Annotated in this window: 55 protein-coding genes (2 of these 55 only partly in view); 23 read left to right on the top strand and 32 right to left on the bottom strand. The window is 61.4% G+C overall.

The features are described from left to right. The 3 genes from ACIPO9_RS19555 to ACIPO9_RS19545 form a co-directional block, all read left to right on the top strand. Positions 1-618 carry the 3' portion of a LysE family translocator gene (locus ACIPO9_RS19555; RefSeq protein WP_274134248.1) on the top strand. It extends 18 nt beyond the left edge of the window, so only the last 618 of its 636 coding nucleotides appear in the window; its start codon lies beyond the left edge, outside the window; the stop codon is at positions 616-618. An 83-nt stretch (positions 619-701) separates the two neighbouring features. Further along, positions 702-1,292, top strand: a complete 591-nt coding sequence (locus ACIPO9_RS19550) for a nucleotidyltransferase domain-containing protein (protein WP_274134247.1) — start codon at positions 702-704, stop codon at positions 1,290-1,292. A 3-nt stretch (positions 1,293-1,295) separates the two neighbouring features. Then, positions 1,296-1,730 carry a DNA-binding protein gene (locus ACIPO9_RS19545; RefSeq protein ID WP_274134246.1) on the top strand — a complete coding sequence of 145 codons (435 nt, stop codon included), beginning with the start codon at positions 1,296-1,298 and terminating at the stop codon, positions 1,728-1,730. Positions 1,731-1,847: 117 nt separating this feature from the next. Here ACIPO9_RS19545 and ACIPO9_RS19540 read toward each other — a convergent pair whose 3' ends face one another. Further along, positions 1,848-2,483 (bottom strand): polyribonucleotide nucleotidyltransferase, encoded by a 636-nt coding sequence (locus tag ACIPO9_RS19540; RefSeq protein ID WP_400782888.1) that lies wholly within the window; start codon positions 2,481-2,483, stop codon positions 1,848-1,850. 376 nt (positions 2,484-2,859) lie between these two features. Beyond that, entirely contained in the window at positions 2,860-3,792 is a 933-nt protein-coding gene (locus ACIPO9_RS19535) for a restriction endonuclease (protein WP_400782885.1), read from the bottom strand. Positions 3,793-3,907: 115 nt separating this feature from the next. Here ACIPO9_RS19535 and ACIPO9_RS19530 point away from each other — a divergent pair, with 115 nt between their 5' ends. Next, positions 3,908-4,198: a hypothetical protein gene (locus ACIPO9_RS19530; RefSeq protein WP_400782884.1), complete on the top strand. Its 291-nt coding sequence runs from the start codon at positions 3,908-3,910 to the stop codon at positions 4,196-4,198. A gap of 139 nt (positions 4,199-4,337) precedes the next feature. On the opposite strand, the gene ACIPO9_RS19525 is transcribed toward ACIPO9_RS19530, so the two are convergent. The 7 genes from ACIPO9_RS19525 to ACIPO9_RS19495 form a co-directional block, all read right to left on the bottom strand. Next, positions 4,338-4,622, bottom strand: a complete 285-nt coding sequence (locus ACIPO9_RS19525) for a pentapeptide MXKDX repeat protein (RefSeq protein WP_400782882.1) — start codon at positions 4,620-4,622, stop codon at positions 4,338-4,340. 176 nt (positions 4,623-4,798) lie between these two features. Then, positions 4,799-5,338, bottom strand: a complete 540-nt coding sequence (locus tag ACIPO9_RS19520; RefSeq protein WP_400782881.1) for a Bro-N domain-containing protein — start codon at positions 5,336-5,338, stop codon at positions 4,799-4,801. A 291-nt stretch (positions 5,339-5,629) separates the two neighbouring features. Beyond that, the gene (locus ACIPO9_RS19515) at positions 5,630-6,634 is read right to left on the bottom strand and encodes an HNH endonuclease (protein WP_400782879.1); all 1,005 of its coding nucleotides are present in this window, start codon (positions 6,632-6,634) and stop codon (positions 5,630-5,632) included. A gap of 174 nt (positions 6,635-6,808) precedes the next feature. Continuing rightward, a complete protein-coding gene (locus ACIPO9_RS19510; protein WP_400782877.1) occupies positions 6,809-7,342 on the bottom strand; it encodes an REP-associated tyrosine transposase in 534 nt (177 codons plus the stop codon). 204 nt (positions 7,343-7,546) lie between these two features. After that, entirely contained in the window at positions 7,547-7,771 is a 225-nt protein-coding gene (locus ACIPO9_RS19505; protein WP_400782875.1) for a DUF2188 domain-containing protein, read from the bottom strand. Positions 7,772-8,087: 316 nt separating this feature from the next. Then, positions 8,088-9,338, bottom strand: a complete 1,251-nt coding sequence (locus tag ACIPO9_RS19500) for a ribonucleotide-diphosphate reductase subunit beta (protein WP_274134241.1) — start codon at positions 9,336-9,338, stop codon at positions 8,088-8,090. Positions 9,339-9,700: 362 nt separating this feature from the next. Continuing rightward, the gene (locus tag ACIPO9_RS19495; protein WP_400782873.1) at positions 9,701-12,613 is read right to left on the bottom strand and encodes a ribonucleoside-diphosphate reductase subunit alpha; all 2,913 of its coding nucleotides are present in this window, start codon (positions 12,611-12,613) and stop codon (positions 9,701-9,703) included. A 705-nt stretch (positions 12,614-13,318) separates the two neighbouring features. Here ACIPO9_RS19495 and ACIPO9_RS19490 point away from each other — a divergent pair. Genes ACIPO9_RS19490 through fhuF form a run of 3 tightly spaced genes read left to right on the top strand, consistent with a single transcriptional unit; the run spans position 13,319 to position 16,393 of the window. Beyond that, entirely contained in the window at positions 13,319-14,056 is a 738-nt protein-coding gene (locus ACIPO9_RS19490; RefSeq protein WP_274134239.1) for a response regulator, read from the top strand. A gap of 16 nt (positions 14,057-14,072) precedes the next feature. Beyond that, positions 14,073-15,701 (top strand): ATP-binding protein, encoded by a 1,629-nt coding sequence (locus tag ACIPO9_RS19485; protein ID WP_400782871.1) that lies wholly within the window; start codon positions 14,073-14,075, stop codon positions 15,699-15,701. Continuing rightward, entirely contained in the window at positions 15,659-16,393 is a 735-nt protein-coding gene (fhuF, locus tag ACIPO9_RS19480; protein ID WP_400782870.1) for a siderophore-iron reductase FhuF, read from the top strand. The genes ACIPO9_RS19485 and fhuF overlap by 43 nt, the downstream gene beginning before the upstream one ends. 78 nt (positions 16,394-16,471) lie before the next feature. Here fhuF and ACIPO9_RS19475 read toward each other — a convergent pair whose 3' ends face one another. Together ACIPO9_RS19475 and ACIPO9_RS19470 are read right to left on the bottom strand one after the other, a co-directional pair. Continuing rightward, the gene (locus tag ACIPO9_RS19475; protein ID WP_400782868.1) at positions 16,472-17,206 is read right to left on the bottom strand and encodes a 4'-phosphopantetheinyl transferase; all 735 of its coding nucleotides are present in this window, start codon (positions 17,204-17,206) and stop codon (positions 16,472-16,474) included. Between the two features lie 169 nt (positions 17,207-17,375). Continuing rightward, positions 17,376-18,182, bottom strand: coding sequence for a dienelactone hydrolase family protein (locus ACIPO9_RS19470; protein WP_400782866.1), 807 nt, complete (start codon positions 18,180-18,182; stop codon positions 17,376-17,378). Between the two features lie 192 nt (positions 18,183-18,374). Between ACIPO9_RS19470 and ACIPO9_RS19465 the strand changes: the two genes are divergently transcribed. The 3 genes from ACIPO9_RS19465 to ACIPO9_RS19455 all read left to right on the top strand — a co-directional run bounded on the left by ACIPO9_RS19465 (position 18,375) and on the right by ACIPO9_RS19455 (position 21,104). Then, entirely contained in the window at positions 18,375-18,983 is a 609-nt protein-coding gene (locus ACIPO9_RS19465) for a hypothetical protein (RefSeq protein WP_400782863.1), read from the top strand. A 103-nt stretch (positions 18,984-19,086) separates the two neighbouring features. Continuing rightward, a complete protein-coding gene (locus tag ACIPO9_RS19460) occupies positions 19,087-19,764 on the top strand; it encodes a response regulator (protein WP_274134234.1) in 678 nt (225 codons plus the stop codon). Further along, positions 19,761-21,104: an ATP-binding protein gene (locus tag ACIPO9_RS19455; RefSeq protein WP_274134233.1), complete on the top strand. Its 1,344-nt coding sequence runs from the start codon at positions 19,761-19,763 to the stop codon at positions 21,102-21,104. Before ACIPO9_RS19460 ends, ACIPO9_RS19455 begins: the two co-directional genes overlap by 4 nt. Positions 21,105-21,114: 10 nt before the next feature. On the opposite strand, the gene ACIPO9_RS19450 is transcribed toward ACIPO9_RS19455, so the two are convergent. Next, positions 21,115-22,113 (bottom strand): AraC family transcriptional regulator, encoded by a 999-nt coding sequence (locus ACIPO9_RS19450; protein WP_400782861.1) that lies wholly within the window; start codon positions 22,111-22,113, stop codon positions 21,115-21,117. A 341-nt stretch (positions 22,114-22,454) separates the two neighbouring features. Here ACIPO9_RS19450 and ACIPO9_RS19445 point away from each other — a divergent pair, with 341 nt between their 5' ends. Together ACIPO9_RS19445 and ACIPO9_RS19440 are read left to right on the top strand one after the other, a co-directional pair. After that, complete coding sequence (locus ACIPO9_RS19445) at positions 22,455-23,789, top strand: dicarboxylate/amino acid:cation symporter (protein ID WP_400782858.1); 1,335 nt, start codon at positions 22,455-22,457, stop codon at positions 23,787-23,789. Between the two features lie 269 nt (positions 23,790-24,058). Further along, positions 24,059-25,255, top strand: a complete 1,197-nt coding sequence (locus tag ACIPO9_RS19440; protein WP_400782856.1) for a CaiB/BaiF CoA transferase family protein — start codon at positions 24,059-24,061, stop codon at positions 25,253-25,255. On the opposite strand, the gene ACIPO9_RS19435 is transcribed toward ACIPO9_RS19440, so the two are convergent. Both ACIPO9_RS19435 and ACIPO9_RS19430 read right to left on the bottom strand, forming a co-directional pair. Continuing rightward, the gene (locus ACIPO9_RS19435) at positions 25,230-25,724 is read right to left on the bottom strand and encodes a SprT family zinc-dependent metalloprotease (protein ID WP_274134229.1); all 495 of its coding nucleotides are present in this window, start codon (positions 25,722-25,724) and stop codon (positions 25,230-25,232) included. The genes ACIPO9_RS19440 and ACIPO9_RS19435 overlap by 26 nt on opposite strands. A gap of 197 nt (positions 25,725-25,921) precedes the next feature. Beyond that, positions 25,922-26,524, bottom strand: coding sequence for a Yip1 family protein (locus ACIPO9_RS19430; protein WP_274134228.1), 603 nt, complete (start codon positions 26,522-26,524; stop codon positions 25,922-25,924). A 412-nt stretch (positions 26,525-26,936) separates the two neighbouring features. On the opposite strand from ACIPO9_RS19430, the gene ttcA reads away from it, so the two are divergent. Further along, positions 26,937-27,761 (top strand): tRNA 2-thiocytidine(32) synthetase TtcA, encoded by an 825-nt coding sequence (gene ttcA / locus ACIPO9_RS19425; RefSeq protein ID WP_274134227.1) that lies wholly within the window; start codon positions 26,937-26,939, stop codon positions 27,759-27,761. 147 nt (positions 27,762-27,908) lie between these two features. Here the strand turns inward: ttcA and ACIPO9_RS19420 are convergent, their stop codons facing one another. The 11 genes from ACIPO9_RS19420 to arsC all read right to left on the bottom strand — a co-directional run bounded on the left by ACIPO9_RS19420 (position 27,909) and on the right by arsC (position 37,121). Continuing rightward, on the bottom strand, positions 27,909-28,946 hold the full coding sequence (locus tag ACIPO9_RS19420) for a trans-3-hydroxy-L-proline dehydratase (protein ID WP_274134226.1): 1,038 nt from the start codon (positions 28,944-28,946) through the stop codon (positions 27,909-27,911). Positions 28,947-29,098: 152 nt separating this feature from the next. Beyond that, positions 29,099-29,821 carry an amino acid ABC transporter ATP-binding protein gene (locus tag ACIPO9_RS19415; RefSeq protein ID WP_274134225.1) on the bottom strand — a complete coding sequence of 241 codons (723 nt, stop codon included), beginning with the start codon at positions 29,819-29,821 and terminating at the stop codon, positions 29,099-29,101. Next, positions 29,814-30,464 carry an amino acid ABC transporter permease gene (locus tag ACIPO9_RS19410; protein ID WP_274134224.1) on the bottom strand — a complete coding sequence of 217 codons (651 nt, stop codon included), beginning with the start codon at positions 30,462-30,464 and terminating at the stop codon, positions 29,814-29,816. The genes ACIPO9_RS19415 and ACIPO9_RS19410 overlap by 8 nt, the downstream gene beginning before the upstream one ends. 10 nt (positions 30,465-30,474) lie before the next feature. Beyond that, on the bottom strand, positions 30,475-31,140 hold the full coding sequence (locus tag ACIPO9_RS19405) for an amino acid ABC transporter permease (protein ID WP_274134223.1): 666 nt from the start codon (positions 31,138-31,140) through the stop codon (positions 30,475-30,477). After that, positions 31,133-32,908: an aconitase X gene (locus tag ACIPO9_RS19400; RefSeq protein ID WP_400782853.1), complete on the bottom strand. Its 1,776-nt coding sequence runs from the start codon at positions 32,906-32,908 to the stop codon at positions 31,133-31,135. Before ACIPO9_RS19400 ends, ACIPO9_RS19405 begins: the two co-directional genes overlap by 8 nt. A 147-nt stretch (positions 32,909-33,055) precedes the next feature. Continuing rightward, the gene (locus ACIPO9_RS19395; RefSeq protein ID WP_400604255.1) at positions 33,056-33,874 is read right to left on the bottom strand and encodes a transporter substrate-binding domain-containing protein; all 819 of its coding nucleotides are present in this window, start codon (positions 33,872-33,874) and stop codon (positions 33,056-33,058) included. Between the two features lie 319 nt (positions 33,875-34,193). After that, a complete protein-coding gene (locus ACIPO9_RS19390; RefSeq protein WP_274134220.1) occupies positions 34,194-34,877 on the bottom strand; it encodes a GntR family transcriptional regulator in 684 nt (227 codons plus the stop codon). A 92-nt stretch (positions 34,878-34,969) separates the two neighbouring features. Next, positions 34,970-35,641 carry a DNA-3-methyladenine glycosylase I gene (locus ACIPO9_RS19385; RefSeq protein ID WP_400782851.1) on the bottom strand — a complete coding sequence of 224 codons (672 nt, stop codon included), beginning with the start codon at positions 35,639-35,641 and terminating at the stop codon, positions 34,970-34,972. Positions 35,642-35,765: 124 nt separating this feature from the next. Continuing rightward, the gene (locus ACIPO9_RS19380) at positions 35,766-36,173 is read right to left on the bottom strand and encodes a DUF2069 domain-containing protein (protein ID WP_400782849.1); all 408 of its coding nucleotides are present in this window, start codon (positions 36,171-36,173) and stop codon (positions 35,766-35,768) included. After that, a complete protein-coding gene (wrbA, locus tag ACIPO9_RS19375; RefSeq protein WP_400604248.1) occupies positions 36,166-36,771 on the bottom strand; it encodes an NAD(P)H:quinone oxidoreductase in 606 nt (201 codons plus the stop codon). Before wrbA ends, ACIPO9_RS19380 begins: the two co-directional genes overlap by 8 nt. After that, the gene (gene arsC, locus ACIPO9_RS19370; protein WP_274134216.1) at positions 36,768-37,121 is read right to left on the bottom strand and encodes an arsenate reductase (glutaredoxin); all 354 of its coding nucleotides are present in this window, start codon (positions 37,119-37,121) and stop codon (positions 36,768-36,770) included. Before arsC ends, wrbA begins: the two co-directional genes overlap by 4 nt. 100 nt (positions 37,122-37,221) lie before the next feature. Between arsC and ACIPO9_RS19365 the strand changes: the two genes are divergently transcribed. Continuing rightward, on the top strand, positions 37,222-37,689 hold the full coding sequence (locus tag ACIPO9_RS19365) for a TlpA disulfide reductase family protein (protein WP_274134215.1): 468 nt from the start codon (positions 37,222-37,224) through the stop codon (positions 37,687-37,689). A 137-nt stretch (positions 37,690-37,826) separates the two neighbouring features. Here ACIPO9_RS19365 and ACIPO9_RS19360 read toward each other — a convergent pair whose 3' ends face one another. The 3 genes from ACIPO9_RS19360 to ACIPO9_RS19350 all read right to left on the bottom strand — a co-directional run bounded on the left by ACIPO9_RS19360 (position 37,827) and on the right by ACIPO9_RS19350 (position 41,703). Beyond that, positions 37,827-38,231 carry an META domain-containing protein gene (locus ACIPO9_RS19360; protein WP_274134214.1) on the bottom strand — a complete coding sequence of 135 codons (405 nt, stop codon included), beginning with the start codon at positions 38,229-38,231 and terminating at the stop codon, positions 37,827-37,829. Next, positions 38,228-38,665, bottom strand: a complete 438-nt coding sequence (locus ACIPO9_RS19355) for a hypothetical protein (protein WP_274134213.1) — start codon at positions 38,663-38,665, stop codon at positions 38,228-38,230. The genes ACIPO9_RS19360 and ACIPO9_RS19355 overlap by 4 nt, the downstream gene beginning before the upstream one ends. A gap of 284 nt (positions 38,666-38,949) precedes the next feature. After that, positions 38,950-41,703, bottom strand: a complete 2,754-nt coding sequence (locus tag ACIPO9_RS19350) for a response regulator (protein WP_400782848.1) — start codon at positions 41,701-41,703, stop codon at positions 38,950-38,952. Between the two features lie 248 nt (positions 41,704-41,951). On the opposite strand from ACIPO9_RS19350, the gene ACIPO9_RS19345 reads away from it, so the two are divergent. The 7 genes from ACIPO9_RS19345 (at position 41,952) to ACIPO9_RS19315 (ending at position 50,453) form a co-directional block, all read left to right on the top strand. Then, positions 41,952-42,683 (top strand): response regulator transcription factor, encoded by a 732-nt coding sequence (locus ACIPO9_RS19345; RefSeq protein ID WP_400782846.1) that lies wholly within the window; start codon positions 41,952-41,954, stop codon positions 42,681-42,683. Then, complete coding sequence (locus ACIPO9_RS19340) at positions 42,676-44,055, top strand: sensor histidine kinase (protein WP_274134210.1); 1,380 nt, start codon at positions 42,676-42,678, stop codon at positions 44,053-44,055. Before ACIPO9_RS19345 ends, ACIPO9_RS19340 begins: the two co-directional genes overlap by 8 nt. 229 nt (positions 44,056-44,284) lie before the next feature. Continuing rightward, positions 44,285-45,187, top strand: coding sequence for a cysteine synthase CysM (gene cysM / locus ACIPO9_RS19335; RefSeq protein ID WP_400604236.1), 903 nt, complete (start codon positions 44,285-44,287; stop codon positions 45,185-45,187). Then, entirely contained in the window at positions 45,187-46,542 is a 1,356-nt protein-coding gene (gene rlmD / locus ACIPO9_RS19330; RefSeq protein WP_400604234.1) for a 23S rRNA (uracil(1939)-C(5))-methyltransferase RlmD, read from the top strand. Before cysM ends, rlmD begins: the two co-directional genes overlap by 1 nt. Positions 46,543-46,700: 158 nt before the next feature. Next, entirely contained in the window at positions 46,701-48,944 is a 2,244-nt protein-coding gene (gene relA / locus ACIPO9_RS19325; protein WP_274134207.1) for a GTP diphosphokinase, read from the top strand. A gap of 93 nt (positions 48,945-49,037) precedes the next feature. Then, complete coding sequence (gene mazG / locus ACIPO9_RS19320) at positions 49,038-49,871, top strand: nucleoside triphosphate pyrophosphohydrolase (RefSeq protein WP_400782843.1); 834 nt, start codon at positions 49,038-49,040, stop codon at positions 49,869-49,871. A 39-nt stretch (positions 49,872-49,910) separates the two neighbouring features. Continuing rightward, positions 49,911-50,453 (top strand): DUF2058 domain-containing protein, encoded by a 543-nt coding sequence (locus ACIPO9_RS19315; protein ID WP_274134205.1) that lies wholly within the window; start codon positions 49,911-49,913, stop codon positions 50,451-50,453. 54 nt (positions 50,454-50,507) lie between these two features. Here ACIPO9_RS19315 and ACIPO9_RS19310 read toward each other — a convergent pair whose 3' ends face one another. From ACIPO9_RS19310 to purM, 4 genes are all read right to left on the bottom strand, one after another. Then, entirely contained in the window at positions 50,508-50,699 is a 192-nt protein-coding gene (locus tag ACIPO9_RS19310; protein WP_274134204.1) for a hypothetical protein, read from the bottom strand. A gap of 467 nt (positions 50,700-51,166) precedes the next feature. Then, a complete protein-coding gene (locus ACIPO9_RS19305) occupies positions 51,167-51,883 on the bottom strand; it encodes a DUF3108 domain-containing protein (RefSeq protein ID WP_274135353.1) in 717 nt (238 codons plus the stop codon). Between the two features lie 32 nt (positions 51,884-51,915). Further along, positions 51,916-52,569 carry a phosphoribosylglycinamide formyltransferase gene (purN, locus tag ACIPO9_RS19300; protein ID WP_400604229.1) on the bottom strand — a complete coding sequence of 218 codons (654 nt, stop codon included), beginning with the start codon at positions 52,567-52,569 and terminating at the stop codon, positions 51,916-51,918. An 8-nt stretch (positions 52,570-52,577) separates the two neighbouring features. Beyond that, positions 52,578-53,636 carry a phosphoribosylformylglycinamidine cyclo-ligase gene (gene purM, locus ACIPO9_RS19295; RefSeq protein WP_274135355.1) on the bottom strand — a complete coding sequence of 353 codons (1,059 nt, stop codon included), beginning with the start codon at positions 53,634-53,636 and terminating at the stop codon, positions 52,578-52,580. Between the two features lie 302 nt (positions 53,637-53,938). Between purM and ACIPO9_RS19290 the strand changes: the two genes are divergently transcribed. After that, a complete protein-coding gene (locus ACIPO9_RS19290) occupies positions 53,939-55,006 on the top strand; it encodes a DUF2066 domain-containing protein (protein WP_400782841.1) in 1,068 nt (355 codons plus the stop codon). 55 nt (positions 55,007-55,061) lie between these two features. Then, positions 55,062-55,177, top strand: the 5' end (the start) of a protein-coding gene (locus tag ACIPO9_RS19285) for an AI-2E family transporter (protein WP_274135358.1). It continues 958 nt past the right edge of the window; 116 of the gene's 1,074 nt are visible here — the first part of the coding sequence; its start codon is at positions 55,062-55,064; its stop codon lies off the right edge, out of view.

Below are 55,177 nucleotides of genomic sequence, written 5' to 3'. Positions count from 1 at the left end.
CTGTTGGCTTTTTCTCTCATCGCGCTGGGCATGGTTCTGACGCCTGGGCCGAACATGATCTACGTGATTTCCCGATCCATCTCACAGGGTCGCAAGGCAGGACTGATCTCTCTGGGCGGCGTGGGCATCGGTTTTCTGTTCTACATGCTATGCGCGGCCTTCGGCATCACCGGCCTGCTCATGGCAGTGCCCTACGCCTATGACGCCCTGCGTCTGGCGGGGGCTGCATACCTGGCCTACCTGGCCTGGCAAGCCGTCCGGCCGGGCGGGCGCTCGCCGTTCCAGATCAAGGATCTGCCCCAGGACAGCAACCGCCAGCTGTTTTTCATGGGCATGATCACCAACCTGTTCAACCCCAAGGTCGCCATGATCTACCTCTCGCTGCTGCCGCAATTCATCAGCGTCGACAACGGCACCAGCGTGCTGGGCCAGTCCCTGGTGCTGGGCAGCGTGCAGATCGGCATCAGCCTGATGGTCAACGCCACCATCGCCATGGCGGCCGGCTCCATCGCCTTCTTCCTCACCCAACGCCCGAGCTGGGCGATGGTGCAGCGCTGGCTGATGGGCACGGTGTTGTTCGGGTTTGCGGTGCGGATGGCGGTGGAGAGCAAGAGATAATACTGTTGCGGGCATTAGTGACTTGAAAAGTGCTGCTTTTAAGGCTTCAATTGCTGCCTTTAAAGCAGCAATATGGTTGCGTTATGTCGCTCGCTTCTTTTTTGTTCTCCGAGTACCGCAGAAAGGTGCTGGTTCTGATGCTTTTGAATCCGGACCGGCAATACCATCAAAGGGAAATCGCTCGCTTGACCCAGACGATTTCCGGCACGTTGAGCCGGGAGCTGAGCAAGATGGTAGAGGCGGGAGTGCTGCTCAAGGTGCCTGTCGGCAACCTGATGCAGTATCGGGCAAATCGTCAATGCCCCATTTTTTCCGAGCTCGTCAGTATCCTGCACAAGACAGATGGTCTGGCTGACAGCATTGCCTTGGCACTCGAACCACTGTCGGATCGGATAAGGACCGCTTTTGTCTTCGGCTCCATCGCCAGCGGCAAAGCCTCCTCACATAGCGACGTAGATCTGATGGTGATTGGCAGCGTCAGCTTCAGTGAGCTGATTGAGCACTTGTATCCGTTGCAGGAAATACTCGGTCGGGAGATCAATGCCAAGCAGTATCCTGAGAAAGAGTGGTTCCAATTGTTAACCGCACAGGGTGGGTTCGTGCGGGATTTAATGGCCAAGCCTAAGCTGTTCGTCATTGGGTCGGAGGAGGGTCTGGCCAAGCATCAGGAGTGACGAATGACGCTGGATAATCTGTTAGGCAGAGCACTGGAGGCCGTCCCCAAGGATGCGGTGAATGTGGAGCGGTTGATGGCTGCGGCGCGTAGAAGTCTTGAGGACGCGCAGTTGCCAGGAATGAGTAGCGAAGGCCGGTTCGACATGGCTTACAAGTCGATCATGCAAGCGGCCAACGCGGTACTGCAGGCTAACGGATTTCGTACCTTGACCAGCACACCCGGTCACCATCAGACGATGATTCAGACACTCCCGCTGACGATGGGGCTGGACCGGATTCGAATGATCACGCTGGACGGTCTTCGCAAACAGCGCAATCTGAGCGATTACTCAGGAGATCCTGTTAGCGAAGCGATGGCACAGGATGCGGTGAATCAGGCGGTCGATCTGCTCCTGGATATCGATAACTGGTTTATCGATCGTCTACGTCATGGATAGCCCGTAGCAGCACGGCTTGCCGGCGGGAGCGGTGTGTCAGACAACTTATTTCAATCTGACCCACCGCTCCCGCCGGCAAGCCGTGCTGCTACGAGGCCTGTGTCTGAAAGCCTGTCCTTATTTCGACCCCGTCACACCCTTGACCACCGCCGTATGCGCCTTGGCATCCTTGGCCAGCGAGATCACGTTGACCATCGCGGTGCGGGTGCCGGAGGCGGCGGTGATGGTGGTGCTCAGCACGTTGCCGCCATCGACACTGCCCGACGCATCCAACTGACGCAGGCCGAGGCCTTTTCGCACGATCTTCTTCTCACCGAGCTTCTTGAAGTCCTTGTAGCTGGACTGCTGCTGCACCAGGGTTTCGGCAATGATGTTGTCCAGGGTCTTGGCGTCGTTGGGCGTGACCTTCTGGCCATCGGGCAGCGGCGTTTCGGTGATGATCACCACACGCCGCGCCGGTTTGTTCATGTACAGCGCCCCGGTCACGCCTGCCGCCTTGGCCTTGTCGTCGATTTCCTCCATCGGCCCTTTGACATAGTCCTTGGGCAGGGTGAAGACAAACTTGCCGCTGAGCATCGAGACTTTCTGGCCAACGGGTTTGGCGGGCGCAGCTTTTGAGGGTTTGGCTGTGTGGGTGGTCTTGGACGACTTGGCAGGGTGCTTCGTCTCGGTTGCAGCCTGCGCGCCGCAAGCCACCAGGCCGAAGGCCAGTGCGGAGCAGAGCAGGGCGGATCTCAAGGTGAACAGGCGCATTCCTACCTCTTTAAAAGCTGATACTTACAGGGGGTAGGCATTTTGCCTGACGTGCACAGGGCATTGGTAGGAAAGCGATGGGGTGACGTGCGGGGGCTTATCCGCAGCCAAAAAAGCCGCTAGAGGCAGCGGCTGAAATTTTGGAGCTTGGGGCATCGCGCCACGAGCAATGACGCGAACAAACACAATGAAAAAAACTGCAGGCTTGGTCCGGGTTGTAACCTCCTTGCTGGTGCAAGTCCGATCAGGTGCCCCCACTGTAAAAAGCTGACGCCCCGGGATCAAATGAAACCCGGGTAACTATTTTTTAGAGAAATTGTTATGTGAAAGGCCGGGAATTTTTCGCAACAGAGGTTTACGGCAGCTTGAACCGACCTTAAACCTTCATCGCCGGAAAAATCGCCCTGATCCCCCGGCACTTCGGATAATCCGTACAGCCCCAGAAATTGCCCCCGGCATTGGCACCGGTGCGCGCCACCCGCATCACCATCGTCTTGCGGCAATGGGGGCACGCCGGCGCTGGCGGCGCAACTGGCTCAGCCGGCGGCGCTGGCACCGGATCCTTTACAACAGGCGGCACAACCTTCGGCACTTCAACCACCGGCTCAACGCGCTCCCGCAATACCTCGGTAGTGGGTCCTTGCATCGGCTTCTTCGCCTCGGCAATCCACTGCTTCAACACCGCGCCATCAATAAGATGCAGATTGCGCCCCGACGCAAATTCCCGCGCCGGTTTGCTGAACTTCCCACTGGTAATCACGAAACCGCCGACAGCCCCCTCGGCCGCCATCGCGCCATACAGCTCCCGCACCACTGGCACCCCCACCTGCACCGCACGCCATTGCTTGCACTGCACCAGATAGGTTTCTCCATCCTTGCGGGCAATCAGATCGACGCCACCGTCCGGGCCCTTGCCGCCGGTTTCCTGCACCGCATAACCCCGACGTCGCAAGGCTTCGCCTACCAGCAACTCGAAATCCTGCCAGGTGATGCCGAGAAGGGAGTTGCCCTTGGTGTTGGCGGCTGAATCGAGCAGATTGCGGCGCTTGCGTCGGCCAACGATCGAGGCGATTGCGCCCAAGGTAAAAATCAGCGGCAAGAGATACTGGAAAAAACTCGCCGCCATATGCGCCATGTTGGTCAATACCGTGGCTTGCAGATGATGAATATCCGACGCGCTCGCCAACGGCTGACTGGCAACTGAATGCAGATAAAGCCACGAGCCCAGCGCAATAGCGAAGCTGAGCCACCACGGCAGTCTTGCGGCGATATAAAAGAGATCGTCAAACAGTGAAGTTTTCCTGGCCATATCCCTGGTCTATTTCAAAAAAGCCAATTCTACAGAGAAAAGCCTCTGTAATGGCTCAATGATGTCATGGTAAAAAGCTACCCGGAATATTCATCTGTACCGCTAGGGAATGGCCATGAACAGGGTAGGAACCGGCTTCGTCGCAACGCTTGCATTGCTGTGCGCCTTCAATGCATCCGCCAGGGAAGCGATGCCCGCTGACGCCGTCATCGTCCAGCGCATCATCGAAAACTCCATCGCCGGCTACCCCGGCAACTGCCCATGCCCCTACAACACCGCGCGCAACGGCAGCCGCTGCGGCAAACGCAGCGCCTACAACCGTGCGGGTGGCTACGCGCCGCTGTGCTTCAAGGAAGATGTGTCCCGCGACATGGTTCAGGAATACCGCCAACGCAACAAAGGCTAACGCCCCGCTCAATCACAAACTCCGCCCCCGTAGGAGCGCGCTTGCCCGCGACGGCGCCAGGATATTCAACACAGCGTCACCCGCCCGTCAAAAACAGCAAAACACCGGGCATTGTCATCATGCCCGGCTATGCGACAGATCACTGACTCATGTCGCCCTTCTTCATGCTGTCCTTGGACATGGCGTCTTTCTTCATGCCGTCGTTAGACATAGCATCTTTCTTCATCGAATCCTTCTTCATCGCGTCACCCTTGGTGGCAGGCTTCGCCATCTTGTCCTTGCTCATCGCGTCATGAGACATCCCGCTCTGATTGCTCATGCTGTCATTGCTCATGGCATCCTTGGACATGGTGTCTGCCGCATAGGCGCCAGAAACCGCCAACAGCAAAGCACCGGAAAAAACAGTTGCGATCACCTTGTTCATTTTTGAATTCCTTCGGAAGTGTCCGGAAATGATTGTTTTGACTTCAAACTGCACAATCACTGTGCAAGAAACCCGGTCACCAAATCCTCCCGGAAGGTTAAACAATTCGTGATGTTTGCCCGCGGATACCCCCCAATCCTGTAGGAGTGAGCTTGCTCGCGATCAGGCCCGCCCAGTCACCCCAATCTCAACCCCCGAACCACCGACCGCCACCACGGCACCCGCATCTCACCCCGAACCTCATCCACCGCCAGCACCCGCGGCATATCCCGCAACCGAATCCAAGCCTCACTGCGCCAATGCAGCATGCTCACCGACAACCCCGGCCATTGAAGAAAACTCAAACAAGGACTGCACGGCGCCACCCACTCATCCCGCAAACACGGCACCACCTCATGAGTGATCCACTGCCGCAAACCCCGGTTCTCAACGTGGTAGTGATGCACCAACAGCACATACACCGCGGACTCGCTCACCATCAGCTCATCCTCCTCACCGCACGAATCCACCAACCGCATCACCCGCCGCTGATCCGCATCCAGCTTGCGCGTTGTGCGTTCGTTCAAAGGCCAGCCTACGAGACGGCCAAGGTCCTTGGCGCAGAACCAGACCTGGGATTCGAGGAGGAGGGTGCGCAGGGGGCGGTTGTGGCGGTGGAAGGTGGTGGGGGCGTGGGTTATAGGCATTTCCATATCTCTGCGAAGTTTGCCATCCATGGCTGAATTGGGTGTCGGGAGCTAAGAAACTCTCAGCAGAGAAAAGAGCCGGGCATATTTCCCTTACGGGTCTTGTATTCGCCCACTCCCGACATAGCAGAGATTTATGGCGCGCAGGCAGAGGCCGTAGGCGCACATAAGCCGCATCTATCGGGAGCGGACGGGCCGCTCTGCTGGGGTATTTCTAATGCGTTTCTTAGGCGCCGAGGCAGGGTAGGTGGCTGGGCCTGCTTCGGCAAGATTCGATGTTGTAGGAAAATTCTGAAAATCATCACGATTGGTTAGGTATCGCTACTTCAAAGCTGCTACTAGCACTTGGTGTTCCTGGGCGATCTCAAACGGAATGGCGTCATCAGGAGCGTTTAACGATCCTGACGGCTGTGGATTGCCGCGTGAGCCAGCGAACAGTTGCAAGGTATTGAATTGCAACTTCAGCGCTTTGACGCTAGGCCAATCTTTCGAGCTTTCAGGGACGGATAGGGCTTTATCCGCCCATTCCTCGTACTCGCTTCCGATCAGCGGTTCAGTTAATTTTACCGTTCGATTCTCAGGGTCGATCCACAAAAGCCCCAAGTCGAAAAGGGTATGAATATCAGCGCGAAGCAACAAACCATTGCTGACGACGTTGGTTTCATCACCCAGGTAAGGGACGATGTGAGCTGCCTCTAGGAGAGCCTCAATGGTGCACCCGGTGACGGCGCATCTGCCTTTGTAGGCTTTGAGCAGCGCGGCTCTGAACTTGCCTTGGCCTTTGCGACGAACTACCGATGCAATGACCTTCTTGCGAGCGTCGATGATGTTTTGAGGATCGAATTCACCTGAATCTGCCAGTTCCTCTTCGACGACAGATGCGTTGAGGTGAGGGCTGCTTTCATGGCGGAGAACAAATTTGGTTGGTTTCGAACCTGACTGGCTTTGATAGAGGAAACGCCCTTTGTAGGTAAAGCCATATCCGGGATGCTGATTTTTCTTTGTCCTGTAGAACAGCAGCAGTTCTAGCCCGCGCTCGAGGTGGTTCTCAAGAAGGTAATCGGTCCGTCCTTCGGTCTGTCCTTCCATCCGTAACACATCGCCGATAAGTACGTCCTCGTACTGAGTTTTATCTGGTGTCTTGGTTTCTGTGACGAAGATCCATACCGAATCGAAAGCCGCGGGTTTGAAGATGCCGTTCTTGATATTGGCGTCGATGATTTGGAACTGGGTACGCAAATCTTTGCGGCTATACACGTGACCTTCGTTGAGCAAGCTAGACGTGTTGGTACCAGTGAGAACCTGTTGTGAGTATTTCTTCGTCACGTTGTAGTCCTTTTCCACAGAACATGTAGGAAAAGGAATGTTGCGTCACGCTGGTACTCCGTTACAACCTGTTTCGGGTCAATGTGATATCACAGGACTATCAACGTTTCAGGCCTCATACCTGATCGTCCCCACGCTCTGCGTGGGAACGCATTCCCTGACGCTCCGCGTCAGCTAGACCCACCGCTGCACCTCAATCAAACCCGGCTTCCCCTGATAATCCCGTGCACTCGAATACCTCCAGTGTTCACCAACATCCACATACCCCCGCTTCGCCGGATTGTGATGAATGTAATCGAGCTTCTGTCGCATCACGTTTTCGCTGTACACCAACTCCGCGTGCACGCCTTCCTGCCAGACCTGATACACACGGTCGACCTTATGTGCTCGCTTGGCGAATCGTAGCCGCTGCAAAGTGTTTTCGGCATGTATGGTTTCGAGGTGATCGATGATGTTTCGGGCGGTGAAGGATTTGAAGCTTGCGACTGATCTAGCGAGGTTGGGAGATTGGGCGAGGTAGTGCAGGTGGTTCTCCATGATCACGTAGCCGTAGAGTTCGAGGCCTTGGTTGTCCTGCTGAAATCGCCACGCGTTCAAGACGATATCCACCAGGGCAGGGCGGGTGAATAGTGGAAGCCATTCAACGATGGTGCAGGTGAGGAAGTGGGGTTTATCGATTTCGGTGATGGTGTAGCGGCTGCGGGCCATGGCTCTTCCTTGAATATGGGGCTGGGCGCGGAGCTTTGAGGCTACTTCAGGTGATGATTGAGTTTGAGGGGACTGGTGTTTCTGGGTGCTTCGGGTTGGTGGTGCTAGGGGAGGACGCGGAGCGTCTTGGGCTGCATTCCCACGCGGAGCGTGGGAACGATCAAATACATCAGAGCAGGACAGCTCGTCTGTGAGCCAGCAGCGTTAGCCTTCAGGTGGGAATGGATCATCTCCATAGGTATTGCGTTCACGAATCTGACCGTTCCGCCCATGGATGAACATCTCGCTTCCTTGATTAATTGCGATCTCCCGTGCAACTCCTATAGCTTCTTTTTGTGTATCGACGACCTTCGTAGCCTTTGAGTTTCCTGCGCCTTTAACGGCCCATTTGTCACCTTGGGGTACAACATGTTGATTTTTTCCTGACATGATTTTTAGCCTCTTCAACATTAGTGTCTGGCTATGGGCAGTCTGCCTAGCCGCGATTTACTGAGAGCCAGACCATAAGGTCCTGTCTCCGACGATCAGCCGTTGACACCGTATGAAGGTGGTCCATACTCACGCCCCGCATTTGCTCAAATGCTTTCGTGATTGGAAATACCTTCAATTACGGCCCGTACAAGTGGGCTTCGTTCACCAGTACGGTCAAGACCCACGGCAGTCGCGCCAACGACTTCCGTGGGTTTCTTGTTTTTGCTGTTTCCTAATGCAAAAAAGGCTGCGCATCTCTGCACAGCCTTCCCAATCAATCCCAGCTCAACGCCCCACCCGTCTGATACTCAATCACCCGAGTCTCAAAGAAATTCTTCTCTTTCTTCAAGTCCATGATCTCGCTCATCCATGGGAACGGGTTAGTGGTCCCTGGGTACTCTTCTTTCAAGCCAATCTGCGACAGACGACGGTTGGCGATGAATTTGAGGTAGTCCTCCATCATCGCGGCGTTCATGCCCAGTACGCCGCGTGGCATGGTGTCGCGGGCGTATTCGATTTCCAGTTGGGTGCCTTGCAGAATCATCTGGCTGGCTTCTTCCTTCAGTTCGGCGTCCCACAGGTGTGGGTTTTCGATCTTGATCTGGTTGATCACGTCGATGCCGAAGTTCAGGTGCATGGATTCGTCGCGCAGGATGTATTGGAACTGTTCTGCGACGCCGGTCATTTTGTTGCGGCGGCCCATGGAGAGGATCTGGGTGAAGCCGCAGTAGAAGAAGATGCCTTCCAGGACGCAGTAGTAGGCGATCAGGTTGCGCAGCAGCTCTTTGTCGGTTTCGACGGTGCCGGTGTTGAATTCCGGGTCGGAGATGGCGCGGGTGTATTTGAGGCCCCAGGCGGCTTTTTTCGCGACCGACGGGATCTCGTGGTACATGTTGAAGATTTCACCTTCGTCCATGCCCAGCGATTCGATGCAGTATTGGTAGGCGTGGGTGTGGATCGCTTCCTCGAAGGCCTGGCGCAGGATGTACTGGCGGCATTCAGGGTTGGTGATGAGGCGATACACGGCCAGCGCGAGGTTGTTGGCAACCAGGGAGTCGGCGGTGGAGAAGAAGCCCAGGTTGCGCATGACGATGCGGCGTTCGTCGTCGGTCAGGCCTTCCGGGTTTTTCCAGAGGGCGATGTCGGCGGTCATGTTGACTTCTTGCGGCATCCAGTGGTTCGCGCAGCCGTCCAGGTACTTCTGCCAGGCCCAGTCGTACTTGAAAGGTACGAGTTGGTTGAGGTCGGCGCGGCAGTTGATCATGCGCTTTTCGTCGACGGCAACGCGTGCGGCGGAGCCTTCGAGTTCGGCCAGACCTTCGGCGATGTCGAGTTTGTCCAGCGCGGCTTTGGCGCGGGCGACGGCGGCGGAGTCACTGGTGTTGACGGCGCGTGCTTCGCGAGCGGCGGCACCACCGGCGCTGTCGAGTTTGTCCATGGCGGCTTCCGAAGCGTGGCCGGCGTTGGCGCCTTTCACGGGTTCAGCGACGGCGTCTTCTTTGTCGAATTCGTCCCAGCTCAGCATGACGTTGAGTCTCCTGCTTGAGGGTCAGTGGTAATGACTGACCGGATGGATCTTGAGTGTTGGTTGCGTATCAGGCGTTGCACGCAAAGAACATGAATAGGTGAGGGGTAGCCCTCGGTGTTTCTGTTTATGAGCGGTTGGACGGGATGCGTCGGCGACTGGGCTGACGTGATCGCGAGCAAGCTCACTCCTACAGGTTTGCGGTGTAGGGCCGTTTGTAGTGGTCCGGTTTGCGGGCGGTGGCGCGGTTGAGGACGTCACCGCCGGCGAGCCGGACTGCTACAGGTTTTGTGTCGTGTCAGCGATTCCAGGGTGTCTGGTTCGCGGGCAAGCGCGCTCCTACAGGAGGAGCGCGTTTTGCCTTACTGGCAAGCCTCGCAATCCGGCTCGTCAATGGCGCAGGCTTTCGGCACTGGTGCTGGACCTGCCGGGGCTGCTTCGGCTGGACGTGGGGCGGTGATCGCCGAGTCGTCCGGGCCGTGGCCGCCGCTGGATACTGCGTTGAGCTTGCCGGTGTTGATGGTCGATTTCTCGGTGCTGGTCGCGGCCAGGGCACGGAGGTAGTAGGTGGTTTTCAGACCACGGTACCAGGCCATGCGGTAGGTCACGTCCAGCTTCTTGCCCGAGGCGCCGGCGATGTACAGGTTCAGGGACTGAGCCTGGTCGATCCACTTCTGGCGACGGCTTGCTGCGTCGACGATCCAGCGGGCATCGACTTCGAACGCGGTGGCGTAGAGGTCTTTGAGCTCCTGCGGGATGCGCTCGATCTGTTGTACCGAACCGTCGTAGTACTTGAGGTCGTTGATCATGACCGAGTCCCACAGGTCGCGTGCCTTGAGGTCGCGAACCAGGTACGGGTTGATCACGGTGAATTCGCCCGAGAGGTTCGATTTCACGTACAGGTTCTGGTAGGTCGGTTCGATCGACTGCGATACGCCAGTGATGTTGGCGATGGTGGCGGTCGGTGCGATGGCCATGATGTTCGAGTTACGAATACCTTTCTGAACGCGGGCACGGACAGGCGCCCAGTCCAGGGTTTCGTTCAGGTCGACGTCGATGTACTTCTGGCCACGAGCCTCGATCAGGATCTGTTGCGAATCCAGCGGCAGGATGCCTTTGGACCACAGCGAGCCCTGGAACGTCTCGTAGGCGCCGCGCTCGTCGGCCAGGTCGCAGGAAGCCTGGATGGCGTAGTAGCTGACGGCTTCCATGGAGCGGTCGGCGAACTCGACGGCAGCGTCGGAGCCGTAGGCGATGTGCTGCAGGTACAGAGCGTCCTGGAAGCCCATGATGCCCAGGCCGACCGGACGGTGACGGAAGTTGGAGTTCTTCGCCTGTGGCACGGAGTAGTAGTTGATGTCGATGACGTTATCGAGCATGCGAACGGCTACGTCGACGGTGCGCTTGAGCTTGTCGGTGTCCAGTTTGCCGTTGACGATGTGGTTCGGCAGGTTGATCGAGCCCAGGTTGCAGACCGCGATCTCGTCCTTGTTGGTGTTCAGGGTGATCTCGGTGCACAGGTTCGAGCTGTGGACTACGCCCACGTGCTGCTGCGGCGAGCGCAGGTTGCACGGATCCTTGAAGGTCAGCCATGGGTGGCCGGTTTCGAACAGCATGGACAACATCTTGCGCCACAGGTCTTTGGCCTGGATGGTCTTGAACAGCTTGACCTTGCCTGGGTACTCGGTCAGCGCTTCGTAGTACTCGTAGCGCTCTTCGAAGGCTTTACCGGTCAGGTCGTGCAGGTCCGGGACTTCGGATGGCGAGAACAGGGTCCACTTGCCGTCGTCGAAGACGCGCTTCATAAACAGGTCAGGGATCCAGTTGGCGGTGTTCATGTCGTGGGTACGACGACGATCGTCACCGGTGTTCTTGCGCAGCTCGATGAACTCTTCGATGTCCATGTGCCAGGTTTCCAGGTAGGCACAGACAGCGCCCTTGCGCTTGCCGCCCTGGTTCACTGCAACAGCGGTGTCGTTGACCACTTTCAGGAAGGGTACGACGCCCTGGGATTTGCCGTTGGTGCCCTTGATGTACGAGCCCAGCGCGCGAACCGGAGTCCAGTCGTTGCCCAGGCCGCCTGCGAATTTGGACAGCATGGCGTTGTCGTGGATGGCGTGGTAAATGCCCGACAGGTCATCCGGAACGGTGGTCAGGTAGCAGCTCGACAGTTGTGGACGCAGGGTACCGGCGTTGAACAGGGTCGGGGTCGAGGCCATGTAGTCGAAGGACGACAGCAGGTTGTAGAACTCGATGGCGCGGTCTTCGCGGGCTTTCTCTTCGATTGCCAGGCCCATGGCCACGCGCATGAAGAAGATCTGCGGCAGTTCGAAACGCACGCCATCCTTGTGGATGAAGTAACGGTCGTACAGGGTCTGCAGGCCCAGGTAGGTGAATTGCTGGTCGCGCTCGTGGTTGATCGCCTTGCCCAGTTTTTCCAGGTCGAATTCGGCCAGCACCGGGTTCAGCAGTTCGAACTCGATACCCTTGGCAACGTACGCAGGCAGCGCCTTGGCGTAGAGGTCGGCCATTTCGTGGTGGGTCGCGCTCTCGGCGACGCCCAGGAAGCCCAGGCCTTCGGCACGCAAGGTGTCCATCAGCAGGCGCGCGGTGACGAACGAGTAGTTCGGCTCGCGTTCAACGAGGGTACGCGCGGTCATCACCAGGGCGGTGTTGACGTCGGTCAGCGCTACGCCGTCGTAGAGGTTCTTCAGGGTTTCGTTCTGGATCAGGTTGGCGTCGACTTCGGCCAGGCCTTCGCACGCTTCGGTGACGATGGTGTTCAGACGGCCCATGTCCAGTGGCACCAGGCTGCCGTCTTTGGCAGTGATGCGGATCGACGGGTGAGCCTGGACCGGCGCTTCGCCGCCACGACCGGCACGCTCTTTGGAGCGGTCGTTACGGTAGATCACGTAGTCGCGAGCCACTTTTTGCTCGCCAGCGCGCATCAGCGCCAGTTCTACCTGATCCTGGATTTCTTCGATGTGGATGGTGCCGCCCGAAGGCATGCGACGCTTGAAGGTCGCGGTGACCTGCTCGGTCAGGCGCGCAACGGTGTCGTGGATGCGCGAAGACGCAGCGGCAGTGCCGCCTTCAACTGCGAGGAAAGCCTTGGTGATGGCGACGGTGATCTTGTCATCGGTGTACGCAACGACGGTGCCGTTACGCTTGATCACGCGAAGCTGACCCGGAGCGGTGGCGGACAGGTCCTGCTGGGTCGCACCTGTCTGCGGCGCAATGGCCTGCGGATTCTCGCGAGTTGTGTCTGTTTGCATGGGTGTCTCCACGTTCTCTATGTTTATTTGGGCACGGGTTGCGTACCCACCGTTCCGTCTTGAAGCAGTTGACCGACGAGTGTCGATCCAATGACTTCAAAACGGATGGGAAGGCTGAAGGATTGCCGACCCTGGCTTTGAAGTCCAAAAGGGCGCGGCTCTGTGGCTGGCACCCTGTAAAAGCTTGTTCAATATGCAGTTTTTATGTTGCAACACTTGTACCGTAACGCGCAGATCATGAAGCGTGGTGTCTGCCATTCGCGTGTGAGCGGTCAGGCGGTGAAACAGAGGGTAAGTCAACCCGTTTGGCGCGAGAAAAAGGCTTGAAATCTCTCGGTCATTTGTGTTTGGTTTTTCGGCCTAAACCCTACATGTAGGGGCTGGCTGAGCAACGAGGTACTAGATTATGTGCTCGTGACACTAAATGCAATGTACGAGCTGTGGATAAGTCTGTGTGTAATTTGTGTGGGAATTGGGGAAATCCCACGTAGGCCGCGTAACCACTGGGATGGGCCGCCGGTCACTGTTTTTTCAGCCTGCAAAAAGAGTTGCCCGGTTTTTTGCGGGCGCGAACCCTATCACAGAAAGCGGGGTTGGCAAGGCTGGTTGTGGGGCGTTTTGAATGAGGTGTGTCATGTTGGGGCAGTGGGTAGAATGACCCGCAGTGTCGGGTATCGATAAGAACAACATCAGGAGACACGGATCGTGCAGCAAGAGCCCTGGCAGGTGCTGATCGTCGAGGACGACCTTCGGCTGGCCGAACTGACCCGCGATTACCTGGAAAGCAACGGCCTGCGCGTGAGCCTTGAGGGCAACGGTGCGCGGGCGGTGCAGCGGATCGTCGACGAGCAGCCGGCGCTGGTGATTCTCGACCTGATGCTGCCCGGTGAGGATGGCCTGAGCATCTGCCGCAAGGTGCGCGGGCGCTATGACGGCCCCATCCTGATGCTCACCGCGCGCACCGACGACAGCGATCAGATTCAGGGCCTGGACACCGGCGCCGACGATTACGTCTGCAAACCGGTGCATCCGCGAGTGTTGCTGGCGCGGGTACACGCCCTGCTGCGCCGCAGCGACACCCCCGACGAACCAGCCCGAGAGGAGCGGCGCCTGACCTTCGGCCCGTTGATCGTCGACAACGCCCTGCGCGAGGCCTGGCTCAGCGGGCGCAGCATCGACCTGACCAGCGCCGAATTTGACCTCTTGTGGCTCTTGGTGGCGAATGCCGGGCGTATCCTGTCCCGCGAGGAAATCTTCACCGCCCTGCGTGGCGTGGGCTACGACGGGCAGGACCGCTCCATCGACGTGCGCATCTCGAAGATTCGCCCGCGCATCGGCGACGACCCCGTCCACCCGCGTCTGATAAAGACCGTGCGCAACAAGGGCTACCTGTTCGTGCCCGAAGCGGCCCGGGACGTGACCAACTTCATGCTGAACGGTTGAGTCAGGTGACTACGGCATGAACTCCATTTTCCTGCGTATATATGGCGGCATGCTGGGCGTACTGGTGCTGGTCGCGCTGCTGGGCGTGCTGACGCTGCACCTGGTCAACAAGGTGCGCGCCGAGCAATACCGCGAACAACTGGCCCACGGCACCTTCGCCTTGATGGGCGACAACCTTGCGCCGATGAACGATATAGAACGCATCCGGGCCTTGGCGGTGTGGGAGCGCCTGATGGGCATTCCGCTGTCGCTGCAGACCGCCGAGCAGGCCCATCTGGACGGCGGCGCGCGCAATCGCCTGAGCCGTGGGCAAGTGGTGGTCGAGAAGACCGGCCCCCATGCCGCGCGGGTGTTTCGCGAGGTGATACCGGCGAGCGCTGGCAGGCCCGGCAGCGCGTTGCTGTTGACCGGCGAGGTGCAGCAGATCAGCGAGCAACTGGCACGGGCGACGATTTTCCTGTTACTCGACGAACTGGTGCGGTTCCCGGTGGATGAGCAGCCGATTCGTCTGGAAACCCTGCGCCTGAGCAAAGGTTTCGGCTTCGACATGCACCTGATCCGGCTCGAACAGGCGGACGTTGACGACGACCAGCGCCGGCGCATCGACGAAGGCGACACGGTGATGGCGCTGGGCAAGGGCGGCGACTCGATCCGCGTGCTGTCGGGCGTCGGCGAGACGCAATGGGTGCTGGAAATCGGCCCGCTGTACCAGATGAACCCGTACCCGCCTGAGCTGCTGGTGCTGATCGCCTTTCTCGGCCTGTGCCTGATCGGGCTGGTGGTGTATCTGCTGGTGCGGCGGCTGGAGCATCGCTTGCGCGGACTGGAAGCGGCCGCCACGCAGATCGCTCAGGGCAGTCTGGAAACCCGCGTGCCTGAGTCAGGCGCGGACTCGGTGGGCCGGCTGGCCTCGGCGTTCAACGGCATGGCCGAGCACCTGCAGCGTTCGTTGACCATCCAGCGCGAGCTGGTGCGGGCGGTGTCCCACGAGCTGCGCACCCCGGTGGCGCGCCTGCGCTTCGGGCTTGAGATGATCGGCGATGCCAGCACCCCCGAGGCGCGCCACAAGTACATGATCGGCATGGACAACGACATACAGGACCTGGACAAGCTCGTGGACGAGATGCTGACCTACGCGCGGCTTGAGCAGGGCTCGCCGACGCTCAGTTACCAGCGCATCGATCTGGCGGCGTTGATCGATCAAGTCGTCGCTGAACTGGCGCCATTGCGGGCCAATGTGCGGGTCAGTCGCGGGCAATCGGTGGCGGTGGGCGATGATGCCCAGGCCTGGGTCGAGGCTGAGCCGCGTTATCTGCATCGTGCGTTGCAGAATCTGGTGAGCAATGCGATGCGCCACGCCGAATCCCAGGTGCGGGTCGGCTTTCAGTTGAGTCAGGAGCGCTGCCGCATCGATGTCGAGGACGATGGCCCCGGTGTGCCGGAAAGCGCCTGGGAGCGAATCTTCACGCCCTTCATGCGCCTGGACGACAGCCGCACCCGAGCCTCTGGCGGCCACGGGTTGGGCTTGTCGATTGTGCGGCGGATCATCTACTGGCACGGCGGCCGGGCGCTGATCGGTCGCAGCCAGGGGCTGGGCGGGGCGTGCTTCAGCCTGACCTGGCCGCGCCAGCAGGGCGAGCCGTGAGTTCCGGATCGTTCGCGGGGGCACTCGCACCTTTTGCCGAGACGGTGGTTGTCGATCAACAGCGGACGGTCGTTGCGGTGCCTGAACTGTTGCAGCCTGTGACGCTGGATCGGCTGTTGCTGCGCGTCTATGGCCCAGAGTTGATGCCCGACAAGCGCCCGGTGCTGGTGTCGCAGTTTGCCAAGTATTACTTCATGCAGCTTGTTCCACCTGTTGTTGTGGCAAACCTGACGGATGACATCAGTTGGCCGCTGGGGCTCGATGAGGTGGCGTTTGCGGTGAACGAGCGCGGGTTGCTCGACGGGGTGAGGTTTTTCGGGGACCGAGTTTCGCTGTCACCGTCATCTGACCCATTCACGCGATTCGGACCGTTGTTGGTCCATTTGCGCAAGGTGATCGATGCATTGAGCGCCTACGCTGGCGTGGGAGCGTCGGTGTTCTGGAGCAGCGCCGGGGATTATCTGGAGACCTGCCTGCGGCGGCTGGCGTTGGTTAGTGACGTTTCGCTGGAGCCGGCTCATCGACTGCTGCGTGAGCGTTTGCAGACCGATGGGCAGCCCAATCCGCTGTTCAATACCATCACCTATATAGAACGACCTCCCCGCAGGCAGCGGCGAAGTTGCTGTTTGAGTTATCAGGTGGAGTGGGTGGGACGGTGTGAGCATTGCCCATCAAAAAACACGGACCTGTAGGAGTGAGCTTGCTCGCGATTGCGGTATGTCAGATCCGTAGGTGTATTGGATAGATGGCAATCGCGAGCAAGCTCACTCCTACAGGGGAGGTGGTGAAGCTGGGATTGCTACAAGGCTCAACAACTGCCCATCCTGCACGCTGAACTGCGCGTCGAGCTCCTTGCCGCTGTGCCATTCCTCAGACAGGTCGATCTTCAGCCGCAAGCGGGCGCTGCCGTCCTCTGACCACTGCAATAACTCGGCATCTTCAAAATAGAAGCGCTTGAGCACGATGGGGTAGAGCGCCTTGAACAGCGCTTCTTTGAGCGAGAAGGTCAGGGTGACCCGTAGCGCGACCTGATGCTCAGGCCCTTGGGCCATGCGTTGCAGTTCGTAGGCGGTGAGGATTTCTCCGGCCAGGCGGGCGGCGCGCTCGCTGCTCATTACCTGCTCGACATCCAGCCCCAAGCCGCGCCAGTGGCGTTTATGGGCCACCAGCGCCGCAGCCCAGCCGGTGCTGTGGGTGATCGAGCCGCACAGATCGGCGGGCCAGGTCGGTGCACGGTCATCGCCAATCGATGGCACATGAACGCGGCCGTCCAGCTGATGCATCGCCTCCCGCGCGCACAGCCGCCCGGCGAGAAACTCCGCCTGACGCTTGGCCACCGAGCGCTGGATGCTCGCGGGCGGCTCGATCAGGCAGTGCGAAAAATCGCCGTCGGTGAGTTGCTGTGGATCGAACCGGCCGCTGACCAGCACCACATTGGCCAGCGGGTGGGGCAGGGGCCAGTGGGTGGTGAGGATGGGGCAGCAGGGGGGGAGTGTCTGGGTCATGGGTCGGCATTTTGCCGGAAAGCAAATGGCATTGAATACACCCCCTGTAGCAGCCCGGCCGGGCGGCGCTCCGCTTGCCGGCGGGAGCGTAGTGTCAGACGACTCATCACTCACTGACACTACGCTCCCGCCGGCAAGCCGTGCTGCTACGGGGAGATGTGGTGGGCATTCAGAGCGTCGAGTTCTTCGCGAACTGCTCCTTGAGGAACGCCTTCATGTCGGCCCACGAGCTCATGTCCGCAGCCTGGTTGTAGCCGATGTCCGGGCCGCCGTGGTCGCCGTGGCTGAGCTTGTCGGCGTCGGGGTTGGTGAAGCCGTGCTTGGCGCCGTCGATGCCGACGAACTTGTAGTCAGCCTTGGCCGCATCCATTTCCTTTTTGAAGTCTGCGACGTTCTGCGCGGTGACCATCGTGTCGCCGTTGCCGTGTTCGACCAGCATCGGCGTTTTGGTCACGCCTGCCTTGGCCGGGGTCTTGGTCGCCAGCGCGCCGTGGAAGCTCACCACCGCCGCCAGTGGCTCGCCGCGACGGGCCGCATCCAGCACGACGCCGCCGCCAAAGCAGTAGCCGATGGCGGCGATTTTCTGCGGGTTGGTCTCGGGCTGCTTCTTCAATTGCTCAAGGCCTGCATCGAAGCGCTTGGCCGAGGCGGCAGCGTCCTTGGTCGCGGCGGTCATGAAGGCCATGGCGTCCTTGGGATGCTCGGTGTTCTTGCCTTCGCCATACATATCGATGGCCATGGCGCTGTAGCCCAGCGCGGCCAGATCACGAGCCCGGCGCTTGGCGTAATCATTCAGGCCCCACCATTCGTGAACCACCACGACACCCGGGCGCGGGCCCTTGATCGCGTCGTCGTAGGCGTAATAGCCCACGAGCTTGGTGCCATCGGCGGCCTGGTAGTCGAGGGTGCGGGTCTTGATCTCGGCCTGGGCCAGGCCTGCAAGGCACATGAGGGTCAGGGCAATCAGCAATCGCATGGTCATCTCTCCTGGGGTCTTAGAGGGGTACGGGGCGACAATGCACAAGCAATGGACTGATCAGGCGCCGGATCGATCCATTGGCGAACGTTCAGCGCAGGTTCAGTGCGCGTTCAGTGGGAGTTCAGCGATGGCGCATTACCTTGAGTCCCGTATTCACAGCAAGCGCCAAGCGCTTATAAGGACATAACCATGCTCAAGATCAATCAGCTCATCATGGCCCTGGCATTCGTAGGCGGCAGCGCAGTCGCTCAAGCCTCTGAGGGTAGCAGCACATTCGGCGGTGTCACCTACGGCAACACCAGCGACAAGATTTCCAAATCCAACGGCATCAACCGCAACCTGAACGCTCCCCACGCGGACCACATCATCCACAAGAACAGCACCTGGGGTGTCCGGCTGGGCCAGCAGAACGCTGACAGCCGCTACTACGCCACCTACGACAACGCTTCCGCCAGCCACAACGGCCTGAAACTGCGTCAGGAAAACCTGCTGGGCAGCTATGACCTGTTCTCTCCGATCGGCGCCAGCACCAAGCTGTTCGGCGGCGCCACCCTGGGCGTCACCAAGCTGTCCCAGGAAAGCAGCGGCATGAGCCGTGATACCGGCATGGGCTATGCCGCAGGCCTGCAGGCAGGTGTGTTGCAGCAAGTTGCACAAAACGCGTCGGTAGAGTTGGGTTATCGTTACCTGCGCAGCAATGCCAGCGTCGAGGTCGCGCCGCACCACGCGGCCAAGGTTGGCTCGCTGAAGCTCGACAGCAGCGCCCAGACTTACCTGGCCGCCAACTACAATTTCTGAAGCGCGGATGGCTGGAACACTGCCGGGTTCATGCGATGCGTGACCCCGGCAGCACTATTTTCAGGTTTTGCCGGGTTCGGCAGGACATTGAGGGGAGATATGCATGAAGTTGCTGGTTGTCGAAGATGAAGCCCTGTTGCGCCACCACCTGCAGACCCGCCTGACCGAAAGCGGCCACGTGGTCGAAGCGGTGGGCAACGCCGACGAGGCGCTGTACCAGGCCGCCCAGTTCAATCACGACCTGGCGGTGATCGACCTCGGCCTGCCGGGCATGGGCGGCCTCGATCTGATCCGTCAACTGCGCGCCCAGAACAAGGCTTTTCCGATCCTGATCCTCACCGCCCGTGGCAACTGGCAGGACAAGGTCGAAGGCCTGGCCGCCGGTGCCGACGACTATGTGGTCAAGCCGTTCCAGTTCGAAGAGCTGGAAGCGCGGATGAACGCACTGCTGCGCCGCTCCAGCGGTTTCACCCAGTCCACCATCACCGCTGGCCCCTTGCTGCTGGACCTGAACCGCAAGCAGGCGTCACTGGATGAGCAGCCCCTGGCACTCACCGCCTACGAATACCGGATCCTGGAATACCTCATGCGCCACCATCAGCAGGTGGTGCCCAAGGAACGCCTGATGGAGCAGTTATACCCCGATGACGACGAGCGCGATCCGAACGTGATCGAAGTGCTGGTCGGGCGTCTGCGTCGCAAGCTCGAAGGGCCGGCAGGGTTCAAGCCGATCGATACTGTGCGCGGCCTGGGTTACCTCTTCACCGAGCGCTGCCGATGATTCGATCGCTTCGCGTTCGCCTGATGCTGGCCGCCGCCACCTTGGCGGTCATTTTCATGTTACTGATGTTGCCGGCGTTGCAGAGCGCTTTCAGCCTGGCGCTGGAAAGCTCCATCGAGAAGCGCCTGGCGTCCGATGTCACCACGCTGATTTCTGCCGCACGGGTCGAGGATGACCGGCTATTGATGCCCACCTTGCTGCCCGGCGAGCAGTTCAGCCTGCCTGACAGCCGCCTGCTGGGCTACATCTATAACCGCTCCGGCAAGCTGGTATGGCGCTCCCGTGCCACCGAAGACGAAGAGATCGACTACCAGCCGCGCTATGACGGGCGCGGAACCGAGTTCGCGAAGATTCGCCAGCCCAATGGCGAAGAGTTTTTCGTCTACGACGTCGAGATCAAGCTGCTGGGGGGGCGCAACGCGGCGTTCAGCATCGTGGCGCTGCAACCGGTGCGCGAATATCAGGAAACCATTTCCGGCCTGCGCGAGAAACTCTACCTGGGGTTCGGCGCGGCCTTGCTGGTGCTGCTGACCCTGCTGTGGGGCGGGCTGACTTGGGGCTTGCGGGCGCTCAAGGGCATGAGCCAGGAGCTCGATCAGGTCGAGACTGGCTCCAGGGAAAGCCTCAGCGAGGAACACCCCAGCGAACTGCTGCGCCTGACCGGCTCGCTCAACCGCTTGCTGCGCAGCGAGCGTGAGCAGCGCATTCGTTATCGTGACTCGCTGGGCGACCTGGCCCACAGCCTGAAAACCCCGCTGGCGGTGCTGCAGGGTGTGAGTGAAACCATCGCCAAACGCCCCGAGGATCTGGAGCAGGCGCGCATCCTGCAATCGCAGATCGAGCGTATGAGCCAGCAGATCGGCTATCAGTTGCAGCGCGCCAGCCTGCGCAAGAGCGGGCTGGTGCGGCATCACGTCAGCCTCAAGCCGGTGGTCGAGAGCCTGTGCAACACGCTGGAGAAGGTCTATCGCGACAAGCGGGTGCAGGTGGTACTCGACCTGCCCGACGACTGCCAGGTGCAGATGGAGGAGGGCGCCTTGCTGGAAATGCTCGGCAACCTGCTGGAAAACGCCTATCGCCTGTGCATCGGCCAGGTGCGGGTCAGCTGGCGGCCGTCGATGATGGGCGATGAGTTGTGCATCGAGGATGACGGGCCTGGCGTGCCCCAGAGCCAGCGGGCGCGAATCCTCGAGCGTGGCGAACGCCTGGACCGGCAGAACCCGGGGCAGGGGATCGGGCTGGCGGTGGTCAAGGACATCATCGAAAGCTACGGCGCGCAGTTGACCCTGGGCGATTCGGACCTGGGCGGCGCGGCGTTCAGGATCAAGTTTGCGATTTGAAGGGGAGCCGTCAGGCTTCCTTCTCGCGGTACGCTCCCGGCGTCAATCCGGTCCATTTCTTGAACGCCCGGTGGAACGCCGAAGGCTCCGAAAACCCCAATTGCTCGGCAATCTGCTGCAACGACAGATCCGCCTGGCCCAGATGAAAAATCGCCATGTCCCGCCGCAGTTCGTCCTTCAACCCCTGAAAACTCGTGCCTTCGTCGCGCAGATGCCGGCGCAGGGTCTGGGGGCTGATGTGCAGGTGATCGGCCACGGTTTCCAGGTCCGGCCACTGGGTGCAGTCACGGCTGAGCAGGCGGCGCAACTGGCTGGAGAGACTGTCACCCTCGTCCGGGCGCGCCAGCAGGTCGGCGGGCGAGCGTTCGAGAAAGCGCTTCAAGGTCCGCTCATCCTGCAGCAACGGCATGCTCAGGTAGCGGGCGTGAAAGGTCAGTGCGGTCTGGTCTGCGTCGAAGGTCATCGGGCAATAGAACAGCAAATCGTACTCGGCGCTGTGGGCAGGTTTCGGATAAGCGAAGGTGGCGTGATCCAGCCGGATACGCTGGCCAATCAGCCAGCTTGCCAGCCGATGCCAGATCACCAGCAGCGATTCACTGAGAAAATGCTCCGGATCGCGCAGGCTGCTTTCATCCAGGCATAAACGCACCCAGTCGCCCTCCCGTTCAAGGCTCAGGCGTGGCGAATCGGCAAACAGCCCGTAGAACCTGAAGCCGCGCTGCAGGGCCTTGTCCAGCGTGCGGCAGTGGATCAGCGCGTGGCACATCATGGCAAAGGTGCCGCGTTTGCTGGGCGCCAGGCCAAACCCCATGTATTCGTCGTCCAGCGCCCGCCATACCAGCTGGATCAACAGCGCGAACTGCTCCGGCGCGATGCGTGCGCGGGGCTCGTTGAGCAATTCAGGGGTGATGCCGGCCTGCGCCAGGATCGGCTGGCAGTCCAGATCATAGCGGCGGGCGCCCTGCAGCACGGCGCGGGCAAAGTGGCTGGCAATGGTTCGATGGCGCATGGCGGGGCAGGTCGTCGCACCGAGAATGAAAGTGACTGATGGTAGGCAGGCATGCAGGCCCCGGACAAGGCGGATACCCGCCAATACCAACGCTTATTTTTCGAGAGTTGGCGGAAATCCGCCATCGCGATGGGGCTTTTTTAGCTAGTGTTAACCAGACAGTCCATGCCGCACGGGGCTTTCGGGGAATTTTCCAATAGTGGCACGGGGCTTGCGATACAACGAGCAGAGACCTGCCTCGCGCAGCTCGACAAAAACAAATCCCTCCGAGCAGGAGGGTTCGTACTTTAGGTGTCGGTGTATCAGGAATGATTCAGCCCGATGCTCTTGAGGAAACTGCAATGACGACTCGTCAGCCACTCTACAAATCCCTGTATTTCCAGGTAATCGTTGCAATCATCATCGGTATTGCAATCGGTCACTGGTACCCCGATGCCGGCAAGGCCCTCAAGCCGCTGGGTGACGGGTTCATCAAACTGATCAAAATGGTCATCGCCCCCATCATCTTCTGCACCGTGGTCAGCGGCATCGCTGGCATGCAGAGCATGAAATCCGTGGGCAAGACCGGCGGCTACGCGCTGCTGTACTTCGAAATCGTCTCGACCATCTCGCTGATCATCGGCCTGGTCGTGGTCAACGTGGTTCAGCCGGGTGCCGGCATGAACGTCGACGTCTCGACCCTCGACGCTTCCAAGATCGCTGCCTACGTCACCGCAGGCCAGGATCAGAGCGTGATCGGCTTCATCCTGAACGTGATCCCGAACACCATCGTCGGCGCCTTCGCCAACGGTGACATCCTGCAAGTGCTGATGTTCTCGGTGATCTTCGGTTTCGCCCTGCACCGCCTGGGTGCCTACGGCAAGCCGGTTCTGGACTTCATCGATCGCTTCGCCCACGTGATGTTCAACATCATCAACATGATCATGAAGCTGGCGCCACTGGGTGCACTGGGTGCCATGGCCTTCACCATCGGCGCCTACGGCGTGAGCACCCTGGTGCAACTGGGCCAGCTGATGCTGTGCTTCTACATCACCTGCCTGCTGTTCGTGCTGGTGGTACTGGGCGGTATCGCTCGCGCCCACGGTTTCAGCGTCATCAAGCTCATCAAGTACATCCGTGAAGAACTGCTGATCGTGCTGGGTACTTCCTCTTCGGAATCGGCCCTGCCACGCATGCTGATCAAGATGGAGCGCCTGGGCGCGAAGAAATCCGTCGTGGGTCTGGTGATCCCGACCGGTTACTCGTTCAACTTGGACGGTACTTCGATCTACCTGACCATGGCGGCCGTGTTCATCGCTCAGGCGACCAACACCCACATGGACATCACCCACCAGATCACCCTGCTGCTGGTGCTGCTGCTGTCCTCCAAGGGCGCGGCTGGCGTGACCGGTTCCGGCTTCATCGTACTGGCGGCCACCCTGTCGGCGGTAGGTCACCTGCCGGTGGCGGGCCTTGCGCTGATTCTGGGTATCGACCGCTTCATGTCCGAAGCCCGCGCCCTGACCAACCTGGTCGGTAACGCTGTTGCCACCCTGGTTGTCGCCAAGTGGGTCAAGGAACTGGACGTGCCGCAATTGCAGGCCGAACTGGCCTCGGGCGGTCGTGCCATCGAAGACATGCGTCCGCAGGACGACCTGGGCGTTGCCGAAGGCACTCCTCAGGCAACCCGTTCGTAATACGCCTGGCGTGTTGAAAAAAAGCCTGTCTTCGGACAGGCTTTTTTGTGGCCACTAGAAAACCCTGTGTGGCCAACACAAAACCCTGTGGGAGCGGGCTTGCCCGCGAATGCCGTGGGCCAGTCAAAGACGTGTTGCCAGGCCTGACGCCTTCGCGGGCGAGCCCGCTCCCACAGAGAATGCGTCAGCCCTGATGTCGGCTTGGGTCATTGCCGACATCCAACGCCCTGCCTACTCTGACCTCAGCCACCATTCAGGGAAGCCCGCGCATGCAAGGTCCGCTGTCGTCGCTCAAGGTTCTCGATTTCTCCACGCTGTTGCCCGGCCCTTTCGCCTCGCTGTTGCTGGCGGACATGGGGGCGCAGGTGCTGCGGATCGAGTCGCCCACCCGGCTGGACCTTCTGCGTGAGCTGCCGCCCTTCGATCAGGGTGTTTCGGCAAGCCACGCGTATCTCAACCGCAACAAGCGCAGCCTGGCGCTGGACCTCAAGCAGCCCCAGGCGGTGGAGGTCATCAAGCGGCTGGTGGCTGATTACGACATCGTGCTGGAGCAGTTCAGGCCCGGAGTGATGGACCGGCTGGGAATCGGCTATGAGGCGCTCAAGGCGATCAACCCGCGGCTGATCTACGTCGCCATCACCGGTTACGGCCAGACAGGGCCGTATCGCGAGCGTGCAGGCCACGACATCAACTACCTGGCCCTGGCCGGGGTCGCCAGCCATACCGGACGCAAGGACTCAGGCCCTTCGCCTTCGGGTGTACAGGTGGCGGACGTGGCGGGCGGTTCGCTGCATGGCGTGGTCGGCCTGCTCGCGGCCGTGGTTGCACGCCAGCAGACCGGGCAGGGTCAGTATGTGGACGTGAGCATGACCGACTGCGCCTTCAGTCTGAATGCGCTGGCGGGGGCGGGGTATCTGGCGGCCGGTGTCGAACCGCAGCCTGAGGGCCAGATGCTCAATGGCGGCAGCTACTACGACTATTACCGCAGCCGCGACGGGCGCTGGTTTTCCGTGGGCAGCCTGGAGCCGGTGTTCATGCAGGCGCTGTGCACCGCCCTGGAACGGCCCGAGCTGGCCAAGAAAGGGTTATCCGCCGAGGCAACTGACCAGACCTTCATCAAGCAAGCGCTGCAAATGGAATTCGAACGCCGCAGTTTCGATGAACTTCAAGGGCTGTTCTCAACGATAGATGCCTGTGTCGAACCGGTTTTGAGCCTGTCGCAGGCCGTCAGCCATCCTCAGTTGCAGGCCCGCAGAGTGGTAACCCAGGTTCCAAGGCCCGATGGCAGCCTGCAAGCGCAGATGGCCTGCCCGCTGAAGTTCTCGCAAGGGTTGCCCGCGCCACGATTCATCGGTGCGGCGGCAGGCGCGCACAGCGAGCAGGTGCTGCTGGAGGCGGGGTTCGATCAGCAGCAGATCGACGCGATGCGCGATGCGGGCGTCATTCCACCCGCGTCTCACCGCTGAACACCAGGATCTCCCGGCACCTACGGCACAGATAACGCCGCCCTTTGTGCACCAGCTTGTGCCTTTGCGTGGAAAACGCAAAATCGCTCTCGGGGCACGGGCAGCGGTAGATGTAGCGGGTCACGCGGCGACGCTGGATTTCGTAGGTGTGGCAGCGGTTGGGCGGCAGTTCGTACACGCCGCGCATGATCAGTTGCCACTCTTCGCCGTGGGGCGCGATGCTGTCGCCGAACAGTTGATGGGCGACCAGGTGCGCGACTTCGTGGGCCACAGTCTGGCGCAGGAAGTCTTCGCTGTTTTCGCGGTACAGCTGCGGATTGAAGCGCAGCAGGTTTTCGTGCAGGTGCGCGACACCGGCCTTCTGGCCGCGCAGCTTGAGGCTCACGACCGGGCGTTTGAAAGGGCGTTTGAAAAAGTCTTCAGCGAGTTGGTAACAGGATTCGACGCGGGAATTGAGTTGCTCGAGCATGCTTCATCGGTCTCCAGAGGAGGCGAGTATGCCGCAAAGCGAGTGCTGGCCGAAAACTCAAGCTGCCGAATGGTCACGAATCCCACTGCGGACCCCTGTAGGAGCGCGCTTGCCCGCGACGGCGGCGTGTCAGATACGAAGATGTATCAGAAAGACCGCGGTCGCGGGCAAGCGCGCTCCTACAGTGAGGTGTCGCATCAATTGGTGTACTCAGGCCCCACGCCGATGCCCCAGAGCACCACGGTGAACGCCATGATCGCCACCAGCACCACCAGGCCCACCGCCAGCACCGAGCTTGAAAACATGAAGCCTTCGTCCGGGTGGATGTTCATGAACACCGGCAGCCCCACATACAGCAGGTAAACCGTGTAGCAGACGGCCGCCAGGCCCACCATCATGCCCAGCCACATGTGCGGATACAGCGCCGCCAGCCCGCCAAGGAACAGAGGGGTGGCGGTGTAGGTGGCGAACGCCACGCAGCGGGCAAGGCTGGGTGAGGCGTCGTAGGTGCGCGCCATCCAGTGAATGAAACCGCCCATGACGCCGACGCCTGCGAGCATGGCGATGTAGGACATGATCGTCATCCAGATCGCGCTTTCGCTGGTCAGCATGACCGGCGCGCGGCTGCCGATGACCCAGCCGACCTGCGTGGTGCCGATGTAGGCTGAAATGGCCGGTATCGCCGCCAGAACCAGCGTGTGGGTGAGGTACATGTGGCCGATGGTTTCTTCCTTATCGCCACGTATCTGTTGCCATTCCTGATCGGGGTGGGTGAACAACCCCCAAACGTGATGGATCATGCCCGTTACTCCTCGTGGTGGACGCCGTCGCGCCTGACCGGCCATATGCCGCCAGGGCAAGGCCACAATCTCAACAAGGAAAACGGCTGCGACCTCATTTGCCAGTATAGAAAGCTGCAAGCCACGGAAACCGTGGGCTTTAGAGTAATTGGGTCATTCAAGAGGGTTGTTAATAGCCGTTGGCGATCAGCAGCCTGTTTCAGCCGGATGAACGGCATATTTCACGTAGGAGCGCGCTTGCCCGCGATTGCGGTGTGTCTGACACATCTATGTCGCTGACTCACCGCTATCGCGGGCAAGCGCGCTCCTACAGACGGTTGTGCGTTCGAGCGGGCCGGGCATTACCACTGGCAAGGTTTATGCGTAAAATACCGCCCCTTTCCTCAAGTTACAGCGAGCGGACATCAGCGCCATGGGCACCCTTTCAGTCAATCAGAACAAACTGCAGAAGCGTCTGCGCAGGCTCGCAGGCGAAGCGGTGGCCGATTTCAACATGATTGAAGAGGGCGACAAGGTCATGGTCTGCCTGTCCGGCGGCAAGGACAGCTACACCATGCTCGACGTGCTGATGCACCTGCAGAAGGTCGCGCCGATCAAGTTCGACATCGTCGCGGTGAACATGGACCAGAAACAACCTGGCTTCCCCGAGCACGTGCTGCCGGCCTACCTCAAAGAGCTGGGCGTGGAATACCACATCGTCGAGAAAGACACCTACTCGGTGGTCAAGGAACTGATCCCGGAAGGCAAGACCACCTGCTCGCTGTGCTCGCGCCTGCGTCGCGGCACGCTGTACACCTTCGCCGATGAAATCGGCGCGACCAAGATGGCGCTTGGGCACCACCGCGACGACATCGTCGAGACCTTCTTCCTGAACATGTTCTTCAACGGCACCATCAAGGCGATGCCGCCCAAGCTGCGTGCCGACGACGGCCGCAACGTGGTGATCCGCCCGCTGGCGTACTGCGCCGAGAAGGACATCCAGGCCTATTCGGACATGAAGCAGTTCCCGATCATCCCGTGCAACCTCTGCGGTTCCCAGGAGAACCTGCAGCGCCAGGTGGTCAAGGACATGCTTCAGGAGTGGGACCGCAAGACGCCGGGCCGCTCGGAAATGATCTTCCGCAGTTTGCAGAACGTCGTGCCGTCGCAATTGGCCGACCGCAACCTGTTCGACTTCGCCAGCCTGACCATCGACGAAACCGCCGCTTCGCGCTTCGTCAATGTGGTGAATCTCTAACTCGTAGGCACACACAACCCCGTAGCAGCACGGCTTGCCGGCGGGAGCGATCTTGAGGACGCCCCCGCCGGCAAGCCGTGCTGCTACGGGCGGTGTGTCAGATACGAAAATGTGTCTGACCCCCCTCCATCGCGGGCGAGCGCGCTCCTACAGTTGCAACCCGATCGGCCAGGTGTCGGTCAGCTTGTAGCCTTCAGGCCACGGGTCGCTGGGGTCGAGCATGTGCTGGTGGGTGCCGGTGATCCAGGCGCGGCCCGACAGGCTCGGCACGATGGCCTTGCGCCCGGCGATTTCGGTTTCGCTCTGGATCTTGCAATGGAATTCGGAGCCGATGATCGAGCGCCCGATAAACCGGTCGCCCACCTTCAACTGTCCCTTGGCATGCAACACCGCCAAACGCGCCGAGCAGCCAGTTCCGCAGGGTGAGCGGTCGATCTTGCCGGGGCGGATCACCACCGCATTCGCCGCGTTGGCCACGCCGCCGTCGTAATTGACCGGTGCGGCGATCTGGCAGAAGGAAATGTGGTTCCAGTCCTTGTTCTGCGGATGGGTGAAGCCAAGCTGTTCGTTGGCCGCCTTGGTGATCTTGAGGCCCGTCTCGACCAGATCCTTCGCCTCGTCGGCCTTCAGAGAAAAGCCCAGTTTCGTCGAATCGACGATGGCAAAGCTGTCGCCGCCATAGGCCGTGTCGACCTGAATCGAGCCCAGGCCCGGCACTTCGATCCATACATCCAGCTGGTCGGCGAAGGAGGGGTGGTTGTGCACTTCCACGCTCTGCACCTTGCCGTCGCGGCACTGGGCGATGGCCTCGATCAGGCCGCCCGGCGCTTCGAGAATCAGGCGGGTTTCCGGTTCGGTCATGGGCAGGATGCCGCTGTCGAGCAGCACCGTGGCCACGCACAGGGAGTTGGAGCCGGACATGGGCGGCACGTCGGCGGGCTCCATGATGATCCAGCCCATCTGAGCCTTGGGGTTCTTGGGTGGCACCAGCAGGTTGACGTGGCGAAACACCCCGCCGCGCGGTTCGTTGAGCACGAAGTTGCGCAGCACGTTGTCCTTCTCGATCCAGCGCGACTGCTCCCAGATCGTATCGCCCGGCGGCGGCGCGACCCCGCCGACGATGACATCGCCGACTTCGCCTTCGGCATGACAACTGACCACATGAATCACTTTCGATGAGCGCATTGCCAGGAACCCTCCAGTAAAAGGTGATACCGCCCCCGTAGCAGCCCGGCCGGGCGGCGTTCCGCTTGCTGGCGGGAGCGGTCTTGAGGTGGACGGCGACCTTAAGGACGCCCCCGCCGGCAAGCCGTGCTGCTACGGTTGGACTTTGGGTGCTACTTGATCGACTTGAGGAAATCCGCCGTCTCCGGACGTTGCGGGTTGCCTATCACCTGGTCCGGCGAGCCGATTTCATGCACCAGGCCGTTGCGGAAGAACGCCACGCGGTCGGACACATCGCGGGCGAAGCGGATTTCGTGGGTCACCAGGATCATGGTCATGCCGTCCTCGGCCAGCATGCGCATGGTGTCCAGCACTTCGCCCACCAGTTGCGGGTCCAGCGCCGAGGTGGCTTCGTCGAACAGCATGTAGTTGGGTGACATCGCCAGCGCCCGGGCAATCGCCATGCGTTGCTGCTGGCCGCCGGAGAGCTTGCCGGGGAACACCTTGAGCTTGTCGCCCAGGCCCACGTGGGTCAGTTGCTTGACGGCAATCGCCTCGGCTTCCTGCTTGCTCTTGCCCAGCACGGTGCGTGGCGCCAGCATCACGTTTTCCAGCACTGTCAGGTGAGGAAAGGCGTTCCACTGCTGGAACACGATGCCGATCTTCTGCCGCAGTTTGTTGATGTCGGTGCTCTTGGCGTGCACCTCGGTGCCGTCCACGCGGATGCTGCCGCTCTTGATCGACTCAAGGCCGTTGATGCACATCAGCAGCGTCGACTTGCCCGAGCCCGAACCGCCGATGATCGACACCACTTCGCCTTTCTCGACCTGCAGGCTGACGCCCTTGATGACTTCAAGCTCGCCGAATGATTTGTGTACGTTGTCGATCTCAATCATTTTCTTGCCACCTCGTTTCCAGCCGGGCGCCGATACGGGCGATTACCAGACTCATGACGTAATAGATGAGGCCTGCGATGCACAGCACCAGCAGCGGTTCTTGAATGCGCGTGACGATGGTCTGCGAGGCGCGCAGCAGCTCGACGATGCCGATCCACATCACCAGCGCCGTGTCCTTCATCACCGACAACAGCAGGTTGACCCAGCCGGGGAAGGCGACGCGGGTGGCCATCGGCATGACGATCTGGCGCAGATCCTGCCAGTAGCTCAGGCCCAGCGAGCGGCTGGCGCGGCGCAGGTTCAACGGCACCGAGAGCACGCCGCTGCGCACGATTTCCGTGCCGTAGGCGGTCACGTACAGGCCCAGCACGATGCAGGCCACGGTGAAGGCGCTCCAATCCAGGCCCGCGATGCTCTTGAGGGCGTTGAACAGCACGAATTGAATCAGCAGCGGCACACTGCGAAACACATCTAGCACCCAGGCCAGCGGGATGGTGCTGCGCGGCAGGAGGGCCCGGGCCATGCCGCAGATCACGCCGGCAATGGTGCCGATAATCATCGAAATGACAGTTAAAAGGATGGTGACCCAGGCCCCTTGAAGCATGTACTGCAGATCGCCCCAACTGAAAGTGGTCTCGAACATGGTCAACTCCTCAGTACCGGAACAGGCGCCAGGACAGCAGGCGCGCAAGGCCCACGATCAGCTTGGCGATCAGGTAATAGAGCACCGCCGCAATGGCAAAGAACTCGAAGGTACGGAAAGTCATGACGTTGTAGTTCTGCGTCACGCCAGTGAGGTCGTTGTTCAGGCCCACGACCACGCCCATGGAAGTCATCAGCACCGCCCAGACCATCTGGTTGGTCATCGGGTAGAAGACGATGCGCAGCAATTGCGGAATGACGATCAGCCGATAGGCCTGCGGTGCGCTCATGCCCAGGGAGCGGGCTGCGCGCAACTGGGTGTCGGGCACGGCCTTGAGGCCGCCACGGAAGTTTTCTGCCAGGTACCCTGCGTTGTTGATGGTGATCCCGGCCAGCAACGCCACCCAGGAGTTGATGTGGATACCGAAGGAGCCCAGGCCGAAGTACAGGATGTACACCTGGAACAGTGACGGTGTGTTGCGCGCGATGGAAATCCAGGTGGCGGCGAAGCCCTTGAGGATCAGGTTCTTGCCCTGGCGCATGAACACCAGGCACAGCGCGATGATGACCCCCAGGATCATCGACAGCGCAGCGGTTTCGAACGTCACCCAGGCGCCCTGCAGCATGTCCGGCAACGCCTTGAACGCGGCGCGCCATTGGAAGGTGTAATCAAACATGAACGAGCGCCTCTTTTTGTTCTGCAGCGTGTAACCAGACCGGCAGGCGACCGCTGGCAAGGCCGGTGCAGGCACTGTCGACGCATTCGGCAAGGCTTGCGAAATGCACGTTGCGCCCCACCAGGCCCGGTGCGTAGTGGGCGTACTTGCCGGAATTGGTCATCAGCGTTTTCGCCGCTGGCGGAATCACCGGTTCTGCGAGCATGCACCAGCAGGTGTCGGTGACGAACTGCACGCCAAAGGCTTCCAGCGTCGCGACATAGCCGGCCCGTTGCGCACTTTCCAGCGTGGCCCGGCCGCAGGTGATCACCACCGCCACCTTCGAGTGCTTGCGCAGGCCGTGGCATAGCTGGGCGAGGGTTGCGCATTCGCTCACTGAAAAGTGCGGATTGCCCAGGGTCACGGCATCCACTTGCGGGGTTTGCGCGCTGTTGAGTTCACGCCAGCTGTGCAGCAGGTCGATCTCTTCAATGCGCAACGTCTTGGCTGGCGGATGTCCGCCAAGGGCCAGTTCGGCGTTGGTGGCTTCCGGAGTCACGCCTGCGATATGAAACATTGGCGCGGCCGAGGTGGTGGCAAATGCCGCACCGAAGGCCTTCAAGTCATCGAGGGTCGGCGCCCTGTGTTCCAGGCCGCAGACCACCGGGATCTCGGCGCCGCACAGCAGGCCGATGTGGTAGCCCAGCAGCGGGTAGAAACTGTCGTCCAGCTCGGCCATGTAAGGCACGTCGATGCGCAAGGTCGCGTGACGCTGGGGCGCCAGGTGGCAGCCGATTTTCGGTGCGCGGCCGGTGAGGGCGATGCAGATGTCCAGGTAGTCGGGGTACTTCAGCGTCCGCGCGCCGATCACGCTGTTGGCATAGACCACGGCGTTGGATTCGGCCCAGACGATCTGCTCGCCCAGTTGCGGCGCGCTGTCGAGCAGGTAAGGCGCGCAGGTGAAACTGACCTTCGCGCCCATGTCCAGATAGGCGTCCCCCAACTGGCTGGCGGGTTCGCCCAGGGCCGGGTCCACGCCCAGTTCACGCCAGCGGCGTTTGTCCACGGAGATCGAGTTCAGCGTGGTCGGCACCCGTACCCGGGCGCCCCAGTCCACCAGTTGCCGGGCGAAGCGCAGGCTCGCGGGGCCGGTGTAGATGCAGCCGTCGATGTGCGCCTGGGTGATGTCCAGCAACTCGGTCGCGCCTTGCAGCTCGGCCATGCGCAGGATGATGCCCATGGCGACCTGCGCGGCCTTGCCATAGGCGCCATCGAGAAAACCGCGGTCCATCTCGGTCAGGGTGATCCGGCTCTGGATGGCGGTGTTCGAGCGGGTGGGGCTGACGGTTGCGTGCAATTGCGGCGGCAGGCTGTCGAAACAGGTGACGCGGCCGTCTTCGACCCGGGCGAACTGCACATCGCGCAGCGCGGCAAAACCGGCTTCGCCGAGGCTGACGACAGGGATCGAATGGCCAAACATCTGTTCGGCGATCAGCACACCGAGGGTCAGGATGTCTTCGACCCGCTCGAACACCAGCGCCGCCGGGGCGTGGCCGTTGAGGATCAGTTCCAGCAGCACGCTGCTGCCGGTGCATGAGCCGCGCCCGCTGGGAATCGCGAGGACGCAGCCGGTAATGATTTGCCCGCTCAGGGGGTGGTGGCGGTCGATGACCTCACCGGTGAACGGCTCGACCCCGCCCCAGAAGCTGAGGCCGATATCGGCATAGAGCAATGAGCCCTGGGCACTGCCAGCGACCAGGCAACGCCCGTTCAACGAAATTTCAGACATCAAAGGCTCCTGAAAATGAGGGCCAGGTCAGAATCCGATTCCCGTAGGAGCGCGCTTGCCCGCGATGGCGGTGTGTCAGACGCGAAGAGGCGTCAGACACACTTCGGTCGCGGGCAAGCGCGCTCCTGCAGGCGAAGTTGCCTCAACTCAGTAGTAGACGCCCGGTACGGTCAGGCTGGCTGGTGGAATCTCGTCGCCGACCCATTTTTTCCACAGTTCGTCATAGCGGCCGGAGCGCACTTGCTGGTTCACGAACAGATTCAGGTAGTGGATCAGGCCGTACTCGTTGCGCTTGGCCGCCAGGGACACATAGTCGATGACATACGGCGCGTTGCCGGCGACTTTCAGGCCTTTGTACTTGCCGGACTTGATCGATGCGGCGGCCACGGTGTTGGTCACCACGGACGCTTCGATCTGGCCCTGGGCGACGGCCAGGATGGTGTCGTTCTGGGTCTGGTAGGCGCGGAAGCTGCCGCTGCCCCATTTCTTCTGGTCCTTCTCCAGGGCGATGGCTTCATAGGTGCCGCTGGTGTTGCCGACGTTCTTGCCCTTGAGGTCTTCGTACTTGGTGATGCCGGTCTTGTCGGTGGTCAGCACCACCATCTGGAAGGCGAAGTAGGGGATGGTCATGGCCACGGTCTTGGCGCGTTCCAGGGTGTCGGAGGTAGAGGCGACGATCACGTCGGCGCGGCCCGACATCAGCGCGGGAATGCGATCAGGGAACGGGGTTTCCACTACCTCGGCGGTCACGCCCAGCACTTTTGCCAGGTCGTTGCAGTAATCGACGTCGAATCCGACCGGGTTGTTCTTGTCATCGCGCGAGCCCATCGGCGGGAAGTCCAGGGTGACCGCACAACGCAGCTTGCCGGAGCCAATGATGTCATCGAGCTTGTCGGCAAATGCCGTACTGATGAAAGAAGTACTCATTACAGCGAGGAGGGCTACAGCAATGCCATGCTTTTTCATAAGAGCCTCTAATGGTGCAAGTAATGGAACACAGTCGGATAAGTAATTTCGTATACGATATTTTCTAAGCACAGTTTGTGCCTGCTTTGCCACTATAGCTGCAGGACGACGACTCGGCGGGTTTCAAGGTTTTCCCGGGCGGCTGGCGACCGGGCGGTGTTACATAAAGGAGCAAAATGGTGTGCGGTGCTTCATACATGCACGTCTTCTAGTTAGGTGTGTGCCGTGGGTGGCGCTGCGTCAGAGTGGCAGTAAAGCAGGGGGCGGGTCTTGACCGATTTCGCCCTCACGGATGACGAAATCGGCACAGTGCCCGGATTCAGATTTCGCTGGTGGACGCGTTGGGCAGGTGGGTGTACAGCGAGCGGCATACGCTCATGATGTGATGCTCGATCAGTTCGCAGGCTTTCTCGACGTCGCGTTCGGCACAGGCCTTGAGGATGCCGCGATGCTCCTGGTCGGCGCGCTCCTTGCCTTCCTCGAAGCTCATCTGCACCCGCAGGTAGCGCTCGATCTTGTCGTGGATGGAGCGAATCATGTTCAGCAGGAATGGCCGTTGCGCCGCCTCGTAGAGGCAGGTGTGAAAGGCCCAGTTCAACTCGGCCCAGCGGCCGATGTCATCGTCGGCAACGAACTCGTCACAGATGGCCGTGGCCCGGCGGATGTGGGCTGCCGTCAACCTCGGCACGGCCAGGCGAATGGCCTGGACCTCCAGCAACACCCGCACTTCGAAGATCTGCGCCAGCTCAGGCTCCGAGATCCGCGTGACCACCGCGCCCTTGTTGCGATGAAACTGCACCAGGCCCTCGGCCTCCAGACGCTTGAGCGCCTCGCGCACGGGGATTTTGCTGACGTTGAAAATGCGCGCGATGTCGTCCTGGCGAATCGGCTCATCTTCGGCGAACTGGCCGGAAATGATCGACTCGCGCAGGTACCTGGAGATCACCTCGGACGCGGACGGCGCGACGCCGAGGTTGGGGGCGTCGGATAGGAGAAGAGGCACGCGCAAGACTCAGGCAATGAGTGGATGACGGATATTGTATACGACCTTCGATTTGTTACATCTGATGTCGTAAGACTTCGTACGAAAAAAGATCAGTGGTTCACGGTATAGGACAGCATCATCGAAATCTGGCACAGCGGACGGCCGCTTTCGGCGTGCCACTGGTTGAACGCTGCTTGCACTGCCGCCTGATCACGCTGGCTGCTGGGCACCTTGTCGACGATGTTCTGAGCGTTGAGCGCGGCCACGACGTCGTGGCTGGGGATGAATGTGTCCTTGCCGACCATACGCAGAAAGCGCGGCGCGGACAGGCCGCCCATCTGGTTGCCGTGTTTGGCCAGATAGCGCCACAGGCCGACGATATCGGTCACCGGCCACTGGGCGATGAAGTTGCCGAAGCTGCCGTGCTCGTGGGCGATGTCGAGGATCAACTGGGCGTTGCGCGGCACGCTCTTGAGCTTGCCCAGATGGCGGATGATGCGGGCGTCCTGCATCAGGCGCTCCAGATGATCGGCGCCCATGAGCACCACCTTTTCCGGATCGAAGCCGAAGAACACTTGCTCGAACGCCGGCCACTTGGCATCGACCAGACTGTGCTTCAAACCGGCACGAAACACCCGCAGGGCCAGGGTCGACAGGTAGCGGTCGTCACTGATGGCCTTGAGTTGTTTCGGGGAGGCGGGAGTCGGCAGGTGCGCTTCGAGCGCGGCGGCGGAGCCAAAGCGGTTGAGGCAGTATTCATTGAGCCATTTGTAGTCTTGCATGCCCTCTCCAGAACAAAAAAATTGTGCCACACCCCGCCCCTGTAGGAGCGCGCTTGCCCGCGACGGCGGTGTGTCTGAGACAGATCGTGCGTCTGACCCACTGCAATCGCGGGCAAGCGCGCTCCTACACGGCAGCGAGCTTGCGGTTGAGCTGAAACCGCCAGCGCACATACAGCAACGCGCTGGTGAACACCGCCAGGCTCGCCAGCATTTCCAGCACGCCGAACAGCGAGCGCTCGGGGTCGAAAGCAGCCAGAGCGCCTTTGATGAAATACAGGTTCACCACAAAGCAGGTCCAGGCATGCCCGCGAGCGCTGCCGGTCAGCATGCCGGGCGCCAGCAGCAGCAACGGCACCAGCTCGATCGACAGGATCACCCAAGGCCGTGCGCCGTGCACGTCGGCGAAGATCAGGTAATAGATCGCCAATAGCGCGATCAGCCCCAGAAAACACAGCAAGGCGCCAACCCGGCTCCAGCGAACCCGAGGTTCCAGCCATTGCAGCGCGGGCAGCACCTTGGGTTTTCTAGCCACGGGAAGGTTCCAGCGCCCGTGCGGTTTTTGCCAGGCGCTGACCCAGTGCGCGGCACAGCGTGGTTTCGTGCGGGTCCAGCGGGCGCTTGCCGTCCGCGCCGGCGTGGTGGCTGGCGCCGTAGGGGGTGCCGCCGCCGCTGGTCTCGATCAGCGCCGCTTCGCTGTAGGGCAGGCCGGTGATCAGCATGCCGTGGTGCAGCAACGGCAGCAGCATCGACATCAGCGTGGTTTCCTGGCCGCCGTGCAGGCTGGCGGTGGAGGTGAAGACTGCGGCCGGTTTGTCCACCAGCGCGCCGGTCAGCCACAGGCTGCTGGTGCCGTCGAGGAAGTACTTGAGCGGCGCGGCCATGTTGCCGAAACGGGTCGGGCTGCCCAGCGCAAGGCCGGCGCAGTTCTTCAGGTCGTCGAGGGTGGCGTAGAGAGCACCGGTTTCCGGGATGCTCGGGGCAACGGCTTCGCATTCGGTGGAAATCGCCGGCACCGTGCGCAGGCGCGCTTCCATGCCGCCCATCTCGATACCCCGGGCGATCTGCCGGGCCATTTCGCTGGTCGAGCCGTTGCGGCTGTAGAACAGCACCAGAATGTACGGCGCGCTCACGGCAGGATCTCCAGGATTTTTTCCGGCGGACGACCAATCATGGCCCTGTCGCCGGCGATCAGGATCGGGCGCTCGATCAGCTTGGGATGGGCGGTCATGGCGGCGATCAGTTGCTCATCGGTGAGGCTCGCATCGGCCAGGTTCAGCGTCTTGTATTCGTCTTCGCCGGTACGCAGCAGGTCGCGGGCGCCGATGCCCAGCTTGCCCAGCAGCTCACGCAACTGGCCGGCGTCAGGCGGGGTTTCGAGGTAGCGCACGATGGTCGGGGTCAGGCCGCGCGCTTCAAGCAGTTCCAGCGCGCCACGGGATTTTGAGCAGCGAGGGTTGTGATAAAGCGTCAGATCGGTCATTTGCAGTCGCATCTTTCATGAGGTGGCGGCTATTCTACAGCTGTGACGACAAAGGCCAAGATGGGGCCCGGTTACGTTTTCTCTTAAAGGAACAGGCATCATGGCAAGGCGGTTGGCAGCAGCAGTAGCACTTATCGGCAGCATGTTGCTCAGCGGGTGCGGGGTGGATCTGGGCACCGATCAGAACGGCCAGAAAGTGGCCAGTGAGCGGGTCGACAAACATTGGCTGGTGGTCAATTACTGGGCCGAATGGTGTGGCCCGTGTCGCACCGAGATTCCCGAGCTGAACAAGCTGTCCGAGCAGATGAACGGGCAGAAGGTCAGCGTGTTCGGGGTCAACTTCGATAACTTGCAGGGCGACGAGCTGAAAAACGCCAGCAATGCGCTGGGCATCAAGTTCACGGTGCTGGCGAACGATCCAGCCGACCAGTACGACCTGCCCAAGAGCGAAGCGTTGCCGGTGACCTACATCATCGATGACAAGGGCAAGGTGCGTGAGCAGTTGATGGGCGAACAGACCGCAGCCGGCGTGGCGCAGAAGCTGGCGGAGTTGAAGGGCAAGGGTTGAGCGAGCGAGCGGTGGGCTGATGGCCGCCAATGGTAGGAGCGCGCTTGCCCGCGATTGCGCCCTGTCAGACACCTTCTCGTTGTCTGGCACACTGCGGTCGCGGGCAAGCGCGCTCCTACGGGGATTGTCGGTAGCAATCAGCCTTCCTCGGGCCAGAAGCGCAGCGGCAAGCCTTGCGCGGGCCACAGTTCCAGTTGCTGCACGTCTGATACATCCCAATGCTCGACCTTGCCCATGGCTTCCAGGAAGCGGTGTTCCTGGTCCATCAGCGCCGGGGCGCACATTTTTCGGGTGCTGCCCACGGGGCCGAAGCTGATCGAGTCGCCGTCCAGCCGGTAGGACGCAAACCAGTGGTTGCAGCCCGCATTGCCATAGGCGCGACCATCCTCGCCCAGGGTCATGGTCAGGTGACTGTTGTCGATCAGCGGACGTTCGCCGATCCACTCCAGCACATAGCCATGGTCACGCTGGAGCGCGCCGGTATCGCTGGCGCAGCCGGTCAGCAGGGCGGTGGCGAGCAGGGGCAGGGCGAGGCATTTCATGCGGCGTTCTTCGCGCAGGCCGGGCACAGGTGGTTCTCGCCGACGGTTTTCCAGCCCAGTTCCGCGATGCGCGCGGTGGCAGCCGGCTTCAGGGCCTTCTTGCCTTCCTTGCCATCGACCATGAATTCGATGTCCTGCTCCTTGCCGCAGCCGTTGCAGTTGACCTTCCACTGATGGATCGCCAGCTCCGTGAACGCCGGGCCATTGGCGACCGCGACCCATTGGCCGGGCGGGTTGATCAGGTGACGGACCTTTTCCACGTTCAGGCGCATGTAGAGGTCTTTGCTGCCTTTGACGGTGACGAGCAGCACGTCGTCGTGCTTGATCGAGCCGCCGTTGCCGGTCACTTGATAGCGGCCCAGCGCGAGGCTGCGGCATTCGATCAGGGTGTGGTGCGGGGTGAGCATGCTGTAGCGAAAATCGTGTTCGGCCATGGGGGTCTCCAAATAGGCGCGCATGCTAACACTTTAGAAGAGGGATTCCCGCTGTCGGGCGACGGTCTGGCACCTGGCATCTGGCACCTGTAGGAGCGCGCTTGCCCGCGATGGCGGTGTGTCAGGCGCATCCTGGGTATCTGACCCACCGCGGTCGCGGGCAAGCGCGCTCCTACAGGGGTGTACGCTACCCCGTAGCAGCACGGCTTGCCGGCGGGGGCGATCTTGAGTAGGCCCCCGCCGGCAAGCGGAGCGCCGCCCGGCCGGGCTGCTACGGGACTGCATCAAGCGCTCACCCGTGCCTCGACTTCCAGCCGGGCGATGGCGGTTTCCAGGTCGTCCAGGGCCTTGTCGCTGTCCGGGGAATCCTGCTTGAGCAAGGTTTCGCTGCGTTGGCAGGCGGCGCGCAGTTGCGGCACGCCGCAGTAGCGGGTGGCACCGTGAAGGCGGTGGACCCGCTCGATCAAGGCCACCTGATCATCGGCTTCCCGCGCGGCGCGGATGGCCTCGCGGTCAGTCTCAAGGGAGGCCAGCAGCATCGCCAGCATGTCGGCCGCCAGATCGACCTTGCCTGCCGCCAGTCGCAAACCTTCCTCATGATCGAGCACCTGCAGGCTGACGCCGCCATGACTGATTTCCGGGTGTCGCTCCGGCGCCTGGTTGCGCAGCGCAAGGCCGGTCCACTTGAGCACCACCTGCGCCAGTTGCCGTTCGCTGATCGGCTTGGTCAGGTAGTCGTCCATGCCGCTTTGCAGCAGCGCGCGTTTTTCGTTGGCCATGGCGTGGGCTGTGAGGGCGACGATGGGCAGTGACGTCGACTGGCGTTCGGTCTCCCAGCTGCGGATCGCCTCGGTGGCCTGGCGCCCGTCCATGCCCGGCATCTGCACGTCCATCAGCACCAGGTCGAAGGGTTCGTCCTGCACGGCCTGAACCGCCGCGTAGCCGCTGTCGACGGCCAGCACCTTGGCACCCATGTCTTCGAGCAGCGTTTGCACCAGCAACAGGTTGGCTGGGTTGTCGTCGACGCAGAGGATGCGCGGCGGGCGGCTGGACACCGGTTCCGGCAGCTCGTTGCGCAATTGCTTGGGGTTGATCAGCTCCGACAGGCTGCGCCGCAGTTTGCGGGTGCACGCAGGCTTGGCCTGCAACTGGGTGTAGGCGTCCGGCACCGATGCCTGGTACAGCGCCTGCTCGGTGGTCGGGCACAGCACCAGGACCTTGCAGTCGAGGTTTTCCAGATCCCAGATCTGCTGGCGCAGGCGCTCGGGCGGCAACTGGTGGGCGGTCACGCCGAGCACCGCCATGTCGATGGCGTGGGGCGTCTGGTGCACCACGGTGACGCCGTTGATGAGGTTCTCCAGATTGTTGAACACCATCGGCTGCAGGCCGCAGTCTTCCAGTTGATGCTCCAGCGCCTGGCGCGCCAGGTCGTGATGTTCCAGCACCGCCACCCGACGGCCCATCAGCGGTGGGGCGGGAAGGTCTTCCAGGTCGTCGCGGGTCTTGGGCAGGGTCAGGCTGATCCAGAACACCGAGCCTTCGCCGGGGTTGCTCTCGACGCCGATTTCCCCGCCCATCTGCTCGATCAGCCGCTTGGAAATCACCAGCCCCAGGCCCGTGCCGCCGGAGTGCCGCGACAGCGAGTTATCGGCCTGGCTGAACGCCTGGAACAGCGCGCGCACGTCCTGGCTGGACAGGCCGATGCCGGTGTCCTGGACGCTGATGCGCAACTGCACCTGGTCGTTTTCCTCTTCCTCAAGCATGGCCCGGGCGACGATGGTGCCTTCGCGGGTGAACTTGATCGCGTTGCTCACAAGGTTGGTCAGGATCTGCTTGAGCCGCAGCGGGTCACCCACCAGCGACAGCGGCGTGTCGCGGTAGACCAGGCTCACCAGCTCCAGCTGCTTGGCATGGGCGGCGGGGGCGAGGATGGTCAGGGTGTCCTGCAGCAGGTCGCGCAGGTTGAACGGGATGGCGTCGAGCACCAGCTTGCCGGCCTCGATCTTCGAGAAGTCGAGGATCTCGTTGATGATGCTCAGCAGGTTGTCGGCGGATTTCTCGATGGTGCCCAGGTAATCGTACTGGCGCGGGGTCAGTTCGCTCTTCTGCAACAGATGGGTGAAGCCCAGGATGCCGTTGAGCGGAGTGCGGATCTCGTGGCTCATGTTGGCCAGGAATTCTGACTTGATTCGGCTGGCCTCCAGCGCCTCCTTGCGCGCCAGATCCAGTTCGATGTTCTGGATCTCGATGGTTTCAAGGTTCTGGCGCACGTCTTCGGTGGCCTGTTCGATGCTGTGCTGCAATTCTTCCTGGGCGTTCTGCAGGGTCGCGGCCATGCGGTTGATGCCCGAGCCCAGTTCGTCCAGTTCGTGGCTGCCCATGGGCGGCAGTCGCGCTTCGAGATTGCCGTCCTTGAGTTGCGCCACCACCTGCTTGATCTGGGAGATCGGGCCGTTGATGGTGCGGCTCATGCGCAGCGCGAGCATGGCGGTCAGGCCCAGCCCCACGGCGATCAGCAGCAGGCTGGCGAACAGGCTGCGATACCCGCGCAGCAGCGTGCCGCTGTGGGACAGTTCCAGTTCCACCCAGCCCAGCAGGCGGTCGGCCTCGGCGGGAATCACTTCGCCTGTCAGGTGCCGGTTACGCCCGAAAACGGGCATCAGGTAGCGGGTGGCGTCGTTTTCCGAGCGCTGCAGCATGTGCGTGCTGTTGCCGACCGGCGCCTGGTTGATCATGCTCGGCCCGGCGTGTGCCAGGGGATTGCGGTTGGCATCCAGGAACGACACCGCGCGTACGTCGGCCTGTTCCAGCACCTGGCCGGCGATGCGGTCCAGTTGGCCCTTGTCGTTGTTGGCCAGGGCGGTGGCCGACAGCGGGGCCAGTTCGTTGGCGATCATTTCGCCACGCTTGAGCAACTGGGTCTGCAACTCCGAAAGCTGCATCCAGGTGAAATAACCGCCCAGGAGCGCCGCCATCAGGCAGGTCGGCAGCAGGGTCAGCAGCAATACGCGGCCTTTGATGCCCAGTTTGTTCAGCACACTTGTTCTCCGGCAATCCTGTTCACGTCGTCTTGCCGGTTCATGAAGGCAAGACGCGGACCATGGTTGCCTGTGATTGGGACGTACAGCACCTTTGGTAGTTTGCGCAGTGTAGCCAGTTGCGTGCGGGGAATCTCGGCTGATTGGCGATCACCGAAGGCTCCTACATAAGGTTCGGATCAATCGCCATTGCCGATACTCAAGCAATCTTGAATAATCGCCGCCTTGAGAATCACTCGCAGACGCCAATGAATCCCGCCATCATTCACCGCCCCAGCATACTCGCCATCGAGGACGATCCGGTGCTGGGCGCCTTCGTGCACGACCAACTGGATCGCTGCGGCTTCCACGTCACCTGGTGCCAGAACGGCAGCGAGGGGCTGGCCCGTGCGCAACAGCAGCCGTTCGACGTGGTGCTGATGGACATCCTGCTGCCCGGCATGAACGGCCTGGACGTGCTGATCCACCTGCGTCGCCAGCATTCGATGCCGATCATCCTGATGTCGGCGCTGGGAGCCGAGGCCGACCGCATAACCGGTTTTCGCAATGGCGCGGACGATTACCTGCCCAAGCCGTTCAGCGTCGATGAACTGAAGGTGCGTATCGAGGCGATCCTGCGCCGGGTGGAACTGGAGCGGCGGTTCAACATGGCGGTGCCGGCGCCTGCGATGCCCGCCCAGGACGAACTGACCTTCGATGAAGGCCTGTGCGACGTCGGCTTCGCCGGCAAATCGGCGCAACTGACCCGCAGCGAATACCGCCTGCTGGAAACCCTGTGGCGCAGCCCCGAGGACGTGCTGAGCAAACCCTTCCTTTATCAGCATGTGCTGCAGCGGGGCTATTCCCAGCATGATCGCAGCCTGGACATGCACATCAGCCAGATCCGTCGCAAGCTCAAGGCCATCGGCTACGAGGCGCGGCAGGTGCGTACCGTGTGGGGCAAGGGCTACGTGCTGACGGCGGCTGACCTGGATGGCTGAACAACGCTTTCGACTGCCGGGCAGGCACTCGCTGTTCTGGCGGCTGGCCATTTTGCTGGTGGGTTTCTGCCTGCTGATGATCTGGCTCAGTTGGTACTGGGGCCGCTACATCGAAACCCAGAATGCCTTTCTTTCGCCTGATGCGCGGCGGGTCCTCAACAGCTACGCAGCCGAGGCCGAGCAGGCCTGGGAAGTGGGCAAGGAGCAGGGCGTCGATGACTGGCTCAGAGAGGTGCGCCAGCACGAATCCGGCTGGGTCGGGGTGATCGGCAGCGACCTGCAATCGTTGGGCAGTCTGCCCCTCAGCGACGCCCAGGTGCAGCGCCTGACCTTCATGCGCGGGGTCGACTGGCCCATGAGCCGCCGGCAGAAGACCGCGCCCTGGCTGAAAATCCCGTTCCCCCGGGACGCCAGCGTCGGCAGCCTGATCATCGAACTGCCCGAGCGCTTCAAGCCGGGGCGGCATGCCCTAATCTGGCAGATGCTGACCAATGTCATCATCCCGGCGCTGTTCACACTCTTGTTGTGTGTGGGTTTGTACCGGCTGCTGATTCGCCCGCTCAACCAGTTGCGCGAGCACGCCAATGCCTGGCGTGCCGACCGCTTGTCCAGCGGGTTGTCGTCGCAGATGACTTCGCGTCAGGACGAGCTGGGCGAACTCAACCGCGCCTTCGATCACATGGCCACGCGCTTGCAATCCACGGTGCAGATCCAGCAACAGTTGTTGCGCGATCTGTCCCATGAGCTGCGCACGCCGCTGAGCCGCCTGCGGGTGGCCTGCGACACCGAGCAGAGCCTGCCCGAACTGCGTGAGCGCCTGGGGCGCGAGGTGGAAGGCATGCGCCGGCTGGTGGACGACACCCTGCACCTGGCCTGGCTCGACGCCGAGCGCGAGAAACTGCCTGATGAAGACATTCAGGTGCAGGCGCTGTGGGACATGCTGGTGGACAACGCCTGTTTCGAAAGCTGCTGGCCGTCGCGGCAACTGGTCTGCGATTTGGGCAGCGAATGCTGGGTGCGCGGGCATCTCAATACCCTGGCCCAGGCGCTGGAGAACATCCTGCGCAACGCGATCCGGCACTCGCCCCCTGAAGGCATCGTGCGCCTGGGCGGGCGTCTGGATGGCGATGACTGGCTGCTGTGGCTGGAGGATCAGGGCGGCGGCGTCGATGACAGCGATCTGGAACGCATCTTTGCCCCATTCATTCGCCTGGACGGCGCCCGGCCGGGGGACGGCGGTTTCGGTCTGGGCCTGAGCATCGCGCGTAATTCGCTGCGTTTGCAGGGTGGCGACATGTGGGCGGAAAACACCGCGCAGGGGTTGCGGATGATCATGCGCCTTCCCGCCGCAGAAATCCTAACCGTCACATGATCCCGTAGCAGCACGGCTTGCCGGCGGGGGCGTCGTGTCAGGCAATGAATCTTTGTCTGATCCACCGCTCCCGCCGGCAAGCCGTGCTGCTACGGGGATAAGTGGTGTCAGTCGCTTCCTTTTACACCCTTATTCCTTTTCGAAATATCCAACTCACTTTGCGTGATATGGGGTTGAGGCGATTGCCGGTATGATAGGCGACCCCCGCACGTCTGGACCGCGAAACGCCATGACCCTGCAGTATCCAACCATCGCCGATTGCATCGGCAACACCCCGCTGGTGCGTCTGCAACGCATGGCCGGGAATACCAGCAACACGTTGCTGCTCAAGCTCGAAGGCAACAACCCGGCCGGTTCCGTGAAGGATCGCCCGGCGCTGTCGATGATTACCCGCGCAGAGTTGCGCGGGCAGATCCATCAGGGCGACACCCTGATCGAAGCGACCTCCGGCAACACCGGCATCGCCCTGGCCATGGCCGCGGCGATCAAGGGTTACCGCATGATTCTCATCATGCCGGACAATTCCAGTGCCGAACGCAAGGCCGCGATGACCGCCTACGGTGCCGAGCTGATCCTGGTCAGCAAGGAAGAAGGCATGGAAGGCGCCCGTGACCTGGCCGATCGCATGCAGGCCGAAGGCCGTGGCAAGGTATTGGACCAGTTCGCCAATGGTGACAACCCCGAGGCCCACTACACCGGCACCGGGCCGGAAATCTGGCGGCAGACCGAAGGCACCATCACTCACTTCGTCAGCTCCATGGGCACCACCGGCACCATCATGGGCACCTCGCGCTTCCTGAAGGAGCAGAACCCCGAGATTCAGATCGTCGGTCTGCAACCCATGGACGGCGCCTCGATTCCGGGCATTCGTCGCTGGCCGCAGGAATACCTGCCAAAGATCTACCAGGCCGACCGCGTTGATCGCATTGTCGACATGGCCCAGGCCGAAGCCGAGGACGTCATGCGTCGCCTGGCCCGCGAGGAAGGCATCTTCTGTGGCGTCTCCTCGGGCGGTGCCGTCGCCGGGATGCTGCGTATTTCGAAAGAAGTCGAGAACGCGGTGATCGTCGCGATCATCTGTGACCGGGGCGACCGTTACCTGTCGACCGGCATCTACGATGCACCCAACTGATGGCCAAGCGTGATTCAGGACTGCGCTTCCAGCCCAGTGGCGGCACACGGACCGCGCAGGTGCCTACGGGCAAGAAACAGCGTCTGACCATCGAGCGCCTGGCCAATGACGGCCGTGGCGTCGGTTTTGTCGACGGTCGCACCTGGTTCGTCGCGGGCAGCCTGGCCGGTGAGGAGGTCGAAGCGCGGGTGCTCGGCGCCCACGGCAAGGTGGTCGAAGCGCGCACCGAACGGGTGTTTCAGGCAAGCGACCTGCGTCGCCCGGCGCCGTGCCCGCATTTCGGTCGATGCGGCGGTTGCAGCGTGCAGCAGATGCCCCATGCCGAACAGCTTGCCCTCAAACAGCGCATGCTCGCCGAGCAGTTGAGCCGCGTGGCCGGTGTCGAGCCTGAGGAGTGGGCCGCGCCGCTGACCGGTGACGAATACGCCTACCGCCGCCGCGCCCGCATCGCCGTGCGCTGGGACGCCAGGGCCAAGCGCCTGGACGTGGGTTTTCGCGCAGCCTCCAGCCAGGACATCATCGCCATCGACCAATGCCCGGTGCTGGTACAGGCCTTGCAGCCGATCATGACGGCACTGCCGGCCATGCTTGCAAGCTTGAGCAAGCCGCAGGCGCTGGGGCATGTCGAGTTGTTCAGTGGTTCGGCCAATGCCGTGCTGTTGCGCCATACCGCGCCGCTGGCCGAGCAGGACCTGGCAACGCTCAAGGCATTTTGTGAAACCCACGACGCGCAACTCTGGTTGCACGGTGAGGGGGAGCCACAGCCGGTGGACCCTTCGGCGCAGTTGGGTTACGAGCTTGCGCCGTGGAATCTGCAACTGGCGTATCGTCCTGGTGACTTTGTGCAGGTCAATGCGCAGGTCAACGTCGCGATGATTCAACAGGCGCTGGCCTGGCTTGCGCCACGTCCGGACGAACGAGTACTGGACTTGTTCTGCGGGCTTGGTAACTTCGCTCTACCGCTGGCGCAGAATGTGCGCGAAGTGGTGGCGGTGGAGGGCGTTGATACCATGGTTCAACGTGCAACCGACAACGCATTGAGCAATGATTTGCAGAATGTGAAATTTTACCGGGCGGATCTGTCGCAGCCGCTGGACAAGGCGGCCTGGGTGGCGGAAGGTTTCAGCGCGGTCCTGCTCGATCCTCCCCGTGACGGGGCGTTCGAGGTGGTCGGCAAGCTCAAGTCACTGGGCGCCGAACGGTTGGTGTATGTGTCGTGCAACCCGGCAACTCTGGCGCGCGACACGGTCGAATTGAAGAAGCAGGGCTACCGTTTAAGACGTGCCGGAATTCTCGACATGTTTCCGCAGACAGCGCATGTCGAGGCGATGGCGTTATTTGAAGCGAGTAAGTGAAGCGCCGACTTAAGGACACAAGTCAGCGCCTCACACGGAGTCTCGTTTAATCCGACTGGCCCGCGCACGTGAACCTTGCAAGGCCCGCAAGGCAGGTGCGCTGTAGAAGGCTGGCGACTGATGGCGCATTTCATCGCGCCGTAGGGAAGGTAAGCAACATGGTACAGGTGAGAGCACACCAGCCGATAAACACAGACGGCAGTATCAATCTCGACGCTTGGCTTGATCACGTGGTCAGCGTCGACCTGGCGGTAGACCGGCAGGCATTGAAAGAAGCCTGCGAATTTGCCCGACAGGCCGAGCAACAGGACAACGCCGCCAAGAACCTCTGGGCGGAAGGCACGTCGAGTTTTCAGACGGGTCTTGAAATCGCTGAAATTCTGGCCGACCTCAAGCTCGACCAGGACTCGCTCATTGCCGCCGTGATTTATCGCGCGGTGCGTGAAGGCAAGATCCCGCTGCCGGATGTCAGCCAGCGGTTCGGCCCCACGGTGGCCAAGCTGATCGACGGCGTGCTGCGCATGGCGGCCATCAGCGCCAGTCTCAGCCCGCGCCAGTCGCTGGTGCTGGGCACCCAGGCGCAGGTGGAAAACCTGCGCAAGATGCTGGTGGCCATGGTCGATGACGTGCGCGTCGCGCTGATCAAGCTGGCCGAACGGACCTGCGCCATCCGCGCGGTCAAGAACACCACCGACGAGAAGCGCAACCGGGTTGCCCGGGAAGTCTTCGACATCTACGCGCCGCTGGCCCACCGCCTGGGCATCGGCCACATCAAGTGGGAGCTGGAGGACCTGTCCTTCCGCTATCTGGAGCCTGAGCAGTACAAACAGATCGCCAAGCTGCTGCACGAGCGCCGGCTGGATCGCGAGCGTTTCATCACCGACGTGATGTCGCAGCTGGAAAACGAACTGCTGGCCACCGGCGTCACCGCCGACATCAGTGGCCGGGCGAAACACATCTATTCGATCTGGCGCAAGATGCAGCGCAAGGGTCTGGAATTCAGCCAGATCTACGACGTGCGCGCCGTGCGCGTGCTGGTGCCGGAGATGCGCGACTGCTACACCGCGCTCGGCATCGTCCACACCCTGTGGCGGCACATTCCCAAGGAGTTCGACGACTACATCGCCAACCCCAAGGAAAACGGCTATCGCTCGCTGCACACTGCGGTGATCGGCCCCGAAGGCAAGGTGCTGGAGGTGCAGATCCGCACCCACGCCATGCACGAAGAGGCCGAGCTTGGCGTCTGCGCCCACTGGAAATACAAGGGCACCGACGTCAAATCCAGCTCCAACCATTACGAAGAGAAAATCTCCTGGCTGCGTCAGGTGCTCGAATGGCATGAAGAACTGGGTGACATTGGCGGCCTGGCCGAACAATTGCGCGTGGATATCGAGCCAGACCGGGTCTACGTGTTCACCCCGGACGGTCACGCCATCGACCTGCCCAAGGGCGCGACGCCGCTGGACTTCGCCTACCGCGTGCACACCGAGATCGGCCACAACTGCCGTGGCGCCAAGATCAACGGCCGCATCGTGCCGCTCAACTACAGCCTGCAGACCGGCGAGCAGGTCGAGATCATCACCAGCAAGCACGGCACGCCGAGCCGCGACTGGCTGAACTCGAACCTGGGCTACATCACCACCTCCCGGGCGCGGGCCAAGATCGTGCACTGGTTCAAGCTCCAGGCGCGCGATCAGAACGTCGCGGCGGGCAAGGTCCAGCTCGAACGCGAGCTGCTGCGCCTGGCCTTGCCGCAGGTGGACTTCGACAAGTTGGCGGACAAGGCCAACATGAAGACCGCCGAAGACATGTTCGCGTCCCTGGGTGCCGGTGACTTGCGCCTGGCGCAACTGGTCAACCTGGCGCAGCAACTGGTCGAGCCCGAGCGTGGCAACGAACAGCTGGAACTGATTCCGCGCAAAGCCTCCGGTTACAAGCCGGGCAAGCGTGGCGACATCCAGATCCAGGGCGTGGGCAACCTGATGACGCAGATGGCCGGCTGCTGCCAGCCGCTGCCGGGGGATGCCATCGTCGGCTATATCACCCAGGGTCGTGGCGTGAGCATTCACCGCCAGGACTGCGCCTCGGTGCTGCAACTGGGCGGGCGCGAGCCGGAGCGGATCATCCAGGTCAGTTGGGGGCCGGTGCCGGTGCTCACGTATCCTGTGGACATCATCATTCGTGCCTACGACCGTTCAGGATTGTTGCGTGACGTGTCCCAGGTGCTGCTCAACGAGCGCATCAACGTGCTGGCGGTCAACACCCGCTCGAACAAGGAAGACAACACCGCGCTGATGTCCCTGACCATCGAGATTCCGGGGCTGGATGCACTGGGCCGGTTGCTGGGGCGCATCTCGCAGTTGCCGAACATCATCGAGACGCGGCGTAACCGTACGCCCTAAGCAGCTTTAAGCCACAAGCTACAAGCCGCAAGCTGCACGCGGATAACTTGAAGCTTGTGGCTTGTGGCTTGCTGCTGTGACCGAAGGGAACCCATGTACACACTTCAAGACCTCATCAACCTCATGGCCCGGCTACGCGATCCGCAGTACGGTTGCCCGTGGGACGTGAAGCAGAACTGCGCGACCATCGTGCCGCACACCCTCGAAGAGGCCTATGAAGTCGCCGACGCCATCGAGCGCGGGGATTTCGATGACCTGCGGGGCGAGCTGGGCGATCTGTTGTTCCAGGTGGTGTACTACTGCCAACTGGCGCGCGAGGAGGGGCGGTTCGAGTTCGACGGCGTGGTCGATGGCATCACCCGCAAGCTGATCCGTCGTCACCCCCACGTGTTCCCCACGGGCGATCTGTACGCACCGCTGGAGACGCCACGCCTGAGCGAAGACCAGGTCAAGCATCGCTGGGAAGAGATCAAGGCCGAGGAGCGCGCCGAGAAGGCCCATGTGCCCGAGCAGTTGTCGCTGCTCGACGACGTGCCGACGGTACTTCCGGCCTTGTCCCGCGCCGCCAAGTTGCAGAAGCGTGCGGCCCAGGTCGGTTTCGACTGGCCCGAGGCGCTGCCGGTGATCGACAAGGTGCGCGAGGAGCTCGATGAAGTCCTCGAAGCCATGGCCGACAACGACCGTGAGGGCATCAACGAAGAAATCGGCGACCTGCTGTTTGTCGTGGTCAATCTGGCCCGGCATCTGAAGGTCGATCCGGAGAACGCATTGCGCGCCGCCAACGGCAAGTTCGAGCGGCGCTTCCGATTTATCGAACAGGCCTTGCGCGAAGCCCGGCGCCCCATCGAAGATTGCAGCCTCGAAGAGATGGATGCGCTCTGGGGCGAAGCCAAGCGCCAGGAAAAGAACTCGCCAGACTGCGGTTGAGCTGACGATTTAGGAATAGAAGGCAGAGAGAGAAGACAGATGGCGGGTATTTCCCTTCGTGACCAGTTGCTCAAGGCAGGTCTGGTCAACGAGAAGCAGGCCAAGCAGGTCACCAAGAGCAAACAGAAAGAACAGCGTCTGGTGCACAAGGGCCAGGCTGTCGCCGACGATGCCGCCCAGCGTGCCGCTCAGGAAGCCATGGCCGAAAAAGCCAAGCGCGACCAGGAGCTGAACCGCCAGCAGCAGGAGAAAGCCGAGCAGAAAGCCCGTGCCGCGCAGGTCAAGCAATTGATCGAAGCTACGCGCCTGCCGAAGCTGACCACCGAGGATTATTACAACTTCGTCGACGACAAGAAGGTCAAGCGCCTGTCGGTCAACTCGCTGATGCGCAGCAAGCTGAGCAACGGCTCGCTGGCCATCGTGCACCATGGCGGCGGTTACGAGGTGATTCCTCGTGAGGCCGCGCTCAAGGTCCAGGAACGTGACCCGCGCCGTATCGTGCTGCTCAGCGAGCCGACCGAAGAGCCGGATGGCGACGATCCGTATGCGGCGTACAAGATCCCTGACGACCTGATGTGGTAAGCCCATGACGACAAAACCCGCCTGGGCGGGTTTTGTCTTGCTGCGATCCTGTAATCACGTACGGCTCGCTGCCGCCTTCCTGGCTTCCAGTTCCGCGAGCTCTGCTGCGTAACGCTGAGCGTCCGATTCGTGGTGGAACATCCCTACCAATTGATCTTGTTGGCGTACATCCCAGATCTGAATGCCATCCGCGATGCTCTCATGGGATTTGTGCGCTTCGTCGCGTTCAGTAACCGTTACCGTCATATTGAAAACTCCTGACTCTTTGATATCTGCGGCAGGACGTCGCAGTAGGTTCTTTATAGAATTTGGTAGCTTGCTAAGTAAACCGACGATTCTGGAAAGAGTTTTTTACCAATCAGGCAAGAGTCCGCAAGTACTTGTTTTTGCAGGGTGTGTGGCGTTTTGTCGCACCCTGGGGCAAGCAATGAAGAAAGTTTCATGTAGCCGTGGGGAACAATAAACGCCACGAATCTGGCGGTTCATGCAGGTGTTTGTAGGAGCGCGCTTGCCCGCGATTGCGTCATCCCGGAGCATGGGTGTGGATCTGGCGCGCGGCTATCGCGGGCAAGCGCGCTCCTACAAGGTGTCAGGGGCCGCAAGATCGCAGACGCCGGCAAGCCGGGCTGCTACGGATGCAGGATACGTTTGCATCGGGCATAAAAAACCCCGCCAAAGGGCGGGGTTTTCTGTACAGCGTTCGATCAGCGCAATCAGCTGCCCTTGACCGACTTGCCGTTCACCGTGCCGTCTTGCAGCATGATGTTGTATTCCTTGCCGTCAGTCTCGACCTGTTGCAGGCGAACCAGCAGATAGTCGAAGTCCTTGGCGAACCACATCACGGTGATGCGTTTGTTCTGCGTCGGGTCACGTACGCGCTCGACCTTGATGGCATCGACCGAGCCGACCTTGGTCTCGACCTTTTCCGGGCCCAGCACGCGGAAGTCATAGGTGTCGACTTCGTCGCCATCGACCACCTGATAGCTCATGCTCTTCTTGCCGGCGGCCACGTCGTGCTGCAGGGCGAGCTGGTAAGTGGATTTGTCCAGCACGCCGGTGTTCAGCGGGATTTTCACCGCATCGTTACGGTCGGTGCCGGTGATGAACTTGGTCGGCCAGTCGAACACGAGGTCAACGGTCTTGCTCTTGCCCAGGCCGCCACGTTCGAAGTGGTAGGTCTGTGGCAGCAGCGTGTCCTTTTCGGATTTCAGGGTGCTGACTTCGGTCAGGCTGGCGATCATCATCGACGCCTTGAAACTCAGGGTCCAGCTGCCGTTGGCGTTCTTTTCCAGGCTGCGGGTAGCGCTGCCGCCGCCGACAGGGAGCTGTTTGAAATCAGCGGTGTAGCTGGCGGAGAAGGGTTGAAGGTCTGCCGCGTTGACCGCAGGAAGTGCGAACAGTGCGAAAGCGAAGAGCAAAGCGCGACGCATAATATCTCCTGACTTTAATTTAAAGGGCCAATTCAATTGGCCTGAATCACGTGGCCGCTGGGCCCCAGTGGCTGGCCGTCCAGCAGTGCGCCATCTTCGCCCAAAGCCAATCGGCCCTCGGCGAACCAGCGAATTGCCAGCGGGTAGATCAGGTGTTCCTGGGTGTGAACCCTTTGCGCCAAGGTCGCAGGCGTGTCGTGCAACTCTACCGAAATAACTGCTTGTACGACCAGAGGCCCTCCATCGAGTTCCTCGGTGACGAAGTGCACGCTGCAACCATGCGCCACATCGCCAGCCTCGATCACCCGCTGATGGGTGTGCAGGCCTTTATACCGTGGAAGCAGTGACGGATGTATGTTCAGCAGGCGGCCGTGGTAATGACGCACGAACGCTGGGGTGAGAATGCGCATGAAGCCGGCGAGTACCACCAGCTTCGGCGCGAAGGCATCGATCGCTTCGATCAGCGCCGCATCGAAGGCTTCGCGACCTTCATAGGCGGTGTGGTCGAGAACGCGGGTGTCGATCCCCGCGTTTCTGGCGCGCTCGAGCCCGTAGGCATCGGCGCGGTTGGAAATCACCGCGCGAATGCGAGCCGGGCCCGAACTGTTCTGGAGGCTGTCGATCATCGCCTGCAGGTTGCCACCGGTGCCGGACAGCAGCACCACTACGTCACAAGGTTGGGGCATGTCAGGCATCAATGTGCCTTGACGTTCTTCAGCTCGACTTGTGCAGCGCCTTCGGCAGCAACGCCGATCTGGCCGATGACCCAAGGCTGTTCGCCGGTTTCACGCAGCACTTTCAGGGACGCCTCGACGTGCTCCTGGGCCACGCAGATGACCATGCCGACGCCGCAGTTCAGGACGCGGTGCATTTCGTGCTCGTCGACGTTGCCTTTCTCTTGCAGCCAGTCGAACACCGCCGGGCGGGTCCAGCTTGCCACGTCGACCACCGCCTGCGCGCCTTCCGGCAGCACGCGCGGGATGTTGTCCAGCAGGCCGCCGCCGGTGATGTGGGCCATGGCCTTGACCGCGCCGGTGTCCTTGATGAGTTTGAGCAGTTGCTTGACGTAGATGCGGGTCGGCGCCATCAACAGGTCGGTCAGAGGCTTGCCGTCCAGCTGGATGGATTCGATGTCGGCACCGGAGACTTCGATGATCTTGCGGATCAGCGAGTAGCCGTTGGAGTGCGGGCCCGAAGATGGCAGGGCGATCAGGGCGTCACCGGCAACGACCTTGGAGCCGTCGATGATCTCGGCCTTTTCCACGACGCCGACGCAGAAGCCGGCCAGGTCGTAGTCTTCGCCTTCGTACATGCCAGGCATTTCAGCGGTTTCGCCGCCGACCAGCGAGCAGCCGGCCAGTTCGCAGCCAGCGCCGATGCCGGTCACGACCTGGGCGGCGGTGTCGACGTTCAGCTTGCCGGTGGCGTAGTAGTCCAGGAAGAACAGCGGCTCGGCGCCGCAGACCACCAGGTCGTTCACGCACATGGCCACCAGATCGATGCCGATGCTGTCATGCTTGTTCAGGTTCAGTGCCAGGCGCAGCTTGGTGCCGACGCCGTCGGTGCCGCTGACCAGGACCGGTTGCTTGTAGCCAGCCGGGATTTCGCACAGCGCGCCGAAGCCCCCCAGGCCACCCATCACTTCCGGGCGCTTGGTGCGCTTGGCGACGCTCTTGATGCGTTCGACCAATGCTTCACCGGCGTCGATGTCTACACCGGCGTCTTTGTAGCTCAGGGAGGGTTGCTTGCTCATTATCCAGGCCTTTAGGGGGGATTCGGGGTAACGACCGAGGTCGACGGCTCATGGCCGTGTCATCGCCGGTCTGCGAAGGCGCGCGATTTTATCAGGATTGGACCCAAGCGGCCATCCTTGGGCCGACGGGCAGGGCCATAGATGAAGAAAAAATAACGCGTCTGTTCAGGGTTTTGCCGTTCGTCGGCAGCTATAAAGGGTGTAACTTCAGCTTCAGAGTGAGCGATTCGCGCCGTGCTGCGGTCAGAGTCGAGCCAGTCATTTTTATGCAGCTATTTATAAGCATCGTTTGGGAATTTTCTATGCGCCTGAAAAACTGTCTGTTCGCGGGCTGTCTGTCCCTCTTGAGCCTCCCGGCCCTGGCCGAGACGGTGAACAATCTTTATCAGGTGCGCGAGCCGGTCAGCGGGCAAACGCCGGACGAAAGAACCCGCGCGACCCAGGCTGCGCTGGAGACGCTGGTGATTCGCCTGACCGGTGATGCCAAGGCCGCGCAGAGCCCGGCCCTTGCCGAAGTGCGCAAGGATCCGCAGCAGATCATCAGTCAGTACGGCTATGACGCAGGTCCGCCGGAGTCGTTGCAGGTGGATTTCGATCCGGCCAGCACCGAGCGCGCGCTGCGGCAGGCCGGGCTTTCGCTGTGGGGCTCCAATCGCCCGGTGATCATGGCCTGGTGGCTCAATGATGCGACCGACGGCGCCAACCTGGTGGGCGACGGTCAGGCCTCGGCCGAGCCCCTGCGCCGCGCCGCCCGTCATCGCGGCCTGCCGCTGCGTCTGCCGCTGGCAGACTTGAGCGAGCAGGGTATCGGCAACGCCAAGACCCTGGACGGCAACGACGTCGCCCCGCTCAAGCAGGCCTCCGAGCGTTACGGCTCCGATGCGATTCTGGCGGTGCACGCCCAGGAAAACGGCGGTCAATGGCAGGGTAAATGGCACCTGTGGCTGGGTGACAAATCCGAGCAGGGCAGCGCCACCGGTGCCGGCCAGGCGGAACTGGCCGATGCGGTATTGCTGGCGGTGAGTCAGCGTCTGGCCCCGCGCTTCGTGGTCAAGCCGGGCGCTTCGTCGAGCATGGCGCTGGAAGTGCAGGGCATGAACCTTGAGCGATATGCGCAACTGGGGCGCCTGCTGGAACCCTTTGGCGGTCGGCTGAAATCGGTCGATGCCGATCGTGTGGTATTCGACGTCAGTGGCAGCCCTGATCAGTTGCGTTCGCAACTGTCCCTGGCCAAGTTGCAGGAAGTGCCTGCCGGTGCAGTGGCCAGCGCGCCGGTCGATGCCGGACAAGTGCCTGCCGGGCCTGGTGCGGCGCCGGTTCCTGCGCCTGCTCCGGCTACCGCCGCGCAAACATTGCACTTCCGCTGGTGAGCGGGTTCATAACGACGTTGCATCAAGCAATTTATTTCGGGTTCAAGGGGCAGTAATGACTGATACGCGTCGTTGGTTCTGGCTGGGCGGGGTCGTCCTGCTGTGCCTGTTCGTCTGGCTGCTGCACGCCATCCTCACGCCGTTTCTGGTGGCGTTGCTGCTGGCATACAT

The sequence above is a fragment of the Pseudomonas sp. NPDC090203 genome (assembly GCF_044746765.1).
Lineage (GTDB): Bacteria > Pseudomonadota > Gammaproteobacteria > Pseudomonadales > Pseudomonadaceae > Aquipseudomonas > Aquipseudomonas putida_AD.
This window is presented reverse-complemented; position numbering and strand designations above follow the sequence as displayed.

Bases quoted from the DNA above. Each gene is read 5' to 3' on its own strand.
- purM (WP_274135355.1), bottom strand. From the start codon at position 53,636: ATGAGCAAGCAACCCTCCCTGAGCTACAAAGACGCCGGTGTAGACATC.
- ACIPO9_RS19355 (WP_274134213.1), bottom strand. From the start codon at position 38,665: ATGGCCGAACACGATTTTCGCTACAGCATGCTCACCCCGCACCACACC.
- ACIPO9_RS19360 (WP_274134214.1), bottom strand. From the start codon at position 38,231: ATGAAATGCCTCGCCCTGCCCCTGCTCGCCACCGCCCTGCTGACCGGC.
- ACIPO9_RS19525 (WP_400782882.1), bottom strand. From the start codon at position 4,622: ATGAACAAGGTGATCGCAACTGTTTTTTCCGGTGCTTTGCTGTTGGCG.
- ACIPO9_RS19340 (WP_274134210.1), top strand. From the start codon at position 42,676: ATGGCTGAACAACGCTTTCGACTGCCGGGCAGGCACTCGCTGTTCTGG.
- mazG (WP_400782843.1), top strand. From the start codon at position 49,038: ATGTACACACTTCAAGACCTCATCAACCTCATGGCCCGGCTACGCGAT.
- ACIPO9_RS19550 (WP_274134247.1), top strand. From the start codon at position 702: ATGTCGCTCGCTTCTTTTTTGTTCTCCGAGTACCGCAGAAAGGTGCTG.
- ACIPO9_RS19410 (WP_274134224.1), bottom strand. From the start codon at position 30,464: ATGTTCGAGACCACTTTCAGTTGGGGCGATCTGCAGTACATGCTTCAA.
- ACIPO9_RS19315 (WP_274134205.1), top strand. From the start codon at position 49,911: ATGGCGGGTATTTCCCTTCGTGACCAGTTGCTCAAGGCAGGTCTGGTC.
- ACIPO9_RS19485 (WP_400782871.1), top strand. From the start codon at position 14,073: ATGAACTCCATTTTCCTGCGTATATATGGCGGCATGCTGGGCGTACTG.
- ACIPO9_RS19510 (WP_400782877.1), bottom strand. From the start codon at position 7,342: ATGGCCCGCAGCCGCTACACCATCACCGAAATCGATAAACCCCACTTC.
- ACIPO9_RS19450 (WP_400782861.1), bottom strand. From the start codon at position 22,113: ATGCGCCATCGAACCATTGCCAGCCACTTTGCCCGCGCCGTGCTGCAG.
- arsC (WP_274134216.1), bottom strand. From the start codon at position 37,121: ATGACCGATCTGACGCTTTATCACAACCCTCGCTGCTCAAAATCCCGT.
- ACIPO9_RS19430 (WP_274134228.1), bottom strand. From the start codon at position 26,524: ATGATCCATCACGTTTGGGGGTTGTTCACCCACCCCGATCAGGAATGG.
- ACIPO9_RS19345 (WP_400782846.1), top strand. From the start codon at position 41,952: ATGAATCCCGCCATCATTCACCGCCCCAGCATACTCGCCATCGAGGAC.
- ACIPO9_RS19505 (WP_400782875.1), bottom strand. From the start codon at position 7,771: ATGTCAGGAAAAAATCAACATGTTGTACCCCAAGGTGACAAATGGGCC.
- ACIPO9_RS19305 (WP_274135353.1), bottom strand. From the start codon at position 51,883: ATGCGTCGCGCTTTGCTCTTCGCTTTCGCACTGTTCGCACTTCCTGCG.
- purN (WP_400604229.1), bottom strand. From the start codon at position 52,569: ATGCCCCAACCTTGTGACGTAGTGGTGCTGCTGTCCGGCACCGGTGGC.
- ACIPO9_RS19440 (WP_400782856.1), top strand. From the start codon at position 24,059: ATGCAAGGTCCGCTGTCGTCGCTCAAGGTTCTCGATTTCTCCACGCTG.
- ACIPO9_RS19495 (WP_400782873.1), bottom strand. From the start codon at position 12,613: ATGCAAACAGACACAACTCGCGAGAATCCGCAGGCCATTGCGCCGCAG.
- ACIPO9_RS19290 (WP_400782841.1), top strand. From the start codon at position 53,939: ATGCGCCTGAAAAACTGTCTGTTCGCGGGCTGTCTGTCCCTCTTGAGC.
- ACIPO9_RS19405 (WP_274134223.1), bottom strand. From the start codon at position 31,140: ATGTTTGATTACACCTTCCAATGGCGCGCCGCGTTCAAGGCGTTGCCG.
- ACIPO9_RS19530 (WP_400782884.1), top strand. From the start codon at position 3,908: ATGAACAGGGTAGGAACCGGCTTCGTCGCAACGCTTGCATTGCTGTGC.
- ACIPO9_RS19395 (WP_400604255.1), bottom strand. From the start codon at position 33,874: ATGAAAAAGCATGGCATTGCTGTAGCCCTCCTCGCTGTAATGAGTACT.
- ACIPO9_RS19500 (WP_274134241.1), bottom strand. From the start codon at position 9,338: ATGCTGAGCTGGGACGAATTCGACAAAGAAGACGCCGTCGCTGAACCC.
- ACIPO9_RS19445 (WP_400782858.1), top strand. From the start codon at position 22,455: ATGACGACTCGTCAGCCACTCTACAAATCCCTGTATTTCCAGGTAATC.
- ACIPO9_RS19420 (WP_274134226.1), bottom strand. From the start codon at position 28,946: ATGCGCTCATCGAAAGTGATTCATGTGGTCAGTTGTCATGCCGAAGGC.
- ACIPO9_RS19435 (WP_274134229.1), bottom strand. From the start codon at position 25,724: ATGCTCGAGCAACTCAATTCCCGCGTCGAATCCTGTTACCAACTCGCT.
- ACIPO9_RS19365 (WP_274134215.1), top strand. From the start codon at position 37,222: ATGGCAAGGCGGTTGGCAGCAGCAGTAGCACTTATCGGCAGCATGTTG.
- ACIPO9_RS19310 (WP_274134204.1), bottom strand. From the start codon at position 50,699: ATGACGGTAACGGTTACTGAACGCGACGAAGCGCACAAATCCCATGAG.
- ACIPO9_RS19475 (WP_400782868.1), bottom strand. From the start codon at position 17,206: ATGACCCAGACACTCCCCCCCTGCTGCCCCATCCTCACCACCCACTGG.
- ACIPO9_RS19460 (WP_274134234.1), top strand. From the start codon at position 19,087: ATGAAGTTGCTGGTTGTCGAAGATGAAGCCCTGTTGCGCCACCACCTG.
- ttcA (WP_274134227.1), top strand. From the start codon at position 26,937: ATGGGCACCCTTTCAGTCAATCAGAACAAACTGCAGAAGCGTCTGCGC.
- ACIPO9_RS19540 (WP_400782888.1), bottom strand. From the start codon at position 2,483: ATGCGCCTGTTCACCTTGAGATCCGCCCTGCTCTGCTCCGCACTGGCC.
- cysM (WP_400604236.1), top strand. From the start codon at position 44,285: ATGACCCTGCAGTATCCAACCATCGCCGATTGCATCGGCAACACCCCG.
- relA (WP_274134207.1), top strand. From the start codon at position 46,701: ATGGTACAGGTGAGAGCACACCAGCCGATAAACACAGACGGCAGTATC.
- ACIPO9_RS19400 (WP_400782853.1), bottom strand. From the start codon at position 32,908: ATGTCTGAAATTTCGTTGAACGGGCGTTGCCTGGTCGCTGGCAGTGCC.
- rlmD (WP_400604234.1), top strand. From the start codon at position 45,187: ATGGCCAAGCGTGATTCAGGACTGCGCTTCCAGCCCAGTGGCGGCACA.
- ACIPO9_RS19545 (WP_274134246.1), top strand. From the start codon at position 1,296: ATGACGCTGGATAATCTGTTAGGCAGAGCACTGGAGGCCGTCCCCAAG.
- ACIPO9_RS19415 (WP_274134225.1), bottom strand. From the start codon at position 29,821: ATGATTGAGATCGACAACGTACACAAATCATTCGGCGAGCTTGAAGTC.
- ACIPO9_RS19520 (WP_400782881.1), bottom strand. From the start codon at position 5,338: ATGGATGGCAAACTTCGCAGAGATATGGAAATGCCTATAACCCACGCC.
- ACIPO9_RS19455 (WP_274134233.1), top strand. From the start codon at position 19,761: ATGATTCGATCGCTTCGCGTTCGCCTGATGCTGGCCGCCGCCACCTTG.
- ACIPO9_RS19385 (WP_400782851.1), bottom strand. From the start codon at position 35,641: ATGCAAGACTACAAATGGCTCAATGAATACTGCCTCAACCGCTTTGGC.
- ACIPO9_RS19470 (WP_400782866.1), bottom strand. From the start codon at position 18,182: ATGCGATTGCTGATTGCCCTGACCCTCATGTGCCTTGCAGGCCTGGCC.
- ACIPO9_RS19535 (WP_400782885.1), bottom strand. From the start codon at position 3,792: ATGGCCAGGAAAACTTCACTGTTTGACGATCTCTTTTATATCGCCGCA.
- ACIPO9_RS19465 (WP_400782863.1), top strand. From the start codon at position 18,375: ATGCTCAAGATCAATCAGCTCATCATGGCCCTGGCATTCGTAGGCGGC.